Consider the following 49,703-nt stretch of genomic DNA (forward strand, 5'->3'; position numbering starts at 1 on the left):
GTCTTTTTTAAATAAATAGTACTTTGATAACTAAAAATTCTGTTGTTTTTCAGTTGACATACTACCGCAGGTCTTTTATACGTTTTACATCACTTCGCATCGGATGTATCACTAGAATAAACAAGAGATATAAATATGAAATGCAGATGAAATATATTTTATTTAAAGATTTCATTGTAAAAAATAAAAAAACATCGCAATATATACGATGTTTTTTCGGGTGTGTGTCTCAATATTTACATGTTACTTTCGCGTGATTTAGAAGTAGAACGGGCCGGAGCGATAACTAATTGTCTCGGCTTAGTTTTCTTTAAGTGATTTTTGACGTTACACTTACGACGTTGAACAACCCACGCTTTAATAGGGTTTGTCAAAATAATTTTTTGCGCTTCGTTAGGGGCCTCTTCTTCCAACCTACAACTTTCGCTCCATTTATTCCATTTCATTGTAAATTTAGAAGAAGAATGATCGTCTTCTCGATCAAACAAGTGCAAAAAATCCATCTCGCCAGCTAGCATTACGGTGTTGCTAGTTGCTAAAAAAGAAAAGGTCGTCCAACGTTTCTCCATGCCCTCCTACTCCTTTTTCACATATAGAGTGCCTAAAACTTAATTTACCTAAAATATGCTTGCCTTTTACCTTACACCCATAGTTTATCCAAAACACTACTATGCAACTATCGATTTCCCTTACAACTACCTTACATTTTTGTAAGAAACAAAAAACCTTCACTATGCCTATGTGAAGGTCTCTTATTTCTTATCTATATGATCTTTCATATCATCAAGTCCAGCTTCTTGTAGCTGCGACATCATACCATGAGAAATTGCGCCTAATACTAAAGTCATTCCAATTAGTGAAATCCGAATCGCTGGTACATCAATTATATAAGCCAACAATCCAAGAACAATTGTTAATAGTAATGCTTTTATAAATGTTACAGTTGTGTACTGTTTCTTCTTCATTATCATCACCCTTTGTGGAAGCGTTTTCTTAATATAATTAGTATATCATATCATCAGATGATTTTGTCGGTATTTTGTAAAAAATTACTATCTCCTTTGACTTTTTCCTTTCTATCCTTTACAGTCGAAATGTTCACAAGTTTTACACTGTAGGAGGACTCCAATGAATATTGAAATAAAAGACACTTTAATTTCTGAAGAACAATTACAAGAAAAAGTAAAAGAACTAGCACTTCAAATCGAACGTGATTTTGAAGGAGAAGAAATTGTAGTAATCGCTGTATTAAAAGGATCTTTCGTATTTGCTGCTGATTTAATTCGTCACATTAAAAACGATGTAACAATCGACTTTATTTCTGCATCTAGCTACGGAAATCAAACAGAAACAACTGGCAAAGTAAAACTATTAAAAGATATCGATGTAAACATTACTGGCAAAAACGTAATTGTCGTAGAAGACATTATCGATTCTGGCTTAACACTTCACTTCTTAAAAGACCACTTCTTTATGCATAAACCAAAAGCGTTAAAATTCTGTACGCTACTTGATAAACCTGAGCGTCGTAAAGTGGACTTAAAAGCTGAATATGTTGGCTTCCAAATTCCAGACGAATTTATCGTTGGCTACGGCATCGACTGCGCAGAAAAATATCGTAACTTACCATTTATTGCTTCGGTTGTAACGGAATAATCGTATAACTTAAAAAATCGATAGTACATGAAATTTATATCGGCGATTTTCAAAATATATCGACCGTATCTTAAATTATATCGGCGATTTTTCAAATATATCGACTGCAACTCAAATTATATCGGCGATTTTTTCAATATATCGACTTACCGACAATAACCGACAATCTTAGCACCCTATTAATAGGAAGAAGCTGTTCTGAAATACATCGGAACAGCTCCTTCTTTCCATTACAAAAAAACAGGGAGAGATGAAAAATGACAAAGACAAAATTTGAAAAAGTACTCCTCATCGTAAATCCAAAAGCTGGACAAGGCGACTTACATACAAATTTAACGAAAATCGTACCACCTCTTGCCACAGCTTTTCCTGACTTACATATCCTTCACACGAAAAAACAAGGTGATGCAACAAAATATTGCCAAGAGTTTGCTAGTAAAGTAGATTTAATTATCGTCTTTGGTGGTGACGGAACAGTATTTGAATGCACAAACGGCTTAGCACCTCTTGAAACTAGACCTACACTTGCAATCATTCCAGGTGGAACTTGCAATGACTTCTCTCGCACACTCGGCGTTCCGCAAAACATTGCAGAAGCAGCAAAACTTATCACTAAGGAACACGTAAAACCAGTTGACGTTGCAAAAGCAAACGGACAACATTTCTTAAACTTCTGGGGCATTGGACTCGTATCTGAAGTATCAAACAATATTGATGCAGAGGAGAAAGCAAAGCTTGGTAAAATTGGTTACTACTTAAGTACAATTCGAACTGTCAAAAATGCTGAAACATTCCCAGTTAAAATCACTTATGACGGACAAGTATATGAAGATGAAGCTGTTCTTGTTATGGTTGGCAACGGTGAATATCTTGGCGGCATCCCGTCCTTTATTCCGAACGTAAAATGCGACGACGGAACACTTGATATTTTCGTAGTCAAATCAACAGGTATTCAAGCATTTAAAGATTATATCGGAAAGAAACTATTTGAAGACTCAAATGCAAATGACATCTTCCACGTAAAAGCGAAATCCATTCATATTGAAACAGAAGAAGAAAAAGAAGTAGATACAGATGGAGAAAGTTCGCTTCATACACCTTGTCATATTGAATTGTTACAAGGGCACTTTACGATGATTTATAATCCTGCGGTTGTGTAATACAAAAAGACGAGCTAAAGTTTTAACATTTTAGCGCGTCTTTTTTATTACAAAGATATTTCAATATGAATTTTCGTAATCAAACTCCACCCAATTTTTCCAGTGCGTATTAGCATCCTTCTTCACAATAATACTTGGATCTTTCTTCTCTATTGCAGCGGCTACTGATTGGAAGAATTCATTTTCACTTACTTTTTCATCTTCAACATGTTTCCATTCTTCCGTTTCATACACTACTTCCCAGTCGCCTTCTAAATCAAACTCTTCTAAAATCTCTTCTTTACTCCACCACAATAAATTTCGTGCTTCATTATTAGTAGCAAGCATACGCATGAAGTATGTTGGATAAGAATCTGTCGTTTTTACTTCTATTCCATTATTCACATAATCCTCTTCTGTAAATTCATACTCAAAATGATGATCACGAATTTTCACACTGTCATTATAAATATTTGGCATAAATTCACCTTCATCATCAAACAACTCATACTCTCCATCATTTAATTGTAAAATACCATCATCACCAATTGAATGATTTATTCTATCACCGTATACTTGAATATCATTACATACACCTAATGATCCTACACCGACAACCTGAAATACCATTAACCAATCTTTATTATCTTTAAAGAAAAGAGAGAATTTCACTTGTGAAATATCCATATATTCATTATCAAAGGCAGGAAATTCATAGTTACTTTTCTTTTTATCTAATAGTTTCAAAATATCTTTTTGCATCTGTAGCATCTTCACCTCTATATAAACTTTTCAAATTTACTAGAGTATAACATAGCTATACTTACCTCTGACATTATAATAATCCTACTTAAAAATAGCAGAATGGTCTATTTGCATCCTCTAGTTATTTTTAGATACAATTAAGAAAAGAAGCACCTTCATATAAGGGAGAGGACAACCTTTGTTCAACCAACAATTAGTGAATTTACGCATTGATTTTGCATTTAAACAATTGTTTGGTACGAATGGTAGTGAAGATATTCTCATTGCCTTTTTAAACGCGATGTTACAAGAGTCTTTAGAGTCACCTATTGCTTCTCTACAATTAGAAGATCCACATTTACACCGAGAACACGCAAATGATAAATTATCAATTCTAGATATTTCAGTAACATTAGACACAGGGACAAAAGTAAATGTAGAAATACAGCTTAATAATAATCACGATATGATGAAACGCAGTTTATATTATTGGGGAAAATTATACACATCCCAGTTACAAAAAGGTATGCCCTACAGTGCACTTCGTAAAACCATCACCATTAATTTATTGAACTTCATAATGTTTTTAGATCACAAAGAATTTCATACAAAGGGCACATTGTGGAATACACAACAACAGAAACTCTTGAGTGATGACATAGAAATTCACATTGTAGAAATTCCAAAGTTAACAGAACAGTGGCATGAAGAAAAAGTAAATCCGTGGAAAGACCCATTTGCTCGTTGGCTTTTATTGCTTTCAGCAAATGAGGATGAGCACTTAACTAAACTATTGGAGGATATTGCTATGAACCAAGACCCTATTTTACAAAAAGCAATGAACAAGTGGGAACGTATGAGTCAAGATTCCTCTTTCCGACAAGCCTATGACGCAAGGGAGAAAGTTTTAATGGATGAAGCAGCAAAATTCGCCCACGCAGAGACAGAAGGTATGAAAAGAGGCATGGAAAAGGGTATGGAAAAAGGTATGGAAAAAGGTATGGAAAAAGGTATAGAAAAAGGTCGAAAAGAAGGAGTTCAACAGGGAAAAATCCAAATGATTAAAAGTATGTATGATCTTGGTATACCACTTGAGACGATTGCTAAGGCAAGTAAATTAAGTGTACATGATGTTGAACGAATTTTAGAAAATAAATAATGATAAAAAGAAAAAGAGAACATAATTTTCACTATGCTCTCTTTCTCTCTTTTCTATTTACTAACGATCCCAAAATAAGCACGAACCGTCAACAAATAATAACCAATATAAATAACACTATACACGCCGATGCTAATTAACAACGGAACTGCAATTTCATACGGAAGTACTGTCGCTAATCCTGTTAATGCAAATAAAGTGTGTAATATGCCAACTACTAAAGGAATGAAGAAAATAAATCTCATTTGCTTTGCGATTGCCTTTTTCATTTCTTTTTTCGTTACTCCAAGCTTTCGAAGAACGATGTAACGCTCACGATCTGCATGTGCTTCTGTTAATTGCTTGAAGTAAATGATAGACCCTGTTGCGAGTAAAAATACAAGTCCTAAGAACATACCACTAAACATCATTAAACCTGATACTTCAATACCATCACGGAAAATAGTATAGAAATCACTGAATTGTTCTTTACCTTCTGCATCTTCTTCCGGTATTACTTTCTTTAATTTCTCTGTTAACACTTTACTATTTCTTTCATCTTTCACATCAATATTTTTTACAGTATGAGAGCCAATTGTCTTCTTTGCTTGCTCATACACTTCGTCCGGAACGACAACTAGAAGTTCATATAAGTTCGTAATGTTTTGCGCTTTTACTGCTTTCACTTGTAATGGTGCTACTTCTCCAATAGGGAATATAGCTTTTCGATTTTTATATACGCCACTATCTCTCTTACCTTTACTGTACATGCCATCAAATGCATACAATTCGTTCTTCTTTAAATCTAAAGTTTCTTCATTTAAATATTTTGCAATTTTATTAAATGATGATTGTGCGATAAGTTCTGTTGTTCTTGATTGTAATGAAGTTCCATCACCGTATTCTCCTACTACTTTTACTGTCTCTAATTCATATTGATGAATGACTTCATTCTTTCCTTCTTTTAAAATCCCACTCACTTTACGATCCAATTCTATATCTTTCTTTTCATATGAATAACTAACTGGGTGATATTTCTTCGCCTGCATATATGTGTTGTAATACATCGTAACAGACATTCCAACCGCTGTTAACGTTACTGCGCTTAATACAGCAATTGTCGCTAACGATTTTGCATTTCCTTTAATGCGGTATAGTAATTGAGATGTCGTCACCATTTTCATTCCATTATAAAATGAAGATTTTATATCTCGCGCTCTTTTTAATGCAAAAACAGTAAAGAACCTAAATAATAAATACGTTCCAAGTACTGTTGCTAATACAATATAAAGCGCAAGTGGCATAAAGTTATCGCTGCTTGCATTTTTAATAGCCGTTACTGAAAAGAAATAACCTGATCCAATTAATAATAAAGAAATGATAGCCATTATTTTAGAATCTTTTGGCATAACTTCGCCTTCGTTATCTGCACGAAATAGCTCGATTAACTTAAATTGATAAATAACGCGGTATCCTTTAAATGACGTATATAAAATAATGAAACAAAAAATAACTGCTGTATCTATAATAGCTCCAATTGGTACTTCAAAATGAACATTTACATGTAGCTCTAACATATTTACAAGTAGCTTTAGGAATCCTTTTGAAAGTAAGCTACCAATTACAATTCCGATTACTAACGATAATAAACCCATTAACATATTTTCATAAAAAAGCATTTTACCTATTTCTTTCTTTCGAATACCGAGTAAAGAATAAAGACCTATTTCCTTCTTACGCTTTCGTGTAAAGAAACCATTCGAATATATAATAAATACCGCAACGAAAATAATGAGCATAACACTCGCGAGCTGGAATCCTCGTCCGATGTTATCTCCAGCTTCACTTATTTGTGAATTGTATTGCAACGCCTTAAACGTAAAATAAATGACGATGCTAAAAATCATAGAGGCAAAGTATATAAAATAATCTTTAAAATTTCGTTTTATATTACGAAGTGCAATGCTAGATAAGCTCATTTGTCGCACCTCCAGATATGGAAGACATCATATCAATAATTTGCTGGAAGAACTGTTTTCGTGTCATCCCTTTACGATGTAATTCTTTATATAACTTTCCATCTTTAATAAATACAACACGTTTACAATAACTTGCCGCAAACGCATCATGCGTTACCATTAAAATCGTTACAAGATCTTTTTCATTTAATGTCTTCATACTTTCTAATAAATCCGTCGCTGACTTTGAATCAAGCGCACCAGTTGGCTCATCTCCAAAAATCATACTTGGACTTGTTACAATTGCCCTTGATGCTGCGCAGCGTTGTTTTTGTCCACCGGATACTTCATACGGATACTGATTTAAAATATGATCTATTCCAAACTTCTTCGCAATCTTCTCAACGCGAGATTCTACTTCTTTCGCCTTCACTTTTGACAAAGCAAGTGGCAATGCAATATTTTCTCGTACCGTTAACGTATCTAATAAGTTATAGTCTTGAAAAATGAACCCTAAATGATTACGGCGAAAGAGTGCCAATTCATCATCATTCATCTTCACAATATCTTTTCCATCAATTAAAATCTCACCCTTTGAAGCCGTATCAATAGTAGAAAGAACATTCAAAAGTGTCGTCTTACCAGAACCAGATGGTCCCATAATACCGACAAACTCTCCTTCTTTCACCTGCAGATGAATATCTTTCAACGCTTCAAACGTATTCCCGCCTGTATTATATATTTTCGAAATCCCTTTCGCTTCTAACATCGTTTTCATCTATTTGTACCTCCTGTTATAATTCGTGATGTTCTCTTTAAGCAACAGAATTCAGTATAGATACATTTTCTTAACAAATAGTGCTAGGGTTTCTTAATATTTTCTTAAAAAGAAATTCCATAATCAAAAAAGTCTGCAGTTGTTACACTGCAGACTTTCAAATGTTTAATAAATTGATTAAGCTAAATATGTTTGTTGTAACGCCTCTAAACCATCTTTATAAATGCCATGGAATAGATTAATTGCCTCTTCATCAGTAACCGCTACAGGAGTGAAGCTACCAGACCATTCAACTAATGATGTGTTAGCATCTTTACCTTCTTTAACACGGATTGTAGATAAATAATTCGTCACAGGGAATGGTGCTTGCATAATTGAATATGTGTAGTAACGTTCTTTCTCATTAAATGCTTCTAAGCGCTCTACGATTGCATCGCCATCAGGATTAGCTAAATGACGTACACGTCCACCTTCCGTTACTTTACTGCTAGGGATATATGGTAACCAATCTGGAAGTGCATCAAAACCTCCGATTAATTGCCATACTTGGGCAGGTGAAGCTGGAATTTCAATAGATGTAATAGTATTTGCCATTTTCATTACTCTCCTTTTTATTTAACGTTAATTGGTAGTGGTGCATTAACTGCAACTAATTTTTGTTCACGCATTTCTTCCCAGAACGCTGCTGGAATCACTGTTTTCAATGCAGCTTGGTCTTCTGCAATTCGTTCCGGTTTACTTGCACCTGGAATAACAGCAGCAACCGCTGGGTTAGCCAGTGAAAACTGTAAAGCAGCAGCTTTAATACTGATTCCATGACGATCGGCAAGGTTTTTCATTTTATTAACTTTTTCAATGATTTCTGGTGACGCTTTTTGGTATTCAAAGTGAGTACCTCCAGCAAGAACACCTGAGCTATATGGTCCACCAACAACAATGTCCATATTGTTTTTTACAGCCGCAGGCATTACGCGTTCTAACGCACGCTCGTGGTCTAATAATGAATAGCGACCAGCTAATAAAGATACATTTGGTTTTGCTTCTTCTAAGTCCAGCATAAGTTCAATAGCTTCTACTTTATTTACTCCAAGGCCCCAGCCTTTAATTACACCTTCATCACGCAATTGAGTAAGTGCACGGAATGCTCCTGTTCGAGCAATCTCAAATTGTGAAATCCACTCATCTCCATAAAAATCTTGTGCTACGTCATGAATATAAACAAAATCTAGACGATCTGTTTTTAAACGTTTTAAACTATCTTCAATAGAACGAAGAGTTGCATCCGCACTGTAGTCGTTGATGATTTTATTTTTACGACCAAATTCGAAAAGTCCGCCTTTTTCACCTAAATCACGTGTAGATGGATCTTCCAATTCATCTGAAATAATTCGACCTACTTTTGTACTTAAGAAGTACTCATCACGATTTCTTTTCGATAGTGCTTCACCAAGACGAATCTCTGCTAAACCAGATCCATACAGTGGAGCTGTATCAAAGTAACGAACACCATTATCCCAAGCAGCATCCACTGTTGCGATTGCTTCTTCCTCTGGAATATTACGGTACATATTACCTAGTGGTGCCGTACCAAAACCAAGTGTACCTTTTAATAAATCTTTCATTTAAAATCTCCTCCTAAAATCTATTTAAAAATGATGAATGAATATCAATTAATGTGACAAGGGCTGACCGATTAAAGCACGATAGTTATGAAAAATAACGTATATGCTTTTTAGTTCTACACTACTCATTTCCCTCTCACGTATGTAATTATGTCTTATCTACAACACAATAAAAAGTACGCATTTTAAAGTGTTATAGATACTAATAAGTAACAATTTTATGTTTCAACGTCTGTAGCTCCAAAATAAAATGATTTTATAAAAAAAACCTATTTTTGCGGAGATAACCGTAGAAATTATGAGTGGAACATAGAAAGTTGTTATTACTCTTCATTCAAAAAAGGCCAAAACGAACTGAAATATGTTCGTTTTGGCCTTTTTATCTTCTTTAAAAGATTACATTACATTTTGAACAAAAAGGAGCAGAATTCCCTTTTCTAATTTTCGCATCACATTTTGGACAATATACGTATCGTTCTTCTATCTTTTCTCGTTCTATCATATGTAATGATACTATTCTCATACTACACATGATTCCAATTAAAATAAGGCTAACAATGAGTAGCATTCCTCTCACTCCTCCCCTTTAAATTTTACCATAAAATAACAAACCCGATTCTCTCATCGAGAATCGGGTTTATATTTACAATCCTAACTTTGCCTTTGCACCGTCAGGAATTATTTCTTCTTCTATTTGTACCTTATCGTGCACAGACTTTCCTCTCGTAATTACATGCCAGTATGAACCTTTTTGCAATGTATCCACTCCATCAATTGTTATCTCTTTTTCGTTTCCATCCTTATCATATGTGTTCACTGTGTATGCACGGCCTTTATTTCCACCTAAATCTTTTCCATCGTTATCAATTACGGCATAACGATATTCTAATTTAAGAAACGGGTTCATGGAATCTACTGTAGCACTTCCACTTAATAAATATGTCGCTCCTGCGACGATAACAAGTAATGATCCAAAAATAAATCTTTTCATTTATATTCCGCCTTTTATTAAGTTTTCTTGAGAACATTTCTAAGTATAGTGCGCATTTCTTAATAAAAACTCGTACTGTTTCTTAACTTTTTCTTAATGTAGAAGAAATGTGGCGTTACATCTAGGTACATGAAATTATATCGGCGATTTTTCAAATATATCGAACACAACTCAAAATATATCAACGATTTTTCGAATATATCGACGTTTCGACAAGGAATATCGACTTACCGACAAAAACTGATAGTAGAAACAACAAAAAAGGCTGTCCAAAATGTATTTTGGAACAGCCTCCGCTACTTACTCACTACTGCACTTCTTTTTACATAAAACAAACTACCAATTAAAACGACAATTACGCCAAAATACACACCATACTCTATCGCAACTGCTACAATTCTTTCAATATGTTGTCCGAATAAAGAACCGAGCACAAAATAAATGAGCGTCCAAACAAATCCTGTCGTATAGGAATACAAAGCATATACCCGAAATGACATGTTATTCATTCCAACTACATACGGTACAATATGTCTTACAACTGGTATGAAGTAACTTGTAACTAACGCATAATGACCATATTTCTCTACCATTTGTTGAGATTTCAAAAGATATTTTGCCTTTTTCTTTTTCATTAGTTTATGAAGTACTTTTGTACCAAATATTTTCCCTAGTATATAACCTAAAGAGAGTCCGGATACAACTCCTAAATACGTTAATAAAAATGCAGGAATGATACTTAATATCCCTAGTGAAGAGACAAATCCGCCACTCATTACAATCATTTCGTCTGGAATTGGCATACCGATAATACCCAACCATAAACAGAAAAATAACGCCCAATAACCATACTGCTCAATATAGGATAATAATTCATGCAATTCCATTATGCATATACTCTCCTTAGCTCTTTTTTACAGCTAAAGACGTACGCTGGCGGGAAATTGAGCCACACTTTTTCTAATGTAATTTGAGGAAAGAAATGCTGTATAAATCCTTTTTTCACAAGTGAATATTGAAATGTTATGAATTCCCCATTCTCATGTATTGCTTCCATTACATTATTTAAAATGCGTTTTGAAACTTCTTCTGGTAAAGAGGTAAAAGGTAATCCCGATAAGACATAATCCACGCATTCTATATGGAACTCTTCCATATACTTCTTTATATTTTCAGCTGAACCGTGTACAACAATAACGTTCTGCTCATCTTTATATTTTCTCTTTAACTCATTGCAGAACACTTCATTAATTTCAATAAGAAGAAATATTGTTCCCTTCTTTTTTCTCTTCATAATCTCCTTCGTAAAAACCCCTGTACCAGGCCCTAACTCTACGATGCATTTTGCTTTATTAAAATCAATTACATCTACCATTTTCTTTGCTAATATTTTTGAACTTGGCGCAACTGCACCAGTATGTTTCGGATGTTTAATAAATTCATGTAAGAATGTTATGAGCTGCATGTAAACCTCTCCTCATTCGTTCAATAGTTTTTAACTTGTTTTTAAGTATAACTATCGTTTCTTAACAAAAATTGAGGAGATTTCTTAAGATTTTATGAAGAATATATCATTTGTTCTTATATATAAACATCTCTCTTATATTTATTTATTTGGTATAATGGATATAAAAAATGAACTTTATGGAAGGTACCATCACTACGTCTATTTTCATACAACATCTGTAGAAATAAATCTGTCAATTACCTTTCATTATTATCCAACATATGTAATTATTTTGTATGAGCAAAGAAATTTAAATAATAAGAAATTTATATTTTGTAGAAACGAATATAGGTTCAAATATATTTCAAAACGATTTAAAAGGAGAAGATTATGAATAATTATATCGACATACAGCACTTATGCGACCTTGTACATAGCACTTTTCATGTACCTGTTCAATTTTTAGCTATTAATAAAAAAATTGTATATGAATCTACTTCTCATACGATTGGTAGTCCTTTTTATACTTCTAAAGAAGAACATCTGAATGAACTTTATCAAGAAAATGCTCCTTGTAATTTTCCAATTTTCAAAGGGAATAAGTACCTTGAGAATTTCATTAGCCTTCATATAACTGATCATGAACATATAAAAGGAACAATTATACTCGGCCCTACTACTTATCCAAAAGTATCAGATGAAATGGCGATTAAACTTATGAAGTATTTCAACTGTAATGATAAAACGCAGCAAGGAATAGACTACTATCAATTTCTACCCGAGATGAAAAAAAGCACACTAATTGATATAAGTATTTGGTTACATTACGTCATTTTTAATGAAAAATTAGATCGCGATATTGTTTGGAAAAAAAATAAATTGCTCGAAGACGTTTCTTATAAAATCGTAAATCCTGATCTATACATTTCAAAACGTCTTCGGCATGATCCGCAACATTATGACATATCATTGGAACGTAAATTTTTTTCTGCAATTAAAGAAGGCAATAAAGAAAAAGTCATACAATATGCATATTCCTTCCCGCAAGAAGATTCAGCAATTTCATCTAAAGGAGATCAACTGAGAAACCAAAAAAATAATGGCATTATCGCCATTACGCTAGCTATTCGATATGCGATAGATGGTAATCTTCCATCACATGTTGCTTTTTCACTCGGTACTTTATATATCCAAACCATCGAAAAACTAGATAACATGTATTCCGTAAATAGATTAATTGAAGATGCATTATGTACTTTTGCAGAACGTGTAAAAGAATATAATAATCAAGCATATTCTAATGCCATTACTACATGCCTAAATCATATTCACAAACATATTTACGATGAAATAACTCTTAATGACCTTGCTGACCTTTTACATATTTCCCCTACTTATTTATCAAAGCTATTTAAAAAAAGAAGTGGGAATTCCTTTAAGTGAATACATCCAGAGGGAACGAGTAGAAGAAGCCAAAAAGTTATTAACATTAACGACCTACCCATTATCAGATATTTGTGCCTGGCTTAACTTTAATGATCAAAGTTATTTCACAAGGGTTTTTAAAAAAATTACAAACATGACTCCTAGACAATATCGTGAAAATCATACCGTTATATAAAAACGCTTTCTTAATAGAGGGTGAGATAGTTGTCATACTTGCTCACCTTCCTCCATTTGATTTCCTCTCCTTCATCCAAAATAAAGTTTTAATCCTCTTCAAAAAAGTACAAAAATGACAAATAAATTACTATAAATAAGTGAATGAATTTGATAATTTTTTAGTACTAAGCAAATTCGGTTCCCAATCAGACATAATAAAACTAACACAAGGTACTTCGGAATGATCAGCAGTAGTTACTTCCATAGTGATTAACCTTCCTATATAGAAAATATATTGTTAGGAGAATAGAAAGTATGAGTAGTACAAATATATCAAAATCGGTTCAATTGACTAGTATGTCTAAACAATCTGCTCACATGAAAGAATCGGGAAAAGTATCATCATACGATGATAGAGAAAGAATTGAAGACACTTTATTACGCTCATTCATTTCAGAAAAACAAATATTGGTCACTTATTATAAAGATAATTATTTCCCTACAATGTATATGACTGTAATTGAATTAAACCCTTTGAAACGTTCTTTAATATGTATAGATACCTTTGGCCGTAAACATACCTTTAGTTTCATCGACATAATTGATGCACGTTAATTATTTCTATACAAAAAAGCCACTCACCTATAAAAATTAGGTAAATGGCTTTTTCCTTCCTCACAGCTTCACTTATTATTTCGCACTCACAATCTTATAATAAGAACGAACTGTTAAGAAGTAATATCCGATATAAATAGCGCCGTATACTCCAATACTAATTAGGAGTGGGATCATGATTTCATACGGTAATATGTTCCCTAAACCTTTTAGTGCAAACAAGCTGTGCAAAATTCCGATTACTAACGGAATAGCGAAGATAAAGCTTACTTGTTTTGCGATAGCTTTCTTCATTTCTTGCTTCGTTACACCAACTTTATGAAGGACAATGTAACGATCACGGTCAGCACTTGCTTCTGTTAATTGTTTAAAGTAAATGATTGAGCCTGTCGCTAATAGGAAGACTAATCCTAAGAATAACCCAATAAACATCATTAAGCCTGTCGTTTCAAGCCCCATTTGGAATCCTGTATAGAAATCGTTAAATGGTTTTAAAATTTCTGATTCACCAGCTGGCATAATGCTTGCTAATTTCGCTGTTAACTCTTTACTATTTCGCTCACCTTTTACATCAATATTTTTTACAGTGCGCGTTTCGTTTACTTGTTTCGCCTGCTCATATGTTTGATCAGGAACGATTACAAATAGTTCATTTAAGTTTGTAACACTTCTACTATTTACACCTTTAATCTTTAACTCTTTCGATTCATTTCCAACAGGGAATACAGCTGTATTTCCTGTGTAAAGGGGACCAAAATCAAGTGTTTCAATATATAAGCTATCATATACAAAAGCTTCATTCGCACTTAAATTTACAGGTTCTATATCTAAATGTTTCGCGATTGTATTAAAGTTTGATTGAGAAATAAGCTGGTACTGCTTCGTCACATTATAGTGTGTGTTCAGAACTTGATCCGCTCTTTCACCTTTAAATGTTCCTTTCACAGGAATCATTTCAACTTCTGCTTCATATGTCACTGGATGATTCTTCTTTTCTCCAGCAAGTATTTCATTTACTTTTTTATCTAATGCTGCATCTTTTTTCTCATATGAATAACTATACGGCGCAGCAACTTTTGATTGTGTAAATGTGTTGTAATACATCGTAACTGACGTACCAACCGCTGTTAATGTAACTGCGCTTAAAATCGCAATTGTCGCAAGTGATTTCGCATTTCCTTTAATGCGATATAGTAACTGCGATGTCGTTACCATATTCATACCGTTATAAAACGCTGATTTATTATTTCTTGCACGTTTCAATATAAATACTGTGAAGAACATGAACAATAAATAAGTTCCTGCTACTGTCGCTAATAAAATGTATAATGCAACGACCATAAAGTCTGCATACATAACTGCTTTCATGTACATTAGCGCTAAGAAATAACCTGAACCGATTAAGAAAACTGAAATGAATGCCATAATAACAGAGCCCTTCGGCATTGCTTCTCCTTCACGTTCTGCACGGAAAAGTTCAATTAGCTTGAATCGATAAATTAAACGATATCCTTGAAGTGATGTATATAAAATAATCTCTAAGAAAATAATTGCTGTATCAATAATGGCAGCCATCGGTACTTCAAAATGAACATTTAAATTTAATCCCATCATATTTACTAATAACTCAAGGAATAATTTTGAAAGGACACTACCAATCGCAATTCCGATAATTAAAGACATTAACCCCATTAACATATTTTCATAAAAGAGCATTTTACCAATTTGTCTTTTACGAATACCTAATAAGGAATAGAGTCCAACTTCTTTTTTACGTTTACGTGTAAAGAAACCGTTCGAATATATAATAAACACCGCTACGAAAATGATAAGCATCACACTGGAAACTTGGAATGCCCCGCTAATTTTTTTAGAAGCTTCCGCTGCTTTTTCCATTTGTGAATTATATTGCAGTGCTTTAAATGTAAAGTAAATAACGATACTAAAAATCATAGATGCAAAATATACAAAGTAGTCTTTAAAGTTCCGCTGTATGTTGCGGAGGGCAATGCTAGATAAGGTCATCAGCCATACCTCCGGAAATAGAAGACATTACATCAACGACTTGTTGGAAGAACTGTTTACGCGTTAACTCGCCGCGGTGCAATTCTTTATATAACTCACCATCTTTAATGAAAATAACTCGTTTACAGTAACTTGCCGCAAACGCATCGTGCGTTACCATTAAAATTGTAGAATTATCATATTCATTTAGCGACTTCATACTTTCAAGTAAATCTGTCGCTGATTTCGAATCAAGTGCTCCCGTTGGCTCGTCCCCGAAAATCATACTTGGATTTGTAACGATTGCACGTGATGCCGCACATCTTTGCTTCTGTCCACCAGATACTTGATATGGGAACTGACTTAAAATATGATCAATACCGAATTTCTTTGAGATTTCAAGAACGCGGCGATCAATCTCACTCGCTTTCACCTTTGATAACGCAAGAGGTAACGCAATATTCTCTTTTACAGTTAACGTATCTAATAAGTTATGATCTTGGAAAATGAAACCTAAATGATCGCGGCGGAATAACGCTAACTTATCATCATTCATTTTCACAATATCTTTTCCATCAATTAAAATTTCACCGTTCGTCGCATTATCAATTGTAGAAAGAACGTTTAGTAAAGTCGTCTTTCCAGAACCAGAAGGTCCCATAATTCCAACGAACTCACCTTCTTTTACTTGTAAGTTAATACCTTTTAACGCTGCAAATTTATTACCACCCGTGTCATACACTTTTTCAATATTTTTTGCTTCTAACACTGTTTTCATCTCGACATCCCTCATTTCATCTATTCTCTATTTTCACTATATACATTCTCTACTTTTTCCACTATCGATTTTTCTTACACAAACATGACAGTTATGTAAGACCAGTAAGCAAAGAAATCAAAATTTAACCTAATGAATCAAAGTACTTTGTTACTATAACATTGGGATATCATGCCATCCATTCATTCTCCTTACAGGAACATTACAATTTTGTAAGGTACAAAATGTACCCTACAAAGTTGTGCACGAAATGTCGGATGGAGCTATTTCGTTCCTGCTATTCTATGTACAGAGGAGGTCATCATATGGATTCACTTAAAAATATGAATGCTGCAATGCACTATATTGAAAACAACCTAACAAATGAAATTAATTTTAAAGAAGTTGCGAAGCTAGCTTACTGCTCGGAATATCATTTCAAAAGAATGTTTTCTTTTCTAGCTGGCATATCACTATCAGAATATATTCGTTGTAGACGTCTGACTCTCGCTGCTTTTGAACTAAAAAATAGCGATGCAAAAGTCATTGATGTAGCTATCAAATATGGGTACAACTCACCAGATTCTTTTGCGCGTGCCTTTCAGAACTTGCACGGCATAACACCTTCAGAGGCCCGAAATAGTAGTCATTCCCTAAAAGCCTATTCACCAATGACCTTCCAATTATCCATCCAAGGAGGAAATGAAATGAATTATCGAATTGAAGAAAAAGAACCATTTCGAATTATTGGTATTACAAAACGCGTACCGATTGTATTTAACGGTGTAAATGAAGAAATTGCTTCTATGTGGAAAAGTTTAAATCCAGATGTCATTCAAACTTTAAAGTCACTTTCAAATATGGAACCTACTGGAATTATTAGTGCTTCTACTAACTTTTCTGAAGGAAGAATGGAGGAAAAAGGAGAACTTGATCACTATATTGGCGTAGCCACAATGAAAGATTGCCCAGAGCAATTTGCGCAACTTGAAGTTGCAGCTTCAACGTGGGCTATATTTGAAGCTGTTGGTCCATTTCCGGATGCACTACAAAATGTATGGGGACGCATTTATTCCGAATGGTTTCCTTCCTCAAACTATGAACTAGCGGAAGGACCGGAAATATTATGGAATGAACAGAAAGATATATCTTCTCCAAACTTTAAAAGTGAAATTTGGATACCGGTTTTGAAGAAATAAAAAACAAAGCTGCTCTTCCCTAAAAGGAAAAGCAGCTTTGTTTTACATTTTTAGTTCTTTTTTATAAGCAACATATGAATATCCCATCGTTAATCCTACTGCACCAATAATAACTACAACCATTACGAAAGATTTCCACGTTACTGGTACAAAAACACTTAGAATCATAATAATTCCTAATACAACAAACACCTTTCCGCTAAAACGGTGCGTTTTTCTCCACACTTCTTCGTTGCTTAACGTCCACGGTGTTTTTATACCGACAAAATAGTTTGGTTTGCACTGTGGTAAATAGTTTCCGATGACTATAAATAAAATACCAACTAATAATTCCGGCACACGGTTAATGAATAAGTTGTATCCTAATCCACTTGTAATAATATCTATATTCCCTACAAATAGTAGCAGTAGTATCCCGTTATTCATCATCATAAAAGCTTTAGAGAACTTCTCGTAATTTGCTTTCTTTGGGTCAATCTTTGGTAACACGTTTAAAAAAATATATAAAACAATCATAATTCCAACCATAGAAAGCATTCCATATAATTTAGAAGAATATCCATCTACCTTACCTCCGCTCCAATGCGTTGCAATTGTATCCGGCAAATGTGGCCAAGCAAACGCCCAAGCTAAACAAGTTATAACAGTTAATAAGATTGCAAAAAGATGTTTTTTCATTTCCCCTCTTCCCCCTTATTCGTAAATGTAAACACCCAAGTCAATAAATCTTGAAAGACCGTTGTGTTTAAAGAGTACATAACGAATTGACCTTTCTTCTCATCTTGAATAAGTTCAGCATTTTTAAGTGCGTTTAAGTGGTGTGAAATACTTGGTTTTGTCATATTGAAATGTTCAGCAATCTCACCAGCGGTTAGATCACCTTCTTTTAATAAGTCTAAAATTTTTCGCCTTGTTGGATCTGCTAATGCTTTGAACGCTTGATTCAATGTCTTTCTTCCTTTCACTAATTAGACATTTAGATATTTATCTAAATGTTAAAATGTTTTCAGTTAATTGTCAATTATATACGAGGCCCTTTTTACTTTCTCCGCTTTTGACCTATACTGTTTATTAGCTTATCTTTCAACATAATGAAAAGACTTGAAACACATGATACACTATATCTACAATTGTTTTTTAGGAGGAATATACATATGTATAAAATTTTAATCGTTGAAGACGATCCAAATATTTCATCATTACTACAATCTCACATTCAAAAATATGGCTATGAAGCTGTTGTTGCAGAGAACTTCGATGATATTATGGAGTCTTTTAACGCTGTAAAGCCACATCTTGTTTTACTTGATGTAAACTTACCAAAATTCGATGGATTTTACTGGTGCCGCCAAATTCGTCATGAATCTACTTGTCCTATTATTTTCATTTCAGCTCGTGCTGGTGAGATGGAACAAATTATGGCGATTGAAAGCGGTGCGGATGATTATATTACAAAACCGTTCCACTATGACGTTGTAATGGCAAAAATTAAAGGTCAATTACGCCGTATTTACGGTGATTATGCGCCAAATATTTCTGAACGTATCGTTGAAGTAGAAGGCTTAAAACTATTCCCAGAACGTCCTGAAATTCACTTCGGATCTGAACAAGTTCTTTTAACGAAGAAAGAAGCTATTTTAGCAGAAATGTTATTATCTAAATTCCCTCGTACAGCGAGCCGTGAAGATTTACTAGCCGCTCTTTGGGATGACGAGAGCTTCGTTGAAGAAAACACATTAAACGTAAACATTACGCGTCTTCGTAAAAAGTTCAATGAGCTTGGTATTGAAAATGCTATTGAAACAGTGCGCGGACTTGGGTATCGTTTTAACGCAACTTGGAGTGAATAAGCATGAAGCTATTTTTACGTGATCATTTTGCATTTTTTCTACTGTACGTATTAAACTTCGGTATCATTTTCGTTCTGTATGATGCAGTAGATGGATTTCAAAATAATAAATTTTACTTCGTCGTTTTAAGCTTATACTTATTTATTTGTTTCCTCGCTTACCGTTACGTTCGTAATCGTAGAATGTACCATAGATTAAGTGAACAACCAGAAAAAATGGAAGATGCATTTATTGAAAGAGCAACTGCTCCGATGCCTCACGGTGTAAATGAACTCGTGCGCACGCAGTATCGTCTATTCCAAAAAGAACTACAATCGTACGAAGTAAAACAACAAGAACATCAATTATTCATTAACCACTGGGTGCATCAAATGAAAACGCCCGTTTCTGTTATGCAACTTATGGTACTCGAAATGGAAGATGAACATTTAATTCCGAAATTCAAAAAAGAATTAGAACGTCTAAACCAAGGGCTTGATATGGCTTTATACATGGCAAGGTTAAATAACTTCCATGAAGACTTCCATGTTGAGACGATTTCATTAAAAGATACGGTAACGAAAAATATTAATGGATTAAAAGAACTATTTATCCGAAACGGAGTCTTCCCTGTTTTAGAAGTTCATTCTGATTTACAGGTTGCTTCTGATGCGAAATGGCTAAAATTTATCATCTATCAGTTAATGACAAATGCCGTTCGTTACTCTGGTGAGCGCGGAAAGAAAGTATTCTTATCCGCTTATCGAAACGGAAAAGATATTATTTTAGAAGTTCGTGATGAAGGTGTTGGTATTCCGCAAGAAGATATTCGACGAGTATTCGAACCGTTTTACACTGGGAAAAATGGTCGTACATTCGGAGAATCTACTGGTATGGGACTTTATATCGTAAGTAAAATTTGTGATTATTTAGGTCACTCTGTCAAACTAGATTCTGAAGTTGGGAAAGGAACGACGATTAAAATCATCTTCCACAACGCTGCAAATAATCAATCAGAACATACGGAGAAGGTGACTGAAGCATGATCGTGACATATGCAAGCAAAATGTATGAGAACTCACTCTCATACATTTTTTGCAATAAAACTACTTCTATATCTTCTAATCGGAGGTATAATTTATGACATTTTGGCAATTTGCATTTAAAAACGTCACGCGCAACTCGAGAGCTTATTTTGCTTACTTTGTAAGTAGTTCTTTTTCGATTGCCGTTTTCTTTTCATTTGCTGTTTACTTATTCCATCCGAAATTACAAAACTTTGGCACGGTCTCTGAAATTTCAGGATTAATGATATTTTCAGAAGTAGTAATTGTATTTTTTTCTTTCTTCTTTTTACTATATTCCATTGGCACTTTTTTAAAAGTTAGAAAAAAACAATTCGGCGTTTTGACCGTTTTAGGAATATCGAGAAAACAATTACACCGTCTCGTCTTCATGGAAAATATGTTAATCGGTATTTTATCTATCTTTTTCGGCATGCAGTTTGGACTTGTCTTCTCGCAATTTTTCTTATTAGTGACAGCAAAAATTACGCATGTACCGGGCATATATTTATACTTGCCTATTAACGCGTTTATTTTAACGACAATCGTCTTCCTTAGTCTTTTTATCGTTGTATCTACATTGACACCGATGCTCATTCGTACAAAAAAAGCGGTACACCTGTTAAAAACAAAGAGCGGAAAACAAAAAGAAAAAAAACCATCCATACTCGTTTCTTTATTTGGTGCGATTTGTTTATTTGGTGGCTATGCGTTAGCTGGAAATCCTAAATATTTCGTATCAGTAAGCCCATAAATAGGTGTTATATATATGGTTTCAAGTATTTTCGTCATTCCAACGCTCGTTACAATCGGTACATATTTCTTCTTTTCACAAATTAGTTTCTTACTTATTCATATTTTAAAGAAAAGAAGAAAGTTTTATATGAAACAGATTAATATGCTTTGGATTTCTGATTTAGCAAACCGTATTCGAACGAATATTAATATGCTTTTTATTGTAGCAATGCTATCTACTATCGCTTTCACAATGATTACGTTCCTATATGGGTTCGGAAAATTTATTAAGCTAGACGTTAATCGAACTTCGCCTTTCCCAATTTCTTATTTTTCTTATGATGCGAATCCTTTTGTTACAGAGCATTTAAATTGGCTTGAGCAACAATTAAAAAAAGAGCATTTTCCTTATGAGAAAATAACAGCTGATATGTATGAAACACCGCTAGAAGAAGATAAAGGTATAGCTATTTATAATGACGTATACGCAATTAAGCAAAGTGACTATAACAAACTTGCGAATTCTTTACGAATGAAACAACTATTTATAAATGATAACGAGGCATATGTTTTAACGGGGACGTCTTATATCACTATATTCAATGAATTTGAGCAAAGCTATAAAAGAGATTACATTACACTCTCTAGTACAAATACGAAATTAAAAGTAAAAGGCTATGAACAGATCCATGCAATTCCATCTGACTTTTCATATCAAACGATCGTTTTGCCTGATATTGTTGTGAACAACTTACCTAACTCGGTAAAGCATATATCGGCATATAATTATAAAATTCAAAATTGGGAACAGACATATGAAATTGCTGATACTTTTATAGAAAAAGTGCAAAAAGATCGCAACAACTCCCAATATGAAGGGACTCTTATTCGACTATTTGAATCAGCAGGATCGTTATACAGAATAACATCTGGTAGTGCTGCATACTTCCTAATTGGAACATTTTTAGGAGTTATTTTCTTCATTGGAGCCGGTAGCGTTCTTTACTTTAGAATGTATACAGATTTGACGAACGAACAAGAGAAATATATAACGATTTCTAAAATCGGTGTAACAGGTGCAGAGATGAAACGATCTGCAACCATACAACTTAGTATTTTATTTTTCGTTCCGTACATTATGGCATCCATTCATACAATGTTCGCAACAAAATGCTACAAGATGTAATTGGCTTATCTTTGTTCAAAGAAGTTTCAGCCGTTCTTATTATTTTTGGATTCGTTGAAATTGTATTTTTCTTATTCATTCGCTCACTTTATATGCAGAAGTTATCACAATATACTGATACACATTAAAAAGGTTATTACATGAAAAAGGTGGGATCTCTTCCCTCCTTTTTCATGCCCATTATATTAGGAGGTTTAGGTGAATGACATTTTGGCAGTTTGCATTTAAAAACGTCACAAGGAACGCCAGAGCTTATTTCGCCTATTTTGTAAGCAGTGCATTTTCCATTGCAATTTTTTTCTCGTTTGCAGTTTATTTATTTCATCCTAAATTGCATATGACAGGCGTGAATGCTGCTCTGAACATATTAATGACAATTTCAGAAATTGTCATCGTATTCTTTTCATTTTTCTTTTTACTATATTCAATCGGTACTTTCTTAAAAGTGCGAAAAAAGCAATTTGGGATTTTAACAGTACTTGGCATATCCCAAAAACAATTAAAGAGACTCGTATTTCTAGAAAACATGCTAATTGGTGTTCTTTCCATCTTTTTCGGCATTCAACTTGGACTTGTTTTCTCGCAGTTCTTTTTATTAGTTACCGTCAAGATTACACATGTTCCTGGTTTATATTTATATTGGCCAACAGCTGCCATTATTTTAACTATGATCATTTTTCTAGGACTCTTCATTCTCGTCTCATCGTTTACGCCGATGCTAATTCGGACGAGAAAGGCTGTACGTCTTTTAAAAGAAGGAACAAAACAAAAAGAAAGAAAAGCATCTGTGCTCATCTCTCTATTTGGTGCGATATGTTTAATATCTGGATACGTGCTAGCAGCCAATCCGCTATATTTCATGTCGCTTGGCGACGTAGTTGGGCTTTTGTACGCCACCACCAGTATATTTCTCATTCCGTCACTTGTTACAGCTGGAACATACTTTTTCTTTTCACAAATTAGTTTTTTACTCATTCGTATATTAAAAACGCGAAGAACATTTTATATGAAGCGAATTAATATGCTTTGGATTTCTGATTTAGCAGCGCGCATTCGGACAAACATTAACATGCTCTTTATTGTAGCGATGCTATCAACACTTGCTTTTACTATGATTACATTCTTATATGGATTTGGTAAATTTATGAAGTTCGATACAGTAAGAGAAAACCCTTTTCCTTTTACATATTTATCACATACTGAAAATACGTTGGCGGATGAACATTTAAACTGGTTAGAACAAAAATTTAATGAAGAGCACTTTACTTATACAAAATTTAAAACGGATATATATGAAGTATCTTCAGCTGAAAATAACACGCAGCTCTATTATGCCATTAAGCAAAGTGACTATAATGTACTTGCTAAAGCTTTAAATTGGGAGACACTCACGGTAAATAAGAATGAATCTTATATTCTTATGAAAGACTTAGATGATCAAGTTATTGGAACGCTTCACAATAAAGACAAGAAAAATACTCTTACACTTACGCAAAACAATTTACAACTACAAGTGAAAGAATATAAAAGTTATAATCCATTCCCAAATCGCTTAATATACCAATTGCTCATACTATCTGATGAAAATGTAGAAGCATTATCCACTGTTTCAAAACAGATGAGTGTATATAGCTTTAAAGTTAAGGACTGGGAAAAAGCTAATAACATCGGCGCGGTATTCATAGACAAAATTAATACCGACGGGAACAACATTCAAGCAGAACACCCGCCTTTCCATGCAAGTGAAGCGAGCGATTCTCTATACACAACAAAACAAAATGTCGCTTCGTTCTTCTTAATTGGTACTTTCTTAGGTGTTATTTTCTTTATTGGTGCTGGCAGTGTTCTTTACTTCAGGATGCATACAGATTTAACAAATGAACAAGAAAAGTATGTAACGATTACAAAAATTGGTTTAACAGAAGCCGAAATGAAACGATCTGCTACAATTCAACTTGCGATTCTATTCTTTGTCCCGTACATTATGGCATCAATTCATACGATGTTTGCGACAAAGATGCTGCAAGAAGTTTTACATCTCTCGTTCTTCGCTGAGATTACAGTCGTACTGATGATTTTTGGAACAGTTGAAATTTTATTTTTCCTTTTAATTCGTTCCTTCTATATGCAAAAATTATCACACCATATTAAGTTTTAAAGGATAGAAAGGTGATTATTATGGAAGAAGTGTTACACATTAAAAATGTCTCAAAAGTGTATGAAGGAAAGGTCCCTCATACTGCTTTAAAAAATATAAATTTACATGTAGATAAAGGTGAATTCGTTGCGATTATGGGACCATCTGGTAGCGGTAAATCTACATTTTTAAACGTTATTTCTACCATTGATTCTCCGACTGCTGGTGATGTCGTGATTAATGGAAAAAAACCGCACACATTTCGTAGAGAGAAGTTAGCTATTTTCCGCCGCCAAGAGCTAGGATTTGTTTTCCAAAATTTTAACCTACTAGATACACTAACAATCGGTGAAAATATCGTACTACCTTTAACATTAGATAATGTTCCTTTAAAAGAAATGGATGAAAAGCTTGATAACATTTCAAAGAAACTTGGAATTGATCATATTTTAGACAAGCGTATCTTTGAAGTGTCAGGAGGACAAGCACAGCGTACCGCAGTAGCACGTGCTGTTATTCATCATCCTTCACTTTTACTTGCCGATGAACCGACAGGAAATTTAGATTCAAAAGCGGCAATTGACGTGATGGAACTATTTACGAAATTGAACAAAGAAGAAGATGCAACAATTTTAATGGTTACGCACGATCCATTCGCAGCAAGTTATTGTAACCGCGTCATTTTTATTAAAGATGGCGAACTTTACAATGAACTACACCGCGGATTGTACCGTGAGAAATTTTATCAAGAAATATTAGATGTTTTAGCATTACTAGGAGGAAGACGTGGATGACATTTTGGCAATTCGCATTTAAAAATGTCTCCCGTAATTCAAAAGCATATTTCGCCTACTTTGTAAGTAGTGCGTTTTCTATCATGGTTTTCTTTTCATTTACTGTATATGCATATCATCCGCGGTTACAAAGTGTACAAAGTTTCCAAGAACGTGATCCTCTAATGAACTTAGCTAGTACAGCGCAGTTGGTTATCGTTATGTTCTCGTTCTTCTTTCTCTTATATTCAATTGGAACATTTTTAAATGTACGGAAGCAGCAATTTGGCGTTTTAACTGTTCTCGGTATATCTCAAAAACAATTAAAACGTCTTTTGTTTACTGAAAATATGATTATTGGAATGCTTGCTATCTTTGCAGGTATTCAAGGCGGTCTTGTTTTCTCTAACTTTTTCTTACTCGTTACTTCTAAATTAACAAGTGCAAAAGGCCTCTATTTATATTGGCCAACAGAAGCTATTATCGTTACAACCGTAACTTTTATTATTTTATTTTTCATCGTATCTACGTTTACACCAATGTTTATTCGTACTCGAAAAACAACGCAGCTTATTAAGGGAGTTAACAAAGAGAAGAGCGAAAAAAGACCATCTATACTCATTTCACTATTTGCTTTAACTTGTCTAGGACTATGTTATTATATTGCCGGTTATCCGCAAGGCTACATAACAGAAAAAAATGCCCAAAATGGATCTGTATTCTTAATTATGTTATCTATTTTACCGCTTGTAGTAATTGGGACGTATTTATTTTTTTCACAAACATTTCTTCTCTTTATCTATATTTTAAAGAAACGAAGAAAGTTTTATTTGAAACAAATAAATATGTTATGGATTTCAGATTTAGTTTCTCGTACCCGCAGTAATATTAATGTACTCTTTATCGTTTCTATGCTATCTGCACTTGCATTTACGATTATTATCGGGTTATTTGCTGCAAACAATCATACGAAAGCACCCATACTAGAACGATATCCTATACCATTCACCTATACATCAGAAGGTATTAATGTATTTGAACAAAAGCATATTACTACGATTGAAATTGAACTTACAAATGCTAATTTTCAATATGACAAATATAAATTTACCGTTTTAAAAGATACAGCTTCAAAAGAATCAATTGCCATTATGAAAATGAGTGATTATAACGCAATAGCAAAGCAATTAAACAGGCCAGAAATCACTCTCGAATCTTCACAAGTTTATAATATTTCTCGCTATTCACCAGCGTTATTAAATCTCGTATCTAACCCATTTGCGAAGCAGGGCACGATTACACTTGGCTCTAATAAAAAGGAATTTCAAATTAAAGGTTTTATTAATAGAGGAATTGAGCCCCCCTTTGCATTACCTCACTTAATAGTGATGCGAGATGAAGTAATTGAAAATATGGTTCCTCATATTGAAACAATTACAGTTTATAACTACTTCGTGGAGAATTGGGAAAATGCAATTGTCCCAACAAAAAATATATTAAAAAGCTTAAATCATGATGAAGAAGCTTTGTATGAAGCACATAAGGGTGAAGAAGATTTCATTAAACCATTTCATATTTATACAGCTACGGATGAACTGGTTCATAGTAAAGGAAATGCAGTTGCTCAATTCTTTATTTGGGCATTTCTCAGCTTTATTTTCTTTATCGGTGCAGCTAGTGTTTTATACTTCCGTATGTATAACGACTTAACGAATGAAAAACAAAAATATATTACGATTACAAAGCTTGGATTAACTGAGTCAGAAATGTTTCGCTCCGCAACGATTCAATTAGGAATTTTATTTTTCGTCCCTTACATTGTTGCTGGTGTTCATACATTATTTGCGGTTAAGTTTTTACAAAGCATGCTCGCTTTTTCTTTACTAAAAGAGCTATTAATTGTACTCACTTTCTTTGGGATTATCGAGATTATTTTCTTCTTAATCCGATCTCTGTACATTAATAAATTATCACAACACATAAAAATATGAATAAAATGGCCTTGTGCGTATTGCACAAGGCCATTTTCAATAGTTTTTAATTAGCAGCAATATCCGCCGTAGCCACCATATCCGTAGCCGCCGTAACCGCCATAACCACAACCGCCTCCGCCACCGAAGCAGCTAGCACCGATGATAATTAATAAAATAAACAATACGATTAGAAGCGCAAAACCGCCTCCGCACCCATGTCTGCGGTTACAATCATCATGTCTGTGTTCACACTTTTCGCTCATTACTCTATTCCTCCTTTAGTATCATTCATAACAAGTTCACCTTGCTCTAAATGAGGGTATTCCATTTATATTATGTTTTCAGGGCGAATAGGAAGCTTGGCTTGCTTAAAAACGGGCTTGTTTTTAGAAATGGGCTTTATCAAAAAAAAGATACCTGTTAAGGTATCTCCTAAAGAAACATATTCAATAAAAGCGCAAAACCAAATGCAATAAATGATAACAATGTCTCGAGTACCGTCCACGTTTTAAACGTTTCCTTCACCGTCAAACCTAAATACTCTTTTACAAGCCAGAATCCTGCATCATTTACGTGAGAAAACATTAATGAGCCTGCTCCGGTTGCTATAACGAGCAATTCTAAATTCACACCAGACATGTGCTGAATAACTGGTGAAACAATCCCTGCTGCTGTCGTTAATGCTACTGTCGCTGAACCTGTTGCAATTCGAATTAATCCAGCTACCATAAAAGCTAATACGATTGGTGATAACGATATATGTTCTGCCATTTGCGCGATCGCCGTTCCAACGCCGCTTTCAATTAATATTTGTTTAAATCCACCGCCTGCACCGATAATTAAAATAATGGAACCGACCGGTAATAAACTTTCGTCCGTTAATTTTTTAATCATCTTTTTATTAATTCCTTGTCTTATTCCAAGTAAATAAAATGCTGCGAAACATGAAATAAGTAAAGCAATTACTGGACTTCCAATAAATACAAAAAAATCAGTTATCTTTTTCGGTAATGAAATATATGGTGCAACGACCGATAAAATCATCAATACAACTGGTAATAAAATAATAAAGAATGAAACTTTACGACTCGGTAAGTCAGTTGAGACAGTCGTAACTCGAATAAGCTCTGGCTCATTTTCAGGTATAACCCTTTTATGTACCCACTTTGCAAATATCGGTCCTGCGATAATGGCTGCTGGTAACGCGATAAGTAATGAATATAAAAGTACCTTTCCTAAGTTCGCGTTATAAATACCGATTGCTGTCATCGCCCCTGGATGTGGTGGCACGAGACCGTGAACAATAGATAGCCCCGCAATAACAGGTAAAGCAATTAATAATATGTTTTGCTTCGTTGTTTTTCGAATTGAAATAACAAGTGGTAATAAAATGACAATCCCTACTTCAAAAAAGACGGGAATCCCTATAACAAACCCTGCAAATAACATAGCCCAAGGTAATTTTTTTACGCCGAAAAATCGAATAAAGAAATCTGCCACTTGCATGCCGGCCCCTGAATCGGACATCATTTTTCCTAAAATTGTACCGAGAGCTAAAATACCAACTAAATGCCCTAGTACACTACCAACACCAGATTCATAGGCAGTCACTATTTTCGTTAAATTCAATCCAGACATAATCGCTAAAAATAAACTCGCAACTGTTAAACTAATAAATGCATGCCACTTCCACCATGATACCCCTAAAATAACAATCGCAATTGCAAGTAACGTGACGATTAATAAGTATATATCCATTTTTCATTCCCCTTGCTTTATAAAAAAAGAGGGAACATCCCCTCTTTTTTATACGTCATAATTCACTACATAATGCTGCATTTCTGTATTGTAGTAGCCTTCGCTATATTCAATTACTTCGCCAACTTCATCGTAAGAATAGCGCATTCGTTTTAATAACGCTGTGCCCTCTTTTTCACCTAACGCTTCTGCAACGAAACTAGGCGCAAGTCCAACAGCGAATTCATCTCTGAAGTTTTCTAAATGAATGCCTCGGTCTTCAACTAAATCATAAAGCGATTGCAAGTCAAAGTCCGATAAATCTGTACTTGCCATTTTCGCTGAAAAATAGTGCGTATAATGAATGTACGGTGCATCATTTAACGTATATAAACGTTCAATACGAAAACTCTCTTTACCGAATAATCGAAATGGCACTGTTCCTTCTTCATTCTGAACAATTTCTGCTTTTAGCAATTTTTTCTGTACTTTATATCCTTCTTCCACTAACACTTCAGTAAATTTCTTACCCTTTGACAGTTTTGTCGCAGAAGTGTTACGGATAACTTTCGTTCCTTTACCGCTTTTCTTTTCCAAATATCCTTCTTGAGCGAGTTCTTTAATCGCATTTCGTACTGTAATTTTACTTACTTTGAACTCTTCTTCTAACTGTGGTTCGGAAGGAATATTTGTATGAATCGCATATACACCATGCAATATTCGATCACGAATAATGTTTTTTATTTGTAAATATAATGGTCCTTTTTTCCTCGTTACGTTCACCGTTACACCCACTACCTTTCTACATCACCTACTGATGCCATCATTGCCCGAAGTATATCCTTCTCTGATGACATTGGCGTATCACCGACGATTGTATGTGCAAGCATTCCAGCTGCTGACGCAAATGAAACAGCTTTCTCTGGTGCAAACTCTTCTATCTCGCCATGAATAATCCCGCTCGTATAAGCATCTCCAGCACCTATTCTATCATATACAGAAAACGTAAGTGTTTTTGCAAAAGTGAACGCACCGTCTTTACATATAAATCCCCGAAGCGAGTGTGTATTATCGCTATTAATAGAGCGATGTGTACCAGCGATTGTAGCGATACTATACCTTTCAGCTACCTTTGGAATAAGATCAACAAGTTGCGCCTCTCGCTCCGTTTCTTCTGTTTTCATTCCTAAAACAAACATTGCATCTTTTTCGTTCATCATTACAATATCAGCTAGCCCTAACATTTCTTCATAATGTGGTTTCGCCTGCTCGTACCCATCTTTTCCCCAAAGTGATGGACGATAATTGCAATCAAAAACGACAGTGCCTCCGTTTTGTTTAACTGCTTTCGCTAAAGATTTCATATGATGGCGCACAGTATCATTCATCGCAAGTGTAATCCCGCAAAAATGAACGATATCAATTTCCTTCGCGACTTCTTCAAATTGATACATTTCTTCACATGCCGTATTAAAGCTACTTTCTAATCGATTCGAATATGTAACGCGGCTTGCACGTGCGCCAAATCCATTTTCTAAAAAGTAGATGCCGACATATTTACCGCCTCTTGAAACAAGCGAGGTTTGCACGCCTAATTTTTGAATGTAAGATAATGCAGCATCTCCAACCGAGTTTTCCGGTAAAGTAGAAATAAGAAGCCCTTCATGCCCGAGATGAGAAAGTGCTGCAGCAACGTTCACACCTGTACCAGAAAATGAGTATTTTAATGTATTAGCTTGCGATAACAATTCATATCCTGGTACTTGCAGGCGCATCATTACTTCACCGAATGCTGCAATTTTCTTACGCATATTGATCAACTAACTTCTTCACGACTGCTAATAATTCACGAACATCTTCTACTTTCGTATTGCCAGTTTCTTTATCAATAATAGAAGAGTACACATGCGGGATCACTTGCTCTACATTTGCTTCAAGCGCAATACGTAAAATTGTTTCAAAGTTTTCTTTATCGATTCCGCCCGTTGGCTCTAATGCGAATCCTTCTTCCGCACAAGCTTTCGCAACTGCGCGATATTCTTCTTCATGAGCTAGCCCTTTCATCGGGAAGTATTTCAATGAATTTCCGCCCATATCACGTACAAGTGCGATCGCTGTTTTAATTGGAACGATTGCTTTTTCTTCTCCAGCTGCACTAATTGGACCAGTAGAAATATTTACGTACCCTACTTTTCCTGTTGGCGATACTAAACTATTAATCCAGCTATCTTTTCCGCCAAGATTTGCACGTGTCGCTCCAACTGAAGGGAACACTTGGTTAATATGGCTACCAGGATAATGCTTCGCAATTTCAGCTACAACTGCTGCTTGGCGATTATCTCCTGCTCCTAGTCCAATCGATACAGCATCATCAATTTCTTTTCCGTATGCTTTCATCGCTGTAACTGCTTCTTCTACTGTTGGATAGTCTTTTGATAACACTCCCACTACTACATAACCTTCTGCTGCTTCAAAAATATCTTTCGCATTTTCGATATTGTTCGCTAATACATTTAATGCTACGCGGCCTTTATAAAAACGTTTTTGAATGTTTGTCATTTTAGTTTCCCCCTACAATTTCTCTCAATTTTTCTTCAATCACATGTATGTCATCACCTTGAAGTGGACGTGGATCAATATCAAAGAATCCTTGTCTTACTCCGTAATCACGTGTATAAATCGCGATTTCCCCTTCGCGTAATGCTGTCACAACGTCTTTTGCCGATTTATTTAACTCTTTTTCGTTAATATGAATACGGGCTCTAAAGATTGCTCTTCCCGCTTCATCTTGAACGATCGTTACATTTACACCGTTTAATTCTTTTAGCGGCATAAGTACTTGTAACAACTCTTTTTCTTGCTCACTCTTCTCTTCTTTTACTCCGTACTCATCAAGCGCTTGAAGTAAGCCAAATGTTGTTTCTTTCCCAACTTTCATACTTCTTCCGATGCAATGTAATTGCACTTTCAGCCACTCAATATATTTTCGTTTCCCGCCAACAATACCAGAAGTAGGCCCTTCAATTGCTTTTGAACCGCTATAAATGGCAAGGTCTGAATACTTCACATATTTTTGAATATCTTCTTCAGCTGCCGCATCGACGATAAGTGGTACATTATTTCGCTGCGCAACTTCCCATGCTTCTTCAACAGAAATCATATTTTTTTGCACGGCATGATGTGATTTTACATAAAGAATTGCTGCTGTATTTTCACCAATTGCATCTTCAATATGCTCTGCTTTCCCTTCATTTGCGTAGCCAACTTCTACAAGTTTTCCTCCGCCTAAGTAAATCATCGTTTCAACAGGAGCACCGTATTGAACGTTATGACCTTTTAACATAATCACTTCGTTTTTCGCGATGACCTCTTGATGAAGTCTTTCACTTTTACGGCGATTTCCTTCTGTCACAATTGCTGCGATAGAAAGCGCAATTCCGCTCGATGCTGAATTCACAACAACCGCTGCCTCTGCATCTAGAATTCTCGCAATATGATCTCCTGCTTTATCTACTAAATCAGCAATTTCCACATAATTTTGTCCCCCATGTTTCATTGCATCCATAACTGTATCTGTCGGAGCGGATACACCTAAAATACTCATTCTACCGCTCGCATTTATTACTCTTTTTAATCCGTACTTAGCATTCAATGAATAACCCATTGACTACAACCCCTTTCGTATCAATTCTTCTTTCAGCAATACGCTGATCCCCTTCTGAATCTATTAACGTAATCTTCTCATCTTTCACCGTAAATAAAGTTAAATTTGCAATATCCCCTTCTTGAATACGGCCAAGCTCAGGTTTCTTAAGCCATTCTGCCGCATGTTTCGTCACCGCATCAATCACTTCTTCTAGCGGATAACCTAAGTAAAGGAATTTCGAAAGAACATGAGCCATACTATACACTGGACCGTGCACGCGATTCTTCCGGTAAATATCTGTACTAATTGTATTAAAGGCAATATCGTGACGCTTTGCTGCCTCTGCTACTTTAAAAGAAAAACTAGCATTACCATGCCCAACATCTAAATGAACGCCGCGATTCACTGCTTCTAGTAACACAGGTAGCGGTTTACCTTCTTCATCAAACAAATTATTTTCTTTCCCGTTTAAGTAATGTGTAATAACATCATCTTTTTCTAAAAGAGGTACAACTTCCTCAATGCGAGGAGGCGCTGAACCGATATGTACCATAATCGGTAATGATGTTTCACGTGATAAAGAGCGCGCTACATGCAGCGGTTCAATTCCACTATCACAAACGACGCTTTTACTCATTCTCGCCTTTAACCCAACGATTACATCTTTATACTTTTCTACTGCTTCTATTACTTTCTCTTTATCGATCCATTCCATATTGGATAATTCATCAATTCGTTTCAAACCGATGCGAGAAATATTTAAAAAGGCAAATAAATTCGTTTTCGCCTGCTCTCTACTTTTTACTAAATCTGCAATGCGATCAGCTCCGCAGCTACCCGCATCAACAATTGTCGTTACCCCTTGTTTAACACCAATTTCATCCACCTCATCGCCATACGGATCAAACTCTGGAAAAGCATGAACGTGCAAATCAATCCAGCCACTCGATACGTAAGTACCCGAGTAATCACGAACCTTTCCACCCTCGCCAGCACCTGCTTTCGTCACCTGTGCGATTTTATTATTTTCAATTACAATGTCAATCTCTTCCCCGTTCACACGTTTCACATTACGTAGTACGAATCGTTCTGTCATTGTACTTCACCCTTTTCTATAAGAAGCCATAAGAATACGCTTACATTAAAATTTCATTTTATATATCTTTCACACGTTTAGCGTAACACAAAAAAAGGGAGAAGTAAATATAACGTTATAATGTTTAATTTTATATTACTTTCTTCTCTACTTTTAAAATGAGAGTTTTCATTACATATTCGGACAACCTATAAGTAGGAGGGATATTCTTGGGATTTCGAATTTTATTATTTATAACCTTAGTCACTTTGTATGTACCAACAACGATTAGCGCAGCCCCTCCATCACTCACGGCTGCATTTATCCGGGATCATCAGCTATGGATAAAGAAAGGAAATCAAGAAATACAAATCACAAAGAATCGATATGTGTATTCTCCAAAATGGTCTTATGATGGTAGGTTTATTGGTTATATTGATAGTGATGAAACGGGTAAAAAATCTAACCTATTCATCTATGATACGAAGGAGAAAATAAACTATCAGCCTTATGTAAGAGTCGTAACATCTGACTTTAAGTGGTCGCCAAACAAAAATCAATTGGCTTACACTGATCAAGGTTTATTAAACGTTACAAAAATAAAAAATGGTCGCCCGCACGGTTTTGAAAATGTAACACTTGGGGTTAGTGATTTCGAATGGTTCCCAAATGGAAAGGAATTTATTGTTTCCTCACAATCCTGCTTGCGTCCGACTGGATGGGGCAAGGTTCCACTTTATAAAATTCCAGTCGATGCAAATCTTGCTAAAGATAAAATAAAGCCTTTTTATACGATTCAAACAAATGAAACTGATTTATTTGCGGTGCATACTAACTATTTCAAGTGGAGTTCTGATAGAAAGTGGCTTAGTTTTTTGGCCAGTCCTACTGCCTCCTTGGCAATGGATAGTAATACATTACGTGTTATCTCATCAAAAGGGACACACTTTCGAACGCTTGGTAACATGCTATGGTTCAAAGACTGGATGAAGTGGGCTCCATCAGCCAATCAACTGGCCTATATTTCAGGAGAAGGAAGGTTTTTTGTAGAAAATAAAAAACTCACAATTGCAGAAATGGTAACAGCAAAACAACAAAAGGAATACACACCTATAGGTTATGTAGACCTTGATTTAGAATGGCTTTCACCAAACAAAGTCGTTGTGGCTCGCGCAAAAGAAAACAAGGCATGGAAAGAAGGTCCTGTTCCGACGATGTTTACAACACTTTATATGATCAATATAAAAACAGAAGAACTGCGACAAATCTCATTCCCAAAACAGAATGAACGTGATGAAGACCCTCAAGTTATTGGACCTTATCTTACTTGGCTTCGCAAGAAAACAAATGTATATAAAGGCGATGTCTGGATGAAGGATAGCTTCCATAGTCAGGAGTATATATGGCTGAAAAATGTTGATGAAGCTCCGATTTTTTTTACTCTGAATAAACGTCATTGAAAATGTACGAATTACAATCCTCGTCATATAAAGGTTACTTCTTCTATTATTTAGGAATGTACTTGTTCCTCTATTTTGATTCTCCCACGATAGAGCACTATTATGGGAGAATCAAGATTATCTATTCCTGAACCGTCACAATAACCCCGTCCATATTGTTTCCCGAAATTTCATACTGCTTATTCACCGGAACATTCACTTTCCTATTCCCGGAAACTTTATAATAAGAAACCGTATATTGCTTACCTTCCACATCGGTTGTGATTTCTTTTTGTTCTTTTAAGAAGTCTAAGTATTCCTCTAATGTAATTTTCTTTTTTTGCATAATTGCACTATGAGGTAGACCAACATAACGGATGTGCCATGGCTCATATTGAATGCCTGTAATGTTACTTTTATTTTTCGGATAGCGTAAAACAAATCCGTGCTTCCATACGTTCTCTTCAATCCATTTTCCTTCAGGCGCTTTTTCCATTTTCTTTTGCGTTGAACCAACGTCCAGTGATAACCCTAAATTATGTTCACTATATCCTGCTGGGAGTGCATAATCAGATCCCATTTTTTCATATAGCTGTCTTTGCTCTTGGAAATCTCGATAGCCGCTATTCATTAAGAAATGTTGTACGCCATCTTTTCCAGCCGCATCGACAACGTTCAAAAACTTTTTTACAACATTTTTTGATAAACGAAGGTTTCTATCAAATATTACGTAGCCTCTCACTAACTCACTATTATGATTTACATTTATAATATCAGACCTAATGCTATCTTTTTTTAGTGGATAATCTTTGTTAACTAATAATAGATTCCCTTTATAAATTTCTTCTTTTGTAATCTCTACCTTTTCCATATTTGCATTCTTTATTGCGCTATTTTCCTCGCCGATTTTCACATCAATTTCTTTTTGAAATAACGGTGATATATATAAGCCTACACAGATTGTGCATGCGATAAAAAGAGAAATAAATACCCACTTTTTCATTTCTAGTTCCTCCTTAACATAACTTACGTATAGAATAGAAAAAACTATTAAAATAAAAAGTGGGGTAAAGTTTAAATTTTTATTAAATTGTAACGTTCTCGGCTTTTGGCAATCGCACTTCAAACATTGTTCTAACTATATTACTTTCAGCAGAAATCGTCCCGTTATGCTGTTCAACAATATTTTTCGCAATAAATAGCCCAAGGCCTGTCCCGCCACGGTTTTCTGACCTCGATTTATCACCTGTATAAAACATATCAAAAAGATACGGTAGGTCCTCTTCTGGAATGCTATCTCCGTAATTCATAACTTGTACGACAACTTCTTCATTATCGATATACCCATTCAAATCAACAAATTGCCCATCATATCCGTAACGAACAGCATTTGTTAACAAGTTTTCAAATACTCTAGCTAACAATTTCCCATCACCGTTAATCGGCAAATGAGGATCAACATTCAATCTAGCTTCTAAATGATGTTTTTCTAATAACGGATACAATTCCTCATCTAGCTGTATAAGCAGCTCACTTATATCAATCGACTTTTTATCCAGCTTTAGCATGCCATAATTCATACGTGTAATTTCAAATAACTCATCAATTAAACTTTCGAGCCTTTGCGATTTCGTATATGCAATTGTGGAGAAATGTTTAATTTGTTCTTTTGTTAAATTTTCATCTTTAAGAATTAAATCTAAATAACCTAAAACAGATGTTAACGGCGTTCTTAAATCATGAGCTAAATTTACAACGAGCTGATCTTTACTACTCTCAGCAAAGTCTCCTCTTTCCACCGCTTCTTTTAACTTTTCACTCGCAACATTTATTTCACGCGCGATGTCTCCAAATTCATCATTTGATGAAACTTGAACTCTATTCGTAAAGTTACCGTTCGCAAGATGATGAATTCCGTTAGAAATCTCACTAAAATACTTTAAATACGGTTTTGTCAAAAAGAAGAAAAAGATAATAGATAACGGGATAAAGAAAATTAAAAAGAAGTTAATGTCTCCAAATTCCCTTACGATTGACCTAAATTGTGCTAAAGGCTCTTCATAGCGAACCATCGTTTTATAATACAACTGCAATCCTTTATAAATTATATAAGTTACAGTTGCAGCGAGCACCATACTTAACGCAAATAAGGCAATCATTTTAAATCGAAAGCTTTTCATCATGTTATCCATTGAAAGTATACCCTACTCCCCACACTGTTTTTATTAGCTTATCTTTTCTTTTATCTTCCCCAAGTTTTTTCCGCAACGTACGAATATGTACCATAACTGTATTTCCGCCTTCATAATAATCATCTGCCCATACTTGCTGAAAAATATTTTCCACATTGTATACTTTCTTCGGGTGACTCGCTAATAAATATAAAATATCAAACTCTTTCGGTGTTAATTCAACTTGTTCTCCGTACACATTTACTGTTCTTCGCTCAGGATCAATCACAACTCCGCCTATCGCTAAAGCAGATTTATTCTCCGCTACTTTCGGCTGATTTAACGTAAGAAACCTACGTAATTGTGCATTTACACGTGCAACTAATTCAATTGGTGTAAAAGGTTTCGTCATATAATCATCTGCACCTAGCACAAGACCTGTCACCTTATCAAAATCAGACGTTTTCGCACTTAAGAAAATGATTGGCATATGATGCTTCGCGCGAATTTGACGCGTCACTTCATACCCATCCATTTTCGGCATCATAATATCTAAAACCACTAAATCGATTGGCTGCGTTTCAATAATATGAATTGCCTCTTCTCCATCAGCTGCTTTCACGACGTGGTACCCTTCTTTTTCTAAATGTATCTCAATTAAATCAGCAATTTCTGCCTCATCATCCGCTATTAAAATGGAAATGCGCTTCATTTTACTCCCCCTTTATACGCTCGATTGTAAACTAGTCTATCCAATTTGTACAATAAGAAAAGGCTACTCGCGGGAGTAACCTTAGTAAATGAAATTATATCGACGATTTTCCAAATATATCGAACACAACTTGAATTATATCGACGATTTTTTTAATATATCGACGTTTCGACAAGGAATATCGACTTACCGACAATTAACGACGAAATTCGCCCACTATTTTAAAGACTCAACCTACCGCTCAAACACAATCCGCTGCTTCGTGATTTCCGCCAGTCTCCCGCGATCTACCTCATACTCAGTATCAACACTTTGCGGCACCATCACTTTTCCGCCCTCAAGCATCACTTCCGGCGAAATAATATCCTTCTCCCAATGTCTGCTAGAAGCGGATATATCGCCTGGAATCGTAAAGTTCGGCAATGAGGCAAGCGCAACATTTTGTGCTCTTGAAATCCCCATCTCTACCATACCGCCGCACCAAACTGGTATGTTATGCTCCATACAATAATTATGGATTTGGATTGATTCTGTTAATCCGCCCACTCGCCCTGGTTTAATGTTAACGATTTGACAACTGCCAAGTGTAATCGCAACACGCGCATCTTCTAAACTATGGATACTTTCGTCCAAACAAATTGGCGTTTCTATTTTCTTTTGCAACTGTGCATGATCAAGAAAATCGTAATCCGCTAGCGGTTGCTCAATCATCATCAATTGGAATTCATCTAGTCGTTTCAGACTCTCCGTATCCGCTAATGTATACGCTGAATTCGCATCAGCCATTAACGGGATATGCGGAAACTCTTTACGAATTTCTTTCAATAACTCATAATCATGCTCTGGCTTTATTTTCACTTTAAAACGCTCGTATCCTTCTTCCGCGTACTTCTCGATTTGTTTTAACATAACCGGAATCGTATTAAGCCCAATTACAACACCAACTTCAATTTCAGCTTTCGTTCCGCCAAGCAATGTCGCTAATGATTTCTTTTGACGCTTCGCATATAAATCCCAAACAGCCCCTTCAATTCCGGCCTTTGCCATTCGGTTTCTTTTTATATGCTGGAACAAACTTGGCACTTCATTCGGATGAGAAATTTCAGCCTTTAATAAATCCGGTAATAAAAAGTCTTGCAGTACATGCAGCGCCGTCTTCACTGTTTCTTCCGTATACCACGGTTCAGAAAAAGCAACGACTTCCCCAAATCCAATGTACCCGTCCGTATCTTCTAATTCAATGACGATACTCTCACGCTTTTCATACGTTCCGTAGCTTGCAGCAAACGGGATGACGAGTGGCATTTCCGTTATATGAAGTGTCGCTTTTTTTATCTCCACTTACATCTCCTCCACTAATTGTCTTAACTCTCGTCTTAACAATTTTTTCGAAGCATTTCGTGGTAATTCCTCTAAGAACCACGCTTTTTTCGGCACTTTATATTTCGCTAATTTCTCCTCGCAAAAGTGAAGAATTTCTTCTTCTGTTACCTCTCCACTTTTTACAATAAAAGCAGCGGGTACTTGTCCCCATTTATCATCAGTCATACCGACAACACCAGCTTCCGCTACCGCCGGATGAGAAAGCAACACTTCTTCAATTTGAGCTGGATATATATTCTCTCCGCCAGAAATAATTAAATCACTGCGGCGATCTAATACGTATAAAAATCCTTCTTCATCTAAATAACCGAGGTCACCAGTATGAAGCCATCCGTTTTGAATTGTCTCGCGCGTCGCATCTTCACGGTTAAAGTAACCACCTGTTACGTTCGGTCCTTTTACTACGATCTCGCCTTCTGTAAACGCTGGCACTACTACGCCATCTTTTTCAATACGCAGTTGGCACTGAAATAGTGGTTTTCCAGCTGACCCTACTTTCGTTAACATATAATCTGCGGATAATGTACAAATTTGCGAAGACGTTTCTGTCATACCGTACGTTTGATATACAGGAATCCCTTTATCAACACACGTTTCTAATAACGGTTTCGGCGCTGGTCCTCCGCCAAGTAACATACATCGTAAAGAAGATGGATATGTCTCTGCCCCAAGTCGCTCTAATAAATCAGTTAACATTTTAGAAACGACAGAAATAATCGTTACACCTCTCGTTTGAAGTGCTTTATGAATAAAATCAGCATCATATTTCGGAACGAGTAAAATGCGCATGCCGTACATAATATTTTTCATTAAAAGAGATAGCCCGCCAACGTGGAACATCGGCATACAAGCTAACCAGCAATCATCATCACGAAGTCCTAAATTAAGCGAAGAACCAACCGCGCTTGCCCAATGATTGCCGTACGTTAAAATAACGCCTTTCGGTTTTCCAGTCGTCCCTGACGTATAAATAATTGTCATCGCTTCTTTTAAAGAGAATTCTTCTTGTATAGAGGCTTTCTCTTTTGGTCCATTCATTATGTCGGTGAATGAATACACAGGAATATCTTTAGCCTCAAAATCTTGATCTGTCACTAAACAAATAACTTCAGCATCATCCATTTGCCAAAGTAGCTCTTCTCTTGAAAGACGCGTATTTAAAAGCACAGCTACTGCACCTACGTACGATAGGGCGTGAATAACTGTAATCATCTTCATACCATTTTTCATCAGAACAGCCACCTTTTGCCCACGCTTCACTCCTATATGTGTGAGGTGTTCACAAACAGATACTACTTTTTCATGCAGCTGCATAAAAGTAACTTTCTCTTCCTCTATTTCAATTGCAGTGCGATCTGGTGTTAAAAATGCACGTTGCATTAACCAATTTGGCATCGTCTCCATCATTCATTCTCCTTTCATGAAAGAAAGAGACTTGATATGACATCAAGTCTCTTAGTTGTTTTGTTTCCGGTTTGACCTTATCCAGCTGCGCCTCCTAGCCCCTTCCGTCTAAGAACCTTCCGCACAAGAAAGTAAAAAACACTTTCTGTGCGAAAGAACCTTAGCCAACGGGGCTAAACAGTCGGCTCCGCTTTTAAAACATCCAGCTACAGCGGCTAGAACAGTCGGTCGTTTCACGCCTTCCTACGAGGAAAAAAGCGCCTCTACGTCAGGAGTTCCAACGCCCTCGTGTTCTAAGTGAGCCGCTTTCGCTTTTGATCTCATCCAGCTACAGCAGCTAGAATGTTCGGTGGCTTCACTTCTTCCTACGAGGCAAAAAGCGCCTCTACGTCAGAAGCTCCATCCCCCTCACATTCTGAACGAGCTGCTTCCGCTTTTGGTTTGATCACGGGAAACGAGGGAATTGACCGAAGTCTGGACGGCGTTTTTCTTTGAACGCGTCGCGACCTTCTTTTGCTTCGTCAGTTGTGTAGTACAATAACGTTGCATCTCCAGCTAGTTGTTGAATACCAGCTAGACCGTCTGTGTCTGCGTTGAATGCAGCTTTTAGGAAACGAAGTGCCATTGGGCTGTTTGCTAAAATTTCTTCTGCCCATTGTACTGTTTCTGCTTCAAGTTGTTCTAATGGTACTACTGTATTTACTAAGCCCATATCAAGCGCTTCTTGTGCACTATATTGACGGCATAGGTACCAAATTTCGCGAGCTTTCTTGTGACCTACCATACGAGCTAAGTAACCAGCTCCGTATCCACCGTCAAAGCTTCCTACTTTAGGACCTGTTTGTCCGAATACAGCGTTGTCTGCAGCGATTGTTAAGTCACATACGATATGAAGTACGTGCCCACCACCGATTGCATAACCTGCTACCATTGCGATAACTGGTTTAGGAATTGCGCGAATTAGACGTTGTAAGTCTAATACATTTAAACGAGGGATTTGGTCGTCACCTACATATCCACCATGACCGCGAACTTTTTGGTCGCCGCCAGAACAGAATGCACGTCCACCTTCACCTGTTAAAATGATAACGCCAACATTTGCATCATCACGAGCATATGCAAAAGCGTCGATTAACTCCATTACCGTTTTAGGACGGAATGCGTTATGTACTTCAGGGCGGTTAATCGAAATCTTTGCGATACCATTGTATGTTGAATAAATAATATCTTCGTAATTGCCTTCTTTTACCCATTCAATAGCCATTACAACTACCTCCTTGTATATTTCTGATTTCCTCTATAAGTGTAACTTCATTCTTAACTGAAAAAAGCATCACTGCATAGTTTTTAGAAACCCCTTTACTATTGTATCAAACTTTTCCGGTTGTTCCACATGAATTGCATGGCCAGCACCATCAATTTTGACAAATTTCGCGTCAGAGACGCATTTTTCGATATTTTTTAATATACGAAAGAACTTTTCATCATGCTCACCGTTCATTAAAAGAACAGGCATTTTTAAGTTTTTCAGCTCATTCCACCATGAAGGCTGAGCCCCTGTTCCCATGCCGCGCAAGCTATTTGCGAGCCCTTTTGGATTGTTAGCAAGTCGTTCTTTTCGCACTGCTTCTTGTACGTTTTGTGCTAAACGTTTTTGCGTTTCAAACAGCGGAATACTTTCCCACATCAATACAAAACTTTCGATGCCTTCTCGCTCAATTTTTTGAGCAAGTCGCTCATCTTTTTCACAGCGTTCTTTTCGCTCATCTCTACTTTCAAGCCCAGCTGTACAATTTTCTAATAAAAGAGAGCGTACATATTCTGGATATAGACACGCCATCGTAATCGCCAGTCTACCGCCCATTGAATAGCCAAGTATATGCGCCTTTTCAATATGAAGATAATCTAATAGTTCTTTCATTTGCAATGCCGCATTTCGAATATCATAATGCGTCATATCTTCAGGACTTTCCGTTTTTCCATGTCCTACAATATCTACTAAAATGACTTGAAATTGCTCACTCCAAGAAGGAACGAAGGAACGCCACGTCTCCATGCTTCCCGTAAAACCATGAAGAAGTAGAAGTGGTTCCCCGCTTCCGACTACTTCATATTCATACGATACACCTTGCAGTGTTACGTTCATTTTGATTCACCTTGCAACGATGTAGTAATTACGCCCTGTGTTTTTGCCCATAACGTACGGTGCAACGTTAAGTTTTCATCACGGTTCGTACAAATTTCCACAACGTGTAAACCTTCTGTCGTTGTTCCTTTTTGTACTTCTTCTCGGAATTGCTCCCAGCCATTTACACGGCTAAATGAACCACCGTACATGTTGACAACATGCTCATAATCAAGGCCAATCGGTGTTCCAAATAACGATTCGAAATGTTCCTTTTTCTCATACTGTGGTAAGAATGAGAAAATACCGCCACCGTCATTATTTACAACGACAATCGTTATGTTTAATTCATGTAATTTTGCGGCTAGTAGTCCATTTAAATCGTGATAGAATGATAAATCACCAATCACTAATACGAGCGGATCGCAAATCATGCTCGCTCCTAAAGCTGTCGAAATGATCCCATCAATCCCATTTACACCGCGATTTGCCATTACTTGAATGTCTTTATCCGATGTGAAGAAGAAAGAATCTGTATCACGAATTGGCATACTATTACTTGCAAATAACGTTGCCCCTTCTGGTAATACGCGGACAATATCTGTAATGACTCTTCCTTCAAATGCCGTATCATATGTTTCCATTTCACGAAGCGTTTCCTTCGTTTTTTCGTTTATATGTTGCCACATTTGGGACCAATCATTCTTTTTCATAACTGGCATTTTTTCTATTAGTGCACTGCAAAATGCAATATCACTCGCTTGGACAACTTCTGTTGCAACGAGAGCCGGATCTCTCCATTGTCCAGATTCGTCAACAACGATATGAACGGCTTTCGTCTGTTTTTTAATGAATTGCGTTAATGCTTTCGAAACAGGCATACCACCGAAGCGAATTAAAACGTCCGGCTTCCACGTTTCTTTTAACAATTCATTTCGTAAAAATGTATCGTAACAGTCAATTACCATCGTTTTGTCGTGGTGCCCGCTACGAATGTTAGAAAGTGGATCCGCTAATATTGGATATCCCGTTTTTTCAGCTAGTTGCGTTGCAAACATTGCGATTTCTGAATGACTATCATCCCCACAAATAATAAGCCCCTTTTCCATATGTGAAAGGCGCCCTACAAGAGAATCTACATATTCACTCGGCATCACCGCGTTCCCTCGCTGAACTACTCCTGTATATTCTCCGCGTCCTTTATCCCATAAACTTTCTAATGAGAAGTCCGGGATAAGCGGTTCGCGAACCGGAAAATTAAGATGAACAGGTCCTTGCGGTGCTAAAAGCGCGCTTGCTATCGTGCGCTGCGTTGTCATGCGAGCGTAATGATACATCGCCTCATTCGCTTCTGGAAGTGCCATCTCTGTAAATTGCTTCACAAACGTGCCGTATAAATTAATTTGATTCATCGCTTGTGGTGCACCGACATCTCTTAATTCATGCGGTCTATCTGCCGTTAAGACGATAAGCGGCACTCGCGAATGAAAAGCTTCACATACAGCTGGATAGTAGTTCGCTGCAGCCGTTCCTGACGTACATAATAATGCAACAGGACGTTTTTTCGCTTTTGCAATACCGAGCGCAAAAAATCCTGCAGATCTTTCATCTACATGTAAATATGTGTTCATTCCTTCATGTTGTTCCATTAGTAGAGCAATCGGCGTTGACCGTGAGCCTGGACTAATGACAACATCACATACATTTAGACGCGTCAGTTCATCCACGAACGCGCCTAAATAATATGATAATGCTTCTATATGATTGTTCATTTCATTAATTCCTCCAAAGCACCAAGCATCGGTCTAAACTTCAAACTTGTTTCTTCATATTCAAGTTGCGGTACTGAATCAATTACAATCCCGCAACCGGCAAATAAGGATGCTTTCTCTCCATTTAATAATCCGCAGCGAAGTGCAACCGCAAATTCACCATTTCCTTCATCATCTATCCAGCCAATCGGTGCACCATATAATCCTCTGTCTAACAATTCAACATCACGAATTAGTTTCATCGCTTCCAAACGAGGTGTCCCGCCAAGAGCTGGTGTTGGATGTAATTCTTCTACCATCGTTAAAAGACTCGCGTCGCCTTTTGCCTCTACAGGCGTATATAAATGAATTAAGTTTTTCGTTGTTAATAGACCGGGACTTTCCGGAATATTAACGGATTCGCAGTGCTCATTTAATACTCCTCGAATCATGTTCACAACATAACCGTGTTCAGCTAAATTCTTTTCATCATGAAGAAGTGCATCACTATTTCGCTTACTTTCTTCTATAGATTGACCATGACCAGTTGAACCAGCAAGACACATTGAAGTAAACTTCTCATCTTCTTTGCGAATTAATCTCTCTGGCGTCGCTCCTAAGAAGCATGCTCCTTTATAATCAAAAGAAAATACGTAACAATCTGGTTGCCCAATGCGAAGTGCTTCTAAAACAAGCGCAGAATCAATATGATGATCCATCTCTACTTTTAGCTCCCTCGCTAATACAACCTTCTGCACGTTCCCCTGCTTCATCTCATCTTGCACTTTCTCAATGGACTTCATCCAGCCTTTCGGATCCACTTCTACTTTAGAAGTAACTGTTAATTTCGATCCTTCTAGTGCACATTTACTCTCCTCAAAAATTTTCTCTTCTAAAGAAACAATTTCGTTATAAAGAGTTTCTGCACAATCTGTTGCTGAAACGAATGTATTCATTGTTAACCATGCTTTTTCATTTTTTACAGTTAATAAAAATGCCGGTAGTGAAAATGTCGTATCATCAAATTCTTTCCATAAATCTGTTTTCTCTTTTTCTTGGTCAAATGAAAATCCACCAAATAAAAGAGGACCTGTTCCAAATTCGTATCTTTCTCTTTGTACAAATGCTTTCTCTTTTACTTTATCCCACTCGTCACGAGCAGTTTGAAAGCGTTTGTGAGAAGCAGTTGCTATAGTGAAAACAGAACCAATTCCAGCAAATATTACATGCTGAGCTGGGTCTGCAAAATAACATCTATTTTCGAATGAGATCCTTTTTCCTGCTGCATAAAACAGAAGTGGATCCATCCAGTCTATTTTTTTTACAAAACTAACCAATATTTTTTCATCAGTTGCATGCTTAATGGCTGCACTTAGAACTTCCTGCAAGCCTTTTTGTTTCGTTTGAATCACAATTGTCTCCCCCCTATGGGCGAAAAATAGTCATAATTACGCTTGATTTTAAGATACACCTCAAACGAAAGGCCTGTCAACGTTTAGCATTTCTGAGAAATTCACCTTCTCTTCCTAGAAAATAAACGTTGACACTAAATGATGCTTTTTCTACACTTAGTTGTGTACAATATGTGACCAAAGGAGGATTCAACATGGAAATGAACGTCGAAACGAATTCCTCTCCTACGGCGCCAAAGCCAAGCAAGCAAACAGGCTGGCGCATTTGGTGGAGTTTACTACGTCCCCATACATTAACAGCAGCTTTCGTTCCTGTTTTCATCGGAACAGCCTATGCAATGCAGGTCGGAGGTATAAATCAAATACATCTCCCTCTTTTCCTTATAATGCTTCTTGCTTGTCTTCTCATTCAGGCAGCAACAAACATGTTTAATGAATACTTTGATTATAAAAGAGGACTTGATCACGAAGGTTCAGTTGGTATCGGCGGCGCTATCGTTCGCGATGGCATTCAGCCAAAAACAGTGCTTAACTTAGCATTTGGATTTTTCGGCATCGCAATACTATTAGGTGTTTATATTTGTATGAATTCTAGCTGGTGGCTTGCTGCAATCGGTCTTGTTTGTATGGCCGTTGCTTACCTTTATACAGGCGGTCCACTTCCAATTGCCTATACACCATTTGGAGAGTTAACAGCCGGATTATTTATGGGTGTCATTATTATCGGGATTTCATTCTTTATTCAAACTGGAACTGTAACATCAGAAGTCGTTTTACTATCTATTCCAAGCTCCATTTTAATTGGTGCCATTTTACTAGCTAATAACATCCGTGACTTAGATGGCGATAAAGAAAACGGTCGTAAAACGTTAGCCATTCTCGTTGGACGCGAGCGAGCGGTCGGTGTACTTGCTTCTATGTTCATCGTTTCCTACATTTGGACAATTGCTTTAATTATCGTGGGCATTGTATCACCATGGATGCTTATCGTATTTTTAAGTGCACCGAAAGCATTTAAAGCGACGAAAGGCTTTATCGGCAAAAGCATTCCAATGGAAATGGTACCTGCGATGATAGCAACAGCAAAAACAAATACAATCTTCGGTCTCCTCATGGGAATCGGATTATTACTTGGATATTTCCTTTAAAAGGAGCTGCTAATGCGGCTCCTTTTTCATATACCAATTTCAGCTCATAATTCCTACTCGCAACGCTCATACTATGTAAAGAAACTGAATTGTAGGAAGGTGGACGACTATGTTAACTCCACAACAAATAAATCAATTTAAATCCGTTTTAGAAAAACAAAAACAAGAACTAGAGCAAACGATACAAACACACGAAAATGAAGATCGTGCATCTGAACGTGAATCTGTTGGAGAATTATCTAGCTACGATAACCATCCGGCTGATATGGCAACAGAGCTATATGAACGTGAAAAAGACTTCGGGCTTATTGAACTTTGGCATAAACAGCTTGAGGACACGAAACACGCCTTACAAAAAATAGAAGCGGGTACGTACGGCATTTGCGAAGTGTCTGGCGAAGAAATTCCATTTGCAAGATTAGAAGCAATGCCGACTGCTACAACATGCATACAGCACACGACAAGTAAGTTAAATATGAATACACGACCAGTCGAAGAAGAAGTGTTATCTCCTTCTTTCCACAAACATGATGAAGATCGTTCTGTTGAATATGATGCAGAAGATGCATGGCAAGATGTTGCCAATTACGGAACATCTGAAACACCATCTGATTTAGAAAGACAAGATTCGAAAAACTATAACGGCATGTACGTAAATAGTGAAGAAAACGTAGGCTACGTAGAGGATTTTGAAAACTTTATCGGTACAGATATGTATGGAAAAAATCCGCAAGTTTTCGCTACGGAAGAACATGAAGAATATGAGCAAATGCTTGATGACTTTGAAGAGCGTACCTTTAAGGGCGAATTATCTTCAAATGAGTCGAGTTCCAAAGAATAAAAAAAAGCATTCCGAAAATCGGAATGCTTTTTATCGCTAGCTAATTAGTTTTTTGTAACGTTAGCAGCTTGTGGTCCACGGTTACCTTCAACGATTTCGAAAGAAACTTCTTGACCTTCTTCTAAAGTTTTGAATCCGTCACCTTGGATAGCTGAGAAGTGAACGAATACATCGTCTCCACCTTCAACTTCGATGAAACCGAAACCTTTTTCGCTGTTGAACCATTTAACTTTACCTGTTTGCATGTCATGTACCTCCTAAATAAAAATGAAACTATGAATCCACATGAAAAGGTGGATATAAAGGACATGAATGTATAACAAGCTTACAGCCTTTAATTCAACGTGCTTTATTTCCGTACCACATTATGTAGCTCAATAGTGACTTCACTATATCACGCTATATCCAAAACGTCAAATGAGAACACTTTCATTCCATTATTTTTTTATAATTTTAATATAATGTTGAACTTCCATATTCATATTTTATCTCGCTATTTGCGGACTGCTCGGTTGGTGAGAGCTGACAACCAATTTTGGGTACTCCCACTTTATTTGAAAATTAACAAAACTAAAGTATTCTAATCCTATTAAATTCTGTACAATATAAGTATCTATTACATACGAGGTGAAAAAAATGAGAGCACATGAAATCGAGTATAAATTATACGGCGATGATATGCAGTTTGTTGAAATTGAGTTAGACCCAGAAGAAAGCGTTATTGCAGAAGCTGGCGCAATGATGATGATGGAAGATTACATCGAAATGGAAACAATCTTCGGTGATGGTTCTGGACCATCTGGAGGTTTATTCGGAAAGTTAATGGGCGCTGGTAAGCGTCTCGTTACAGGGGAAAGCATGTTCATGACTGTATTTACAAATACAGGTCACGGCAAGCGTCACGTATCCTTTGCTGCTCCTTATCCGGGTAAAATTATTCCTGTAGATTTAACAGAATATCAAGGGAAAGTAGTTTGTCAAAAAGATGCGTTTCTTTGTGCCGCAAAAGGCGTTTCTATCGGCATTGAGTTTACGAAAAAAATAGGAACTGGTTTCTTCGGTGGTGAAGGTTTCATCATGCAAAAACTTGAAGGTGATGGACTTGCTTTCATGCATGCAGGCGGAACTGTATACAAACGTGAATTAAAGCCTGGCGAAAAACTTCGCATTGATACAGGTTGTCTCGTTGCCATGACAAAAGACGTTAACTACGATGTCGAGTTCGTTGGAAAAGTAAAAACAGCTCTATTTGGCGGCGAAGGTTTATTCTTCGCAACGTTAGAAGGACCTGGAACAGTTTGGATTCAGTCCTTAACACTTAGCCGCTTAGCAGCACGTCTGACAAGCCCAGCAGCGCAAAGCACTGGTGAAGGTAGTGTTTTAGGTGGACTTGGTCGTTTATTAGATGGAAAAGAGTAAATAGGGCCCTTATAGGGCCATAGCCATCAAGTTTAAAAAATAAGTCCGATGCCTTTTGGCATCGGACTTATTTTTTAAAACTTGAGAGTAGAA

At 36.2% G+C, this 49,703-nt stretch carries 46 protein-coding genes and 2 pseudogenes; 16 read left to right on the top strand and 32 right to left on the bottom strand.

Annotation, left to right across the window (positions count from 1 at the left end):
• Positions 1 to 236: 236 nt before the first annotated feature.
• Both PDQ33_RS15230 and PDQ33_RS15235 read right to left on the bottom strand, forming a co-directional pair.
• Positions 237 to 569: a hypothetical protein gene (locus PDQ33_RS15230; RefSeq protein WP_270756066.1), complete on the bottom strand. Its 333-nt coding sequence runs from the start codon at positions 567 to 569 to the stop codon at positions 237 to 239.
• 183 nt (positions 570 to 752) lie between these two features.
• The gene (locus tag PDQ33_RS15235; RefSeq protein WP_002156638.1) at positions 753 to 968 is read right to left on the bottom strand and encodes a hypothetical protein; all 216 of its coding nucleotides are present in this window, start codon (positions 966 to 968) and stop codon (positions 753 to 755) included.
• A gap of 160 nt (positions 969 to 1,128) precedes the next feature.
• On the opposite strand from PDQ33_RS15235, the gene hpt reads away from it, so the two are divergent.
• Positions 1,129 to 1,656: a hypoxanthine phosphoribosyltransferase gene (gene hpt, locus PDQ33_RS15240; protein WP_001019304.1), complete on the top strand. Its 528-nt coding sequence runs from the start codon at positions 1,129 to 1,131 to the stop codon at positions 1,654 to 1,656.
• A 257-nt stretch (positions 1,657 to 1,913) separates the two neighbouring features.
• Positions 1,914 to 2,816: a diacylglycerol/lipid kinase family protein gene (locus PDQ33_RS15245; RefSeq protein WP_262724688.1), complete on the top strand. Its 903-nt coding sequence runs from the start codon at positions 1,914 to 1,916 to the stop codon at positions 2,814 to 2,816.
• Between the two features lie 60 nt (positions 2,817 to 2,876).
• Here the strand turns inward: PDQ33_RS15245 and PDQ33_RS15250 are convergent, their stop codons facing one another.
• Positions 2,877 to 3,557 (bottom strand): DUF7003 family protein, encoded by a 681-nt coding sequence (locus PDQ33_RS15250; RefSeq protein ID WP_270756096.1) that lies wholly within the window; start codon positions 3,555 to 3,557, stop codon positions 2,877 to 2,879.
• A gap of 181 nt (positions 3,558 to 3,738) precedes the next feature.
• Between PDQ33_RS15250 and PDQ33_RS15255 the strand changes: the two genes are divergently transcribed.
• The gene (locus PDQ33_RS15255) at positions 3,739 to 4,698 is read left to right on the top strand and encodes an Rpn family recombination-promoting nuclease/putative transposase (RefSeq protein ID WP_270756072.1); all 960 of its coding nucleotides are present in this window, start codon (positions 3,739 to 3,741) and stop codon (positions 4,696 to 4,698) included.
• Positions 4,699 to 4,751: 53 nt separating this feature from the next.
• On the opposite strand, the gene PDQ33_RS15260 is transcribed toward PDQ33_RS15255, so the two are convergent.
• The 8 genes from PDQ33_RS15260 to PDQ33_RS15295 all read right to left on the bottom strand — a co-directional run bounded on the left by PDQ33_RS15260 (position 4,752) and on the right by PDQ33_RS15295 (position 11,491).
• On the bottom strand, positions 4,752 to 6,656 hold the full coding sequence (locus PDQ33_RS15260; RefSeq protein ID WP_061131989.1) for an ABC transporter permease: 1,905 nt from the start codon (positions 6,654 to 6,656) through the stop codon (positions 4,752 to 4,754).
• Entirely contained in the window at positions 6,643 to 7,413 is a 771-nt protein-coding gene (locus PDQ33_RS15265; protein WP_000855640.1) for an ABC transporter ATP-binding protein, read from the bottom strand. The genes PDQ33_RS15260 and PDQ33_RS15265 overlap by 14 nt, the downstream gene beginning before the upstream one ends.
• A gap of 177 nt (positions 7,414 to 7,590) precedes the next feature.
• Positions 7,591 to 8,007 carry an SRPBCC family protein gene (locus PDQ33_RS15270; protein ID WP_000024113.1) on the bottom strand — a complete coding sequence of 139 codons (417 nt, stop codon included), beginning with the start codon at positions 8,005 to 8,007 and terminating at the stop codon, positions 7,591 to 7,593.
• 17 nt (positions 8,008 to 8,024) lie between these two features.
• A complete protein-coding gene (locus PDQ33_RS15275) occupies positions 8,025 to 9,035 on the bottom strand; it encodes an aldo/keto reductase (RefSeq protein ID WP_000653984.1) in 1,011 nt (336 codons plus the stop codon).
• A gap of 388 nt (positions 9,036 to 9,423) precedes the next feature.
• A complete protein-coding gene (locus PDQ33_RS15280) occupies positions 9,424 to 9,603 on the bottom strand; it encodes a hypothetical protein (RefSeq protein ID WP_000924671.1) in 180 nt (59 codons plus the stop codon).
• Between the two features lie 75 nt (positions 9,604 to 9,678).
• Positions 9,679 to 10,026 carry a YxeA family protein gene (locus PDQ33_RS15285; RefSeq protein ID WP_046199465.1) on the bottom strand — a complete coding sequence of 116 codons (348 nt, stop codon included), beginning with the start codon at positions 10,024 to 10,026 and terminating at the stop codon, positions 9,679 to 9,681.
• A 296-nt stretch (positions 10,027 to 10,322) separates the two neighbouring features.
• The gene (locus tag PDQ33_RS15290; RefSeq protein WP_061131988.1) at positions 10,323 to 10,913 is read right to left on the bottom strand and encodes a DedA family protein; all 591 of its coding nucleotides are present in this window, start codon (positions 10,911 to 10,913) and stop codon (positions 10,323 to 10,325) included.
• On the bottom strand, positions 10,913 to 11,491 hold the full coding sequence (locus PDQ33_RS15295) for a class I SAM-dependent methyltransferase (protein ID WP_061131987.1): 579 nt from the start codon (positions 11,489 to 11,491) through the stop codon (positions 10,913 to 10,915). The genes PDQ33_RS15290 and PDQ33_RS15295 overlap by 1 nt, the downstream gene beginning before the upstream one ends.
• Before the next feature lie 372 nt (positions 11,492 to 11,863).
• On the opposite strand from PDQ33_RS15295, the pseudogene PDQ33_RS15300 reads away from it, so the two are divergent.
• Together PDQ33_RS15300 and PDQ33_RS15305 are read left to right on the top strand one after the other, a co-directional pair.
• A pseudogene (locus PDQ33_RS15300) lies at positions 11,864 to 13,094 on the top strand (helix-turn-helix domain-containing protein).
• A gap of 296 nt (positions 13,095 to 13,390) precedes the next feature.
• Positions 13,391 to 13,690 carry a YolD-like family protein gene (locus PDQ33_RS15305; RefSeq protein ID WP_000099615.1) on the top strand — a complete coding sequence of 100 codons (300 nt, stop codon included), beginning with the start codon at positions 13,391 to 13,393 and terminating at the stop codon, positions 13,688 to 13,690.
• Positions 13,691 to 13,765: 75 nt separating this feature from the next.
• Here PDQ33_RS15305 and PDQ33_RS15310 read toward each other — a convergent pair whose 3' ends face one another.
• Positions 13,766 to 15,715 (bottom strand): FtsX-like permease family protein, encoded by a 1,950-nt coding sequence (locus tag PDQ33_RS15310; RefSeq protein ID WP_270393913.1) that lies wholly within the window; start codon positions 15,713 to 15,715, stop codon positions 13,766 to 13,768.
• Positions 15,702 to 16,472, bottom strand: a complete 771-nt coding sequence (locus PDQ33_RS15315) for an ABC transporter ATP-binding protein (protein ID WP_061131984.1) — start codon at positions 16,470 to 16,472, stop codon at positions 15,702 to 15,704. Before PDQ33_RS15315 ends, PDQ33_RS15310 begins: the two co-directional genes overlap by 14 nt.
• Before the next feature lie 305 nt (positions 16,473 to 16,777).
• On the opposite strand from PDQ33_RS15315, the gene PDQ33_RS15320 reads away from it, so the two are divergent.
• Positions 16,778 to 17,650 (top strand): AraC family transcriptional regulator, encoded by an 873-nt coding sequence (locus PDQ33_RS15320; protein ID WP_061131983.1) that lies wholly within the window; start codon positions 16,778 to 16,780, stop codon positions 17,648 to 17,650.
• A gap of 42 nt (positions 17,651 to 17,692) precedes the next feature.
• Here PDQ33_RS15320 and PDQ33_RS15325 read toward each other — a convergent pair whose 3' ends face one another.
• Both PDQ33_RS15325 and PDQ33_RS15330 read right to left on the bottom strand, forming a co-directional pair.
• A complete protein-coding gene (locus tag PDQ33_RS15325; RefSeq protein WP_061131982.1) occupies positions 17,693 to 18,328 on the bottom strand; it encodes an SdpI family protein in 636 nt (211 codons plus the stop codon).
• On the bottom strand, positions 18,325 to 18,597 hold the full coding sequence (locus tag PDQ33_RS15330; RefSeq protein WP_001070523.1) for an autorepressor SdpR family transcription factor: 273 nt from the start codon (positions 18,595 to 18,597) through the stop codon (positions 18,325 to 18,327). Before PDQ33_RS15330 ends, PDQ33_RS15325 begins: the two co-directional genes overlap by 4 nt.
• A 207-nt stretch (positions 18,598 to 18,804) precedes the next feature.
• Here PDQ33_RS15330 and PDQ33_RS15335 point away from each other — a divergent pair, with 207 nt between their 5' ends.
• The 6 genes and pseudogenes from PDQ33_RS15335 to PDQ33_RS15360 all read left to right on the top strand — a co-directional run bounded on the left by PDQ33_RS15335 (position 18,805) and on the right by PDQ33_RS15360 (position 27,365).
• A complete protein-coding gene (locus PDQ33_RS15335; RefSeq protein WP_000276737.1) occupies positions 18,805 to 19,500 on the top strand; it encodes a response regulator transcription factor in 696 nt (231 codons plus the stop codon).
• 2 nt (positions 19,501 to 19,502) lie between these two features.
• A complete protein-coding gene (locus PDQ33_RS15340) occupies positions 19,503 to 20,525 on the top strand; it encodes a sensor histidine kinase (protein ID WP_000765352.1) in 1,023 nt (340 codons plus the stop codon).
• A gap of 94 nt (positions 20,526 to 20,619) precedes the next feature.
• Positions 20,620 to 22,592, top strand: a pseudogene (locus tag PDQ33_RS15345) (FtsX-like permease family protein).
• Positions 22,593 to 22,666: 74 nt separating this feature from the next.
• Entirely contained in the window at positions 22,667 to 24,622 is a 1,956-nt protein-coding gene (locus PDQ33_RS15350) for an ABC transporter permease (RefSeq protein WP_270393916.1), read from the top strand.
• Positions 24,623 to 24,642: 20 nt separating this feature from the next.
• The gene (locus PDQ33_RS15355) at positions 24,643 to 25,395 is read left to right on the top strand and encodes an ABC transporter ATP-binding protein (protein WP_000393244.1); all 753 of its coding nucleotides are present in this window, start codon (positions 24,643 to 24,645) and stop codon (positions 25,393 to 25,395) included.
• Entirely contained in the window at positions 25,392 to 27,365 is a 1,974-nt protein-coding gene (locus PDQ33_RS15360; RefSeq protein ID WP_270756081.1) for an FtsX-like permease family protein, read from the top strand. The genes PDQ33_RS15355 and PDQ33_RS15360 overlap by 4 nt, the downstream gene beginning before the upstream one ends.
• Positions 27,366 to 27,415: 50 nt before the next feature.
• Here PDQ33_RS15360 and PDQ33_RS15365 read toward each other — a convergent pair whose 3' ends face one another.
• From PDQ33_RS15365 to PDQ33_RS15395, 7 genes are all read right to left on the bottom strand, one after another.
• Positions 27,416 to 27,610 (bottom strand): YjcZ family sporulation protein, encoded by a 195-nt coding sequence (locus PDQ33_RS15365; RefSeq protein WP_001290395.1) that lies wholly within the window; start codon positions 27,608 to 27,610, stop codon positions 27,416 to 27,418.
• Between the two features lie 169 nt (positions 27,611 to 27,779).
• On the bottom strand, positions 27,780 to 29,105 hold the full coding sequence (gntP, locus tag PDQ33_RS15370; RefSeq protein ID WP_270734059.1) for a gluconate permease GntP: 1,326 nt from the start codon (positions 29,103 to 29,105) through the stop codon (positions 27,780 to 27,782).
• A gap of 48 nt (positions 29,106 to 29,153) precedes the next feature.
• Positions 29,154 to 29,879: a GntR family transcriptional regulator gene (locus PDQ33_RS15375; protein WP_000539282.1), complete on the bottom strand. Its 726-nt coding sequence runs from the start codon at positions 29,877 to 29,879 to the stop codon at positions 29,154 to 29,156.
• Positions 29,879 to 30,895: a sugar kinase gene (locus PDQ33_RS15380; RefSeq protein ID WP_270756084.1), complete on the bottom strand. Its 1,017-nt coding sequence runs from the start codon at positions 30,893 to 30,895 to the stop codon at positions 29,879 to 29,881. Before PDQ33_RS15380 ends, PDQ33_RS15375 begins: the two co-directional genes overlap by 1 nt.
• The gene (dagF, locus tag PDQ33_RS15385; protein WP_000181911.1) at positions 30,888 to 31,643 is read right to left on the bottom strand and encodes a 2-dehydro-3-deoxy-phosphogluconate aldolase; all 756 of its coding nucleotides are present in this window, start codon (positions 31,641 to 31,643) and stop codon (positions 30,888 to 30,890) included. Before dagF ends, PDQ33_RS15380 begins: the two co-directional genes overlap by 8 nt.
• A gap of 1 nt (position 31,644) precedes the next feature.
• Complete coding sequence (locus PDQ33_RS15390) at positions 31,645 to 32,748, bottom strand: DgaE family pyridoxal phosphate-dependent ammonia lyase (protein WP_061131976.1); 1,104 nt, start codon at positions 32,746 to 32,748, stop codon at positions 31,645 to 31,647.
• A complete protein-coding gene (locus PDQ33_RS15395) occupies positions 32,726 to 33,826 on the bottom strand; it encodes an amidohydrolase/deacetylase family metallohydrolase (protein ID WP_061131975.1) in 1,101 nt (366 codons plus the stop codon). Before PDQ33_RS15395 ends, PDQ33_RS15390 begins: the two co-directional genes overlap by 23 nt.
• 209 nt (positions 33,827 to 34,035) lie before the next feature.
• Here PDQ33_RS15395 and PDQ33_RS15400 point away from each other — a divergent pair, with 209 nt between their 5' ends.
• Positions 34,036 to 35,265 carry a translocation protein TolB gene (locus PDQ33_RS15400; protein ID WP_270756086.1) on the top strand — a complete coding sequence of 410 codons (1,230 nt, stop codon included), beginning with the start codon at positions 34,036 to 34,038 and terminating at the stop codon, positions 35,263 to 35,265.
• A gap of 121 nt (positions 35,266 to 35,386) precedes the next feature.
• On the opposite strand, the gene PDQ33_RS15405 is transcribed toward PDQ33_RS15400, so the two are convergent.
• From PDQ33_RS15405 to PDQ33_RS15445, 9 genes are all read right to left on the bottom strand, one after another.
• Positions 35,387 to 36,247 carry a M15 family metallopeptidase gene (locus PDQ33_RS15405; RefSeq protein WP_061131973.1) on the bottom strand — a complete coding sequence of 287 codons (861 nt, stop codon included), beginning with the start codon at positions 36,245 to 36,247 and terminating at the stop codon, positions 35,387 to 35,389.
• 82 nt (positions 36,248 to 36,329) lie between these two features.
• A complete protein-coding gene (locus tag PDQ33_RS15410; RefSeq protein ID WP_061131972.1) occupies positions 36,330 to 37,436 on the bottom strand; it encodes a HAMP domain-containing sensor histidine kinase in 1,107 nt (368 codons plus the stop codon).
• Positions 37,429 to 38,127 (bottom strand): response regulator transcription factor, encoded by a 699-nt coding sequence (locus PDQ33_RS15415; protein WP_046199482.1) that lies wholly within the window; start codon positions 38,125 to 38,127, stop codon positions 37,429 to 37,431. The genes PDQ33_RS15410 and PDQ33_RS15415 overlap by 8 nt, the downstream gene beginning before the upstream one ends.
• Before the next feature lie 234 nt (positions 38,128 to 38,361).
• Positions 38,362 to 39,468 carry an o-succinylbenzoate synthase gene (gene menC / locus PDQ33_RS15420; protein ID WP_061131971.1) on the bottom strand — a complete coding sequence of 369 codons (1,107 nt, stop codon included), beginning with the start codon at positions 39,466 to 39,468 and terminating at the stop codon, positions 38,362 to 38,364.
• Positions 39,469 to 40,914, bottom strand: coding sequence for an o-succinylbenzoate--CoA ligase (locus tag PDQ33_RS15425; protein ID WP_270393931.1), 1,446 nt, complete (start codon positions 40,912 to 40,914; stop codon positions 39,469 to 39,471). It abuts the gene before it with no gap.
• A gap of 445 nt (positions 40,915 to 41,359) precedes the next feature.
• Positions 41,360 to 42,178, bottom strand: a complete 819-nt coding sequence (menB, locus tag PDQ33_RS15430; RefSeq protein WP_061131970.1) for a 1,4-dihydroxy-2-naphthoyl-CoA synthase — start codon at positions 42,176 to 42,178, stop codon at positions 41,360 to 41,362.
• A gap of 69 nt (positions 42,179 to 42,247) precedes the next feature.
• Positions 42,248 to 43,060 carry a 2-succinyl-6-hydroxy-2,4-cyclohexadiene-1-carboxylate synthase gene (gene menH, locus PDQ33_RS15435; RefSeq protein WP_061131969.1) on the bottom strand — a complete coding sequence of 271 codons (813 nt, stop codon included), beginning with the start codon at positions 43,058 to 43,060 and terminating at the stop codon, positions 42,248 to 42,250.
• Positions 43,057 to 44,811: a 2-succinyl-5-enolpyruvyl-6-hydroxy-3-cyclohexene-1-carboxylic-acid synthase gene (menD, locus tag PDQ33_RS15440; protein WP_270756093.1), complete on the bottom strand. Its 1,755-nt coding sequence runs from the start codon at positions 44,809 to 44,811 to the stop codon at positions 43,057 to 43,059. Before menD ends, menH begins: the two co-directional genes overlap by 4 nt.
• Positions 44,808 to 46,202, bottom strand: a complete 1,395-nt coding sequence (locus PDQ33_RS15445) for an isochorismate synthase (RefSeq protein ID WP_000616745.1) — start codon at positions 46,200 to 46,202, stop codon at positions 44,808 to 44,810. The genes menD and PDQ33_RS15445 overlap by 4 nt, the downstream gene beginning before the upstream one ends.
• A gap of 194 nt (positions 46,203 to 46,396) precedes the next feature.
• Between PDQ33_RS15445 and PDQ33_RS15450 the strand changes: the two genes are divergently transcribed.
• Positions 46,397 to 47,350 (top strand): 1,4-dihydroxy-2-naphthoate polyprenyltransferase, encoded by a 954-nt coding sequence (locus PDQ33_RS15450; RefSeq protein WP_000425747.1) that lies wholly within the window; start codon positions 46,397 to 46,399, stop codon positions 47,348 to 47,350.
• 109 nt (positions 47,351 to 47,459) lie between these two features.
• Entirely contained in the window at positions 47,460 to 48,191 is a 732-nt protein-coding gene (locus PDQ33_RS15455; RefSeq protein WP_061131967.1) for a yteA family sporulation protein, read from the top strand.
• A gap of 44 nt (positions 48,192 to 48,235) precedes the next feature.
• On the opposite strand, the gene cspD is transcribed toward PDQ33_RS15455, so the two are convergent.
• Complete coding sequence (gene cspD, locus PDQ33_RS15460; protein WP_001193054.1) at positions 48,236 to 48,436, bottom strand: cold-shock protein CspD; 201 nt, start codon at positions 48,434 to 48,436, stop codon at positions 48,236 to 48,238.
• Positions 48,437 to 48,827: 391 nt separating this feature from the next.
• Here cspD and PDQ33_RS15465 point away from each other — a divergent pair, with 391 nt between their 5' ends.
• Positions 48,828 to 49,610, top strand: a complete 783-nt coding sequence (locus tag PDQ33_RS15465; RefSeq protein ID WP_001201259.1) for a TIGR00266 family protein — start codon at positions 48,828 to 48,830, stop codon at positions 49,608 to 49,610.
• Positions 49,611 to 49,703 lie beyond the last annotated feature (93 nt).

Origin of the sequence: Bacillus cereus group sp. Bc031 (genome assembly GCF_027716265.1) — a bacterium.
Classification (GTDB): Bacteria; Bacillota; Bacilli; order Bacillales; family Bacillaceae_G; genus Bacillus_A; species Bacillus_A paranthracis.

What these genes read in the sequence shown, in the direction of transcription:
- PDQ33_RS15230 (WP_270756066.1), bottom strand. Translation starts at nt 569, where the DNA reads ATGGAGAAACGTTGGACGACCTTTTCTTTTTTAGCAACTAGCAACACC.
- hpt (WP_001019304.1), top strand. Translation starts at nt 1,129, where the DNA reads ATGAATATTGAAATAAAAGACACTTTAATTTCTGAAGAACAATTACAA.
- PDQ33_RS15245 (WP_262724688.1), top strand. Translation starts at nt 1,914, where the DNA reads ATGACAAAGACAAAATTTGAAAAAGTACTCCTCATCGTAAATCCAAAA.
- PDQ33_RS15250 (WP_270756096.1), bottom strand. Translation starts at nt 3,557, where the DNA reads ATGCAAAAAGATATTTTGAAACTATTAGATAAAAAGAAAAGTAACTAT.
- PDQ33_RS15260 (WP_061131989.1), bottom strand. Translation starts at nt 6,656, where the DNA reads ATGAGCTTATCTAGCATTGCACTTCGTAATATAAAACGAAATTTTAAA.
- PDQ33_RS15265 (WP_000855640.1), bottom strand. Translation starts at nt 7,413, where the DNA reads ATGAAAACGATGTTAGAAGCGAAAGGGATTTCGAAAATATATAATACA.
- PDQ33_RS15270 (WP_000024113.1), bottom strand. Translation starts at nt 8,007, where the DNA reads ATGGCAAATACTATTACATCTATTGAAATTCCAGCTTCACCTGCCCAA.
- PDQ33_RS15275 (WP_000653984.1), bottom strand. Translation starts at nt 9,035, where the DNA reads ATGAAAGATTTATTAAAAGGTACACTTGGTTTTGGTACGGCACCACTA.
- PDQ33_RS15280 (WP_000924671.1), bottom strand. Translation starts at nt 9,603, where the DNA reads ATGCTACTCATTGTTAGCCTTATTTTAATTGGAATCATGTGTAGTATG.
- PDQ33_RS15285 (WP_046199465.1), bottom strand. Translation starts at nt 10,026, where the DNA reads ATGAAAAGATTTATTTTTGGATCATTACTTGTTATCGTCGCAGGAGCG.
- PDQ33_RS15290 (WP_061131988.1), bottom strand. Translation starts at nt 10,913, where the DNA reads ATGGAATTGCATGAATTATTATCCTATATTGAGCAGTATGGTTATTGG.
- PDQ33_RS15295 (WP_061131987.1), bottom strand. Translation starts at nt 11,491, where the DNA reads ATGCAGCTCATAACATTCTTACATGAATTTATTAAACATCCGAAACAT.
- PDQ33_RS15305 (WP_000099615.1), top strand. Translation starts at nt 13,391, where the DNA reads ATGAGTAGTACAAATATATCAAAATCGGTTCAATTGACTAGTATGTCT.
- PDQ33_RS15310 (WP_270393913.1), bottom strand. Translation starts at nt 15,715, where the DNA reads ATGACCTTATCTAGCATTGCCCTCCGCAACATACAGCGGAACTTTAAA.
- PDQ33_RS15315 (WP_061131984.1), bottom strand. Translation starts at nt 16,472, where the DNA reads ATGAAAACAGTGTTAGAAGCAAAAAATATTGAAAAAGTGTATGACACG.
- PDQ33_RS15320 (WP_061131983.1), top strand. Translation starts at nt 16,778, where the DNA reads ATGGATTCACTTAAAAATATGAATGCTGCAATGCACTATATTGAAAAC.
- PDQ33_RS15325 (WP_061131982.1), bottom strand. Translation starts at nt 18,328, where the DNA reads ATGAAAAAACATCTTTTTGCAATCTTATTAACTGTTATAACTTGTTTA.
- PDQ33_RS15335 (WP_000276737.1), top strand. Translation starts at nt 18,805, where the DNA reads ATGTATAAAATTTTAATCGTTGAAGACGATCCAAATATTTCATCATTA.
- PDQ33_RS15340 (WP_000765352.1), top strand. Translation starts at nt 19,503, where the DNA reads ATGAAGCTATTTTTACGTGATCATTTTGCATTTTTTCTACTGTACGTA.
- PDQ33_RS15350 (WP_270393916.1), top strand. Translation starts at nt 22,667, where the DNA reads ATGACATTTTGGCAGTTTGCATTTAAAAACGTCACAAGGAACGCCAGA.
- PDQ33_RS15355 (WP_000393244.1), top strand. Translation starts at nt 24,643, where the DNA reads ATGGAAGAAGTGTTACACATTAAAAATGTCTCAAAAGTGTATGAAGGA.
- PDQ33_RS15360 (WP_270756081.1), top strand. Translation starts at nt 25,392, where the DNA reads ATGACATTTTGGCAATTCGCATTTAAAAATGTCTCCCGTAATTCAAAA.
- PDQ33_RS15365 (WP_001290395.1), bottom strand. Translation starts at nt 27,610, where the DNA reads ATGAGCGAAAAGTGTGAACACAGACATGATGATTGTAACCGCAGACAT.
- gntP (WP_270734059.1), bottom strand. Translation starts at nt 29,105, where the DNA reads ATGGATATATACTTATTAATCGTCACGTTACTTGCAATTGCGATTGTT.
- PDQ33_RS15380 (WP_270756084.1), bottom strand. Translation starts at nt 30,895, where the DNA reads ATGCGTAAGAAAATTGCAGCATTCGGTGAAGTAATGATGCGCCTGCAA.
- dagF (WP_000181911.1), bottom strand. Translation starts at nt 31,643, where the DNA reads ATGACAAACATTCAAAAACGTTTTTATAAAGGCCGCGTAGCATTAAAT.
- PDQ33_RS15390 (WP_061131976.1), bottom strand. Translation starts at nt 32,748, where the DNA reads ATGGGTTATTCATTGAATGCTAAGTACGGATTAAAAAGAGTAATAAAT.
- PDQ33_RS15395 (WP_061131975.1), bottom strand. Translation starts at nt 33,826, where the DNA reads ATGACAGAACGATTCGTACTACGTAATGTGAAACGTGTGAACGGGGAA.
- PDQ33_RS15405 (WP_061131973.1), bottom strand. Translation starts at nt 36,247, where the DNA reads ATGAAAAAGTGGGTATTTATTTCTCTTTTTATCGCATGCACAATCTGT.
- PDQ33_RS15410 (WP_061131972.1), bottom strand. Translation starts at nt 37,436, where the DNA reads ATGGATAACATGATGAAAAGCTTTCGATTTAAAATGATTGCCTTATTT.
- PDQ33_RS15415 (WP_046199482.1), bottom strand. Translation starts at nt 38,127, where the DNA reads ATGAAGCGCATTTCCATTTTAATAGCGGATGATGAGGCAGAAATTGCT.
- PDQ33_RS15425 (WP_270393931.1), bottom strand. Translation starts at nt 40,914, where the DNA reads ATGGAGACGATGCCAAATTGGTTAATGCAACGTGCATTTTTAACACCA.
- menB (WP_061131970.1), bottom strand. Translation starts at nt 42,178, where the DNA reads ATGGCTATTGAATGGGTAAAAGAAGGCAATTACGAAGATATTATTTAT.
- menH (WP_061131969.1), bottom strand. Translation starts at nt 43,060, where the DNA reads ATGAACGTAACACTGCAAGGTGTATCGTATGAATATGAAGTAGTCGGA.
- menD (WP_270756093.1), bottom strand. Translation starts at nt 44,811, where the DNA reads ATGAACAATCATATAGAAGCATTATCATATTATTTAGGCGCGTTCGTG.
- PDQ33_RS15450 (WP_000425747.1), top strand. Translation starts at nt 46,397, where the DNA reads ATGGAAATGAACGTCGAAACGAATTCCTCTCCTACGGCGCCAAAGCCA.
- PDQ33_RS15455 (WP_061131967.1), top strand. Translation starts at nt 47,460, where the DNA reads ATGTTAACTCCACAACAAATAAATCAATTTAAATCCGTTTTAGAAAAA.
- cspD (WP_001193054.1), bottom strand. Translation starts at nt 48,436, where the DNA reads ATGCAAACAGGTAAAGTTAAATGGTTCAACAGCGAAAAAGGTTTCGGT.
- PDQ33_RS15465 (WP_001201259.1), top strand. Translation starts at nt 48,828, where the DNA reads ATGAGAGCACATGAAATCGAGTATAAATTATACGGCGATGATATGCAG.